Here is a 55,240-nt window from a genome sequence, read left to right as displayed (position 1 = left end):
GCGCCCAGGCCAGCGTGGGCGACGCCCTGATCGCCATCGCCCGCGACAGCGGCGCCGGCCTGCTGGTCACCGGCGCCTTCGGCCACAGCCGCTACCGCGAGATCGTGCTGGGCGGCGTCACCCGGGTGCTGCTCGACCGCGCCCCGCTGCCGGTGCTGATGGCACACTAAGCCTCCCGGCCCGGGAAGCAGCCGATGCACGGCGTTGCCTGTGATCCGAATCAATTTCTCTTGAGAGATTAATTGCCGCAGCTTGCACGATAACCCACACTCTCTCCATCACCGCCCCGCAGTATCGAGCTGCGCGGCGCGTCGCCAACGACCGGGGGAGAGAAGTGCATGAGCAAGCATCCCATTGAACTTCCCGATGCCGTCCTGAACGCTTCCTTTCTTGCACTGCTGCTGTCGCTTGCAGGCTGGACGCTGGTCGAGGCCTGGCTGCTGGCGGTGCACGCCGGGCTGCGCGCGCATCTGCTGGCGAGCGCGGCGGGCCTGGGCTTCGCCTATTTCTCGGCCAAGCGCCTGGCCCCGATCGGACAACACCCATTCGCCGGGCGCCAGCGTATTTCGCGCGCCGACTTGTGGTGCGCCCTGTGGCTCCTGACGATCGGCGGCCTGCTCGGCATAGTGGCGATGCGCGCAGCAAGCCTGCTCCTGCTGACCCTGCTCTGCGCCCTGTATGTCCTGCCCTGGTCGCGCATGGCGCTGTGCCGCCGGCTCCCGCTGCCTGCCGGCGTCTGGACCTGGGCCGGCATGGCGCTGGCCACGTTCGGACTGGACACGAGGGATCCCATGTTCCTGCCGCTCGCCGGCTGGATCTGCTGGGCCTGCGCATCCGTGACGCTGCTGAACCGGACGCTGCGTCTGCGGCGCGCCGGACATCTCTCTTGCGGGACAACGCTGGGGTTCACGAACCATGGGTAAAGCGATGGCATCCAGGCCCAAGTTACGCTCGCGGGAACGCGGGGCCTTTGCGGTCATGTTCGTTCCCCTCCTGATCGTCATTATCGGCTTTTGCGGCCTGGCGCTGGACATGGGCCGGCTGTACAACCGGAAGGTGGACCTGAGCGGCCTGTCGAAAGCCGTGGCGCTGGCCGCCGCGCGCGAACTCAACGGGACACCCGAGGGCATCCAGCAGGCGAAGCTGAAAGCCCGCGAAACGGCCGAGCGCCTGCGATACTCGTACTACGGCAGCGGCATTCCCGTCACCTGGAGCGAAGCGGCGCTCAGCTTCGGCATCTCCCCGTCGCGCTCCGGGACCTGGACCCCGGCCTCGGACTTCGGCGCCGGCTCGACCGCCGACGTGTCGCGGATCTACTTCGCCAAAGTGGACAGCGACGGCCTGGACGCCGAAATCAGCACCGTCGACACCATCTTCATGAGGATCCTCTACAGCAGCCTGGCCAATATCCACGTCCAGGACAGTGCAGTGGCGGGCCGTGCATCCATCAATGTCACGCCGATCGCCGTCTGCGCCATGTCCACGGAAAGGGCCGAAGCGCGCAACGCGACGCCCGGTGGCGGCGGCACCGCACTGTCCGAACTGGTGCAATACGGCTTTCGGCGCGGTGTCAGCTACGACCTGATGCAGCTCAACCCGAACGGCACCAGCCCGGCCAGGTATGCCGTCAACCCGACCGTGGCGCCGGGAGCGGCAGGCTCTGCGTTTACCATCTCGCGGCTCGCGCCTTTCCTGTGCAATGGAACGATGTGGGTGCCGCGCCTCTCGGGCGACGATATCCGCGTCTCGCCGCTGCCGTCGTCGCCGCTCGTGGATCTGCATGCCGCGCTCAATTCCCGCTTCAACGAGTATGGCGGGAGCAGCTGCCAGTCCAACGTGTCCCCGCCAGACGCCAACATCAAGAAGTACGCCTATGACCAGGTGGACGGCGTGAAGTGGATGGATCCTGCCCTGGGCAAGCCGGCGGCCTTGACGACGACGGCGCGCAACAAGCTGGAAACGGTCGCCGACCTGCCTGACGATCACGCGAGCCTGCCGAGCTCGAAAGGCGACTACGGCCCGCTCTGGTCCTATGCCAGGGCAGCCAGGGCGCCGACGCCGGTGACCGCCGAGCCCAGCGGCGGCTATTCCTCCTTCGATACGGCCTCGTGGGCAACCCTGTACAAGAGTGGACCGGCCACGCTCGGCACGTATCCGGGCTCGACGTCGACGCCCTACCAGGCGACCACCGCCACCAACGGCTTTTTCGCGGCACCGGCGGTGCCGGCGGGAACCGTCGCAACCCGCCACCGGCGCGTGCTGCACATCCCGCTGCTGTCGTGTTCGCCCGACAACCCGGCCGGCGCCAATGCGAGCGCACGCGTCGCTGCGATCGGGAAGTTTTTCATGACCGTGCCTGCGACCCAGGACACATTGATTGCCGAATTCAGCGGACTGGTGTCGGAACAGTCGCTGTCCGGCGAAGTGAGGCTGTATCCATGAAGATCCCCGTCACCCGGCGTTCCTCGCCCACGCGCCAGCTTGGCGTGGCGGCCGTCGAAGCGGCGCTGCTGCTGCCGATCCTGATCGTGTTCCTGAGCCTGCCGCTTTTCTACGCGCGCTGCATGTGGCACTACACCGTGGCCCAGAAGGCGGCGCAAGATGCGGCGCGCTACCTGGCCTCGGTGCCGAAGGCCGAGATGCTGTCGACGACCCTGGGCGCGGCGGCCGCGAACCGGGCGGTGGAAATCGCCACCAGGGAAATCGCCGAACTTGCACCCGGCGGCGAAATGATTTCGCCGTCGGCCTATTGCAATGGCGCGACCTGCGGCCGCATGATCCCGATCGGCTCGCTCCCGACCCGGGTGACGGTCGAGTTCGGATTCTATATGGCGGACCCGATCTTCAATATCGAACTGTTTGGTCCGATTTCGATCAACGCGTCGGTGACGGTGAATTATGTGGGCAGCTGATCCGGCACGGCGCAAGCGCCGCCAGGGCGGCACGTCCGCGATCGAGTTCGCGCTGCTGGCCGCGGTCTTCTTCACCCTGGTCTTCGGCGTGATCGAGCTTGCGCGCCTGATGTACGTCTTTAACACCTTGCAGGAAGTTACGCGCCGGGCGGCCGAAGCTGCGGCGCACGTGTATCCGGACGATGCCGACGGTCTTGCCCGCGTCAGGCAGTATGCCGTGTTCCGGGATTCGCCTGGGGGGCTGATACTAGCGCCTCCTGTCACGGACGGCCATATCCGGCTCAGCTACCTGAATTATGATCTGAATGCGATTCCGAGCGGATCGCGGCCGGCCAGCGCGCTGCTCAACCGGGAAATTTGCATGACCAATCCGTATGCGGTCAATTGCATCCGGTTTGTCCAGGCGCAGGTGTGCCGGCCGGATGTCGAGGGCGATTGCGAGGCGCCGACTTCGCAGATGCTGATTCCCTTGATTGATTTGCGGATTCCGCTGCATCGGGCGACGACCATTGTGACGGCGGAGTCCTTGGGGTATGTGCCGGGGGGGTTGCCGTGTCCGTGTCCGTGACACTTCACTGCATAAGTGGTGGAGAGGCGCGAGCTGTGCTCGCGGGGCGCCCGCGGGCGGGCGCAAAGTGGGGATTCGCCGACGTTCCGCCGGCCGCGGTTGCGCGAGTACGCGCAACCCTTCGAATCCCACACGGAAAGCCCGCAGGGGCTTTCCTCGTCTCCGCCAAGTTACAAAAGAAAAAGCCACCTTGCGGTGGCTTTCACTTTTGTAACTTGGCGGAGACGGTGGGATTCGAACCCACGATACGGGTATAAGCCGTATGCTTCCTTAGCAGGGAAGTGCCTTCGGCCACTCGGCCACGTCTCCAATCAGTGCCAACTAACTTGTCAGTCAGCGCTGAGTGCACGCATCTTAAGGGCTGGTGTTCGTTGCGTCAAGGACGCACGCCCAAAAATTTTGAAAATTGTTAAGCTTGCTCGAGGTTAAAAGCTTTGTGCAAGGCACGGACCGCGAGCTCCATGTATTTCTCGTCGATCAGGACCGAAATCTTGATCTCGGAGGTCGAAATCATCATGATGTTGATGCCCTCTTCCGACAGGGTGCGGAACATCTGCGAGGCCACGCCGACGTGGCTGCGCATGCCGACGCCGACCGCCGACACCTTCGATACTTTGGCGTCCCCGATGATTTTGGCGGCGCCCAGCGACTCGCGCTGCGCTTCCAGCACGCTCATCGCCTTCACGTAGTCGTTGCGCGAGACGGTGAAGGTGAAATCGGTCTTGCCGTCGACCGACTGGTTCTGGATGATCATGTCGACTTCGACGTTGGCTTCGGCGATCGGGCCCAGAATGTGGAAGGCGACGCCGGGTTTGTCCGGCACGCCCAGGACGGTGATCTTGGCTTCATCGCGATGAAAGGCGATACCGGAGATGACGGCTTGTTCCATGTTGCTTTCTTCCTCAAACGAAATCAGGGTGCCGGACTTCGCTTCTTCGTCCAGCGGCATCAGGGGATCGGTCAGCGACGACAGCACGCGCGTCGGGACCTGGTAGTTACCTGCGAATTCGACCGAACGCGTCTGCAGGACCTTCGAGCCCAGCGACGCGAGTTCCAGCATTTCCTCGAAGGTGATCTTGGTCAGGCGGCGCGCCTCGTGCACCACGCGCGGGTCGGTCGTGTAGACCCCATCGACGTCGGTGTAGATCAGGCATTCGTCGGCCTTCAGCGCGGCAGCGATCGCCACTGCCGAGGTATCCGAACCGCCGCGGCCCAGCGTCGAGATGTTGCCATCTTCGTCCATGCCCTGGAAGCCCGTGATGATCACGATCTTGCCCTGGTTCAGATCGTTACGCACGCGGGTGTCGTCGATCGACTGGATGCGCGCCTTGGTGAACGAGGAGTCGGTGCGGATGCCCGCCTGCCAGCCGGTGTACGAGACGGCGTCCTTGCCGATCGCCAGCAGCGCCATCGCCAGCAGGCCAACGGAGACCTGCTCGCCGGTGGAGGCAATCATGTCCAGTTCGCGCGGGTCCGGCTGCGGCATGATTTCCTTGGCCAATCCGATCAGGCGATTGGTTTCGCCCGACATTGCGGACGGCACCACCACGATCTGGTGGCCGGCATCATGCCACTTCGCCACACGGGCCGCGACATTCTTAATACGGTCCGTCGAGCCCATCGACGTCCCGCCATATTTGTGGACAATTAAAGCCATATCAGGAGGGTTCCAGCTTGTTGAAAGATCAAAAGATGACCCTTACGATACCATGCTGCAGCGCAGTATCACAAGACTGGCGGGAGAAAAAGCTATACGAAAAGAAAATAAAGTAATACCGTTTTCGTATAGAAACTATGACAAGCTCGCTTCCCAGCGCAGTGTGATGCGCTCGCCCTGCCCGTCGCGCACGTGGCGGCAATCCATGCCGATGGCGGCGGCGTACAGGAGCTCGCGGTCGGCCCACACCACGGGTGCGCGCTCGCGCTCCCAGGCCGGCACGCCCAGCGCCTGGTAATGCGCCTTGAGGCTGCGGGTCGGGCGGTTCGCGGCCGGCTTCAGGCGCTCGCCGCCCTTGCGGAAATCGATGGTAAGCGGCTGACTGCGCAGCCAGGCCGGATCGAAGCCCCGCTCCGCCCGCTCGAAATGCAGCACGCCGCCATAGGCCGGGAAGGCCAGCGATGCTTCGCCGCGCCAATGGAAGCTTTCGCCTTCCTTGATCAGCACGCCCTCATCGTCCGGATCGCGCATGCCCACCAGGTCGGGCAGCTTGGGAGTGATGTGGAGCTTGCCGCGATGGCGGCGGATGTGGCAGGCCGGGTGCGTCAGCTTGAGCTGGGCGTCTTCGCGCGCCGAATACAACTGGGACACCATCTCGCCCAGCCAGGCGGTCGAGGGCATCGCCAGGCCGCGCACGGCAAACAGGTGGCGCAGCATGTTGTCGGCGCGGTCGCGGCTGAGCCCCTGCAGGCGCGCCAGGTCGACCGTGTCACCGTCGAGGCAGGCCGCGAGGTCTTGCGCGGCGACTTCGTCGAGGATGCGCTGGGCCGCCTGCACGTGGGCGGCGCCGCGCGCGAGGCGCTGCTGGTAGCCGGGGAAGCTCGCGGCCAGCGCCGGCATCACGCCATGGCGCAAGGCGTTGCGCGCATAGCGCGGGTCGCTGTTCGATTCGTCCTCGACCCAGGTCAGGCCTGTTTCGCGCGCATAGTCTTCCAGCTGCCGGCGCGCTACCTGCAATAAGGGACGCGCCATCACCAGATCGGGGTCACCCAGCAAAGCGGGCGCGCGGTTGGCCGCGTCCATACCCGACAACCCAGCCGGACCGGAGCCGCGCAGCAGTTGCAGCAGCACGGTCTCGGCCTGGTCGTCGAGGTGGTGGGCGGTCAGCAGCAGCGGCACGCCGTGCTGCACGCACATGTCGCCCAGCGCGCGGTAGCGCAGCTTGCGTGCAGCCGCTTCCGTCCCATCCTTGCCCTTGAGGACCTCGACGCGGCGATGATCGAAAGCGATGCCGAGTTCGGCGCAGGCTTGCGCGCAGTGCGCCAGCCAGGCGTCGGCGTTCGGGCTCAGTCCGTGGTGGACGTGGAAGGCGTGCAAAAGGATGCCGTTCTCGCGCGCCCAGGCGTGCGCCAGCCGCAGCAGCGCCATCGAATCGAGACCGCCGCTGCAGGCAATCGCCAGGGAGGTGGGGGAATACGACTCGCGCAGGCCCTTCAATGCCTGCGCAAAGACTGCCGGAACGGATCCGGCCTTGCTGGAACTCACTCTTCGCGCGGCAGCGTTTCCTTGAACTTACCGTAGGCCATCAGCTTGGCGTGACGGGCTTCCAGCAGGTCCTTGGTCTTCATGCCCTGGAACTGGCGCAGGGTGTCGGCCAGTGCGCGCTTGAGCAGCTGCGCCATCTGTTTCGGATCGCGGTGCGCGCCGCCGAGCGGCTCGTTGACGATCTTGTCGATCAGGCCGATGGCCTTCAGGCGGTGCGCGGTCAGGCCCAGCGCGTCGGCGGCGTCGCTTGCCCGCTCCGAGGTCTTCCACAGGATCGAGGCGCAGCCTTCCGGCGAGATCACCGAATAGGTCGAGTACTGCAGCATCAGCACCGCGTCGCCGACGGCGATCGCCAGCGCGCCGCCCGAACCGCCTTCACCGATGATGGTGGCGATCAGCGGCACCTTGAGTTCGGCCATGACGTACAGGTTGTGGCCGATCGCTTCCGACTGGCCGCGCTCTTCGGCGTCGATGCCCGGGAAGGCGCCCGGGGTGTCCACGAAGGTGAAGATCGGCAGGCCGAATTTTTCCGCCAGCTTCATCAGGCGCATGGCCTTGCGATAGCCTTCCGGACGCGGCATGCCGAAGTTGCGCATCGCGCGCTCCTTGGTGTCGCGGCCCTTCTGGTGGCCGATGACCATGCAGGCCTGGCCGTTGAAGCGGGCCAGGCCGCCGATGATCGACTGGTCGTCGGCGAAGCTGCGGTCGCCGTGCAGTTCGTGGAAGTCGGTGAAGATCGCGTTCACGTAGTCCATCGTGTACGGACGCTGCGGGTGGCGCGCGATCTGCGAGACCTGCCACGGGGTCAGCTTGGCGTAGATGTCCTTGGTGAGCTGCTGGCTTTTCTTGGCGAGGCGGTCGATCTCTTCGGAGATGTCGACGGCGGAGTCGTCCTGCACGAAGCGCAGCTCTTCAATCTTGGAATCCAGCTCGGCGATCGGCTGCTCAAAATTGAGGAAAGTTGTTTTAGTCATTGTACCTCCGAATTGTTTCTTGGCCGCAACGCTTGTGGCGTCTTGCGCGACCGCTCAGGCCCTGTTTGGGCGCTATTCTACCGTACCCGCAGCGGATATCGGTCAGGGCAAGGGGTCGAGGCTGCGCCACAGATACCAGGTTGCTACCGTACGCCAGGGTTCCCAGTTCGCTGCCACCTCGCGCGCATCGCTGCGCGATACCGGTTCGCCGGAGAAGTAATTCTGGCTGATGCCCTGGATCAGGCCGGGGTCGTCGAGCGGCAGCACGTTCGGCCGGAGCAGATTAAATATCAAAAACATCTCCGCTGTCCAGCGGCTGATGCCGCGGATCTGGACCAGTTCGGCGATGACGGCCTCGTCGTCCATCTGCGACCACAGGTCTGCGTGGACGCGCCTGGCCTTGAAATGGTCGGCCAGGTCGAGGATGTATTCGGTCTTGCGCTTGGACAAACCACAGCCGGCCAGCGCGACGGCGCCGGCCTTGATCACCTGGCTCGGGGACAGCTTGGGGCAGATTGCCAGCAGCTTGCCCCAGGCCGCGTCGGCCGCCTTGGGCGTCACCTGCTGGCCCACGATCGAGCGCGCCAGCGTGGTGAACGGGTCGGGATGGCCGCGCAGGTGCAGGTCGCCGATCTGCGGGATGAGCTTGGCCATGATGCGGTCGCGCTGCATCAGCGCGGCCTTGGCCTCGGCCCAGTACACGGGAACTTGCAGGTTCTCCTGCGCTTCTCCCGACAGCTCTCCCTGCGGCCCGGCGTCCACGCCCGGCTTGTCCTGTTCGGCGGCCATTATGCGCGGCGCCAGGTCGTCGTTCCGTCCGGCTTGTCTTCCAGGATGATCCCGGCGGCAGTCAGTTCGGCGCGGATCGCATCCGCTTCGGCAAAGTTGCGGGCTTTCTTGGCGGCGGCGCGGCGGGCAATCGCGTCATCGATGCCGGCGTCGCCGCCTGCACCCGTGCCGCCCTGCAGGTAGGCCTGCGGCGCGCGCTCGAGCAGGCCCAGCACGCCGGCCAGGGCTTTCAGCTGGCGCGCGGTTGCCAGGGACTTGCTGCGGTTGACTTCGCCGGCCAGGTCGAACAGCTCGGCCACCGCCAGCGGCGTGTTGAAATCGTCGTCCATCGCTTCGCGGAAGCGCACGGCGTGTTCCTCGCTCCAGTCCACGGCCGGCGTCTCGCTATCGATATCGACGGTCGATAGCGCGGTGTACAGACGGTTCAGTGCGCCCTTGGCGTCGTCGATGTGCGCATCCGAATAGTTCAGCGGGCTGCGGTAATGGGCGCGCAGGATGAAGAAGCGGATGACTTCGGCGTCGTACTTCTTGAGCACGTCGCGGACGGTGAAGAAGTTGCCCAGCGACTTGGACATCTTCTCGTTGTCCACGCGTACGAAACCATTGTGGATCCAGTAGTTGACCATGTTGCCACCGAACGCGCCCTCGGACTGCGCGATCTCGTTCTCGTGGTGCGGGAACTGCAGGTCGGCGCCGCCGCCGTGGATGTCGAAGTGCTCGCCCAGGGTCGCGCAGGACATGGCCGAGCATTCGATGTGCCAGCCCGGACGGCCCTTGCCCCATTTCGAGTCCCACTTGGCCTCGCTTGGCTCGGATTCCTTGGCGGCCTTCCACAGCACGAAGTCGAGCGGGTCGCGCTTGCCGCTGTTGACGTCGACGCGCTCGCCGGCGCGCAGGTCGTCGAGCGACTTGCCAGACAGTTTGCCATAGCCTTCAAAGCCGCGCACGGCGTAATTGACATCGCCGTCCTCGCCGCGGTAGGCCAGGCCCTTGGCTTCCAGCTGCTCGATGATCGACAGCATCTGCGGCACGTATTCGGTGGCGCGCGGCTCGACGGTCGGCGGCAGGATCTTGAGCGCGGAGATGTCTTCGTCCTGGTATTTCAGGTTGCGCGCAACCAGCTGGCCGATGGTTTCGCCGTTCTCGACGGCGCGGCGGATGATCTTGTCGTCGATGTCGGTGATGTTGCGGACGTATTTGACTTCATAGCCCGAGGCCATGAGCCAGCGGTAAATCACGTCGAAAGCCATCATCATCCGCGCGTGCCCGATGTGGCAGAAGTCGTAGACGGTCATGCCGCACACGTACATGCCGACCTTGCCGGCTTCCATCGGGACAAATACCTGCTTGTCACGCGCGAGCGTGTTGTAAATCTTCAGTTGGCTCATGGGTGTGGTCTGCTGAGGGGGAGGATCGGAGCAACAATCGCGGTGGAGACACGGCCTGGATTGCGTCGAGATCGTCTGAACCCTCGGGTGTTATTCTTCTTTGATAGAATGGGACGTTCTGCGCAAAGTATAGCATTGTTAAAATCCCGGCTGGCCGCAATATGGTTCAGCTTTATTTTTCGGGAAAATACTTGACACCGTTTTGCGCGGTGTCCACAGAGGAGAGCCAAGACAATGACCACTGCCTTCCGCCGCTCGCTGCTTCAGGGCATCGCCCTGGGCGCCGGCGCCCTGCTTCTGTCCGGCTCCGCCCTGGCGCAGCAGGCCGAGCCTCAGACCGAGGCCCCTGCCGAAGCCCCGGCCGCGCCAGTCGTGAAAGGTCCGCAGGTTTCGCTGAAGACCACCAAGGGCGAGATCGTCCTGCAGCTGGACGAAGAGAAAGCACCGAAGACGGTCGCCAACTTCATGCAGTACGTGAAACAGGATTTTTACAAGGGCACGATCTTCCACCGCGTGATCGACGGCTTCATGATCCAGGCCGGCGGCATGAATGAAAAGTTCGAGGGCCGCAAGACCAACAAGCCGGTCAAGAACGAATCCAATAACGGCCTGTCGAACCAGCCGTACACCGTGGCGATGGCGCGCGAAGACCATCCGGATTCGGCCACCTCCCAGTTCTTCATCAACGTGGCCGACAATTCCGGCATCGACTATCCGAATTACAAGGGTTCCGGTTACACCGTGTTCGGCAAGGTTGTGAAGGGCCAGGACGTGGTGGACAAGATCAAGGGCGTGGTCGTGGACGACGTGCGCGGCATGCAGAATGTGCCGGTGGTGCCGATCTTCATTAAGTCCGTGACCGTGCTCAAGGGCGACAAGCTTGTAAAATAGCGGCTGCGATTGTCGCATCATCAACAATACCAACTTACACAGGACAGCACATGACCAGCGTTCGCATGACCACCAACATGGGCAACATCACCGTCGAACTGGACGCCGACAAGGCGCCGAAGACCGTTGCCAACTTCATTGACTACGTCAACAAGGGTCATTTCACCAACACCATCTTTCACCGCGTGATCAAGGACTTCATGATCCAGGGCGGCGGTTTCGAGCCGGGCATGAAGCAGAAAGCCACCGACGCGACCGTCGAGAACGAAGCCAAGAACGGCCTGAAGAACGACAAGTACACCATCGCCATGGCCCGTACCTCGGCGCCGCACTCGGCATCGGCCCAGTTCTTCATCAACACCAAGGACAACGCCTTCCTGAACTACCCGGGCCAGGACGGCTGGGGCTATGCCGTGTTCGGCAAGGTTACCGAAGGCCAGGACATCGTCGACCAGATCAACACCGTGAAGACCACCCGCAGCGGCATGCACTCGGACGTGCCGGTCGATCCGGTCGTCATCGAGAAGGTCGAAGTCATCTGATGTTCGCAGTGCGCCGGGGTCTGAAGTACCCATCAGTTCAATGACGACGCCCCAGCGCACCTTTGCGCTCTTCATCTCGGACCTGCATCTGCAGGCCGCACATCCGCGCACGGCCGAAGCCTTCTATGGTTTCCTGGCCGAGCGCGCGACCCACGCCGAGCGGCTCTACCTGCTCGGCGATATCTTCGAATACTGGGCCGGCGACGACGATCTCGCCGAGCCTTTCCACCAGCAAGTCATCCAGGCGATCCGCGCCGTCAGCGCTGCGGGCACGAGCGTGTACTGGCTCGCCGGCAACCGCGATTTCCTTGTGGGGCCGGGCTTTGCCGAAGCGGCGGGACTGAGTCTCTTGGCCGAACCGCATGTGATCACAGCGGGCGGGAAACGCATCGCCCTTGTTCATGGCGACGCCCAATGTACCGCCGACCTCAAGTACATGGCTTTCCGTGCCCAGGTGCGAGACCGCGAGTGGCAGCAGCAGTTCCTCGGCATGCCGCTGGCGCAGCGCAAGGCCATCATCGCCGGCCTGCGTGAAGGCAGCCGCGAGGCGCAGGCGGGCAAGTCCTACGAGATCATGGATGTGGCCGCATCAAGTGTGGAGGCGCTGTTCGACGCAACGGATGCGTCCGTCATCATTCATGGGCATACGCATCGGCCGGCGGTGCATGACACCGGCGGCAGGCTGCGCTATGTGCTGCCGGACTGGGAGCTGGATGTCGAGCCGAAGCGTGGCGGATGGATCGAGCTGTCCCATGATGGGACGCTGACGCGCCACGATTTGTAGGGTGGGCGGGTTCCCCGCCCACGCGGTGATTGTTATCGGATGAATCTCGCCGACAACGATATTGCCGCTGCTTGAGCGCGTGGGCAGGAAACCTGCCCACCCTACCGCACCTCATCCAGTAACTCTGGGTGCTTCCCCAGCAGCCGCAACAGCTTCACCAGCGCCACCGGCGCATGCGCCTCCCCCGACTCGAAGCGCGCAAAGTCCCCCGCCCCATCCCCGAACAATTCGTCCGCCTTCTGCCGGGTCAGGCCCAGCGCCTTGCGCATCGCCCGGATCGTCTTGAGCTCCTCGGCATCCACCTGCTTGCGAAAGGCCGCCACCAGCTCGCCGTAGTGGTCATGCTCGCCTTGCGCGAACATGACCTCCTTGCACCCGGCGCAATGCTCGACCGCGACTTCGGGAATCGTCGTGCTCTGCCCCTTGTAGGTGTAGTGCATTTCCCTGATCGCATGGGCCAGCGGCGATTCGCCGCAATTCGGGCACTTCAACATCGCTTCCTCCTGTCTTGTCGTCCTCCATCCTACCAAAGCCCGCCTCGAGGCCGCGCCCGCAAAAATTTGTTCAATATGTATGTTTACATTTACCAAGCCACTGTTATACTTCACTACAACACCACTTCAATGTGACACCAAGGGGAGACAACATGAACAATGCAGCGCCACCACAAGGGAGGACTGGACATGACAGTCGGCTGGAATGACAACGCACCCATCTACCGCCAGCTCAAGGAGCGGGTGGTGGGCATGATGCTCGACGGTATTCTGAAAGCCGGCGACGCCCTGCCCTCGGTCCGCCAGATCGCGGCCGAATACCAACTCAACCCGATCACGGTATCGAAGGCATACCAGGAACTGGTCGACGAGCACTTAGTAGAAAAACGAAGGGGGATTGGCATGTACGTCACTGAAGGAGCAAGCGAAAAACTCTTGGCCACCGAACGCGAGCGCTTCATCCGCGAGGAATGGCCCGCCATGGTCGAACGCATCCGCCGCCTCGGCCTGAACGTGGAAACCCTGCTGAACGCTTCCGGCAACCACGCACCGGGAGGTTCAGCATGAGCGCCGTGCTCTCCGCACGCGGCCTGACCAAGCGTTACGGCAAGCGTACCGCCGTCGACGGCATCGACTTCGAAGTGCCCGCCGGCCGCATCGTCGGCCTGATCGGCCCCAACGGCTCGGGCAAGACCACCACCCTGAAGGCGGCGCTCGGCCTGATCGACTTCGACGGCCAGCTGTCGGTGATGGGCTACGACCCGCGCACCCAGCGCGACGACCTGATGAAGGACGTCTGCTTCATCGCCGACGTCGCCATCCTGCCGCGCTGGCTGCGCGTGAAGGATGCGGTCGACTTCGTGGAAGGCGTGCACCCGCGCTTCAACCGCGCCCGTGCCGAGAAGTACATCGCCAACACCAAGCTCAAGCCGAACATGAAGGTCAAGGAGATGTCAAAGGGCATGATCGTCCAGCTGCATCTGGCGCTGGTGATGGCCATCGACGCCAAGCTGCTGGTGCTGGATGAACCCACCCTGGGCTTGGACATCATGTACCGCAAGCAGTTCTACCAGAACCTGCTGGAAGACTACTTCGACGAGCAGAAGACCATCGTCATCACCACCCACCAGGTGGAAGAAGTCGAGCACATCCTGACCGACCTGATGTTCATCCGCGACGGCAAGATCGTGCTGGCCGCGACGATGGAAGAAATCGGCGAGCGCTATACCGAGGTGATGGTCCCGGCCGACAAGGTCGGCGCCGCCAACGCCCTGGCGCCGATCGACCAGCGCAACGTGTTCGGCAAGGCCGTGATGCTGTTCGACGGCGTCTCGCGCGCCCAGCTCGCCCAGCTCGGCGAGACCCGCAACCCCAGCGTTGCCGACCTGTTCGTGGCAACGATGAAAGGAACCTACGCATGAAAACGATGAAATGGCTGCTCCGGCGCGAGTTCTGGGAGCACAAGGGCGCTTTCCTGTGGACGCCGGTCGCGGTTGCGGCCGCCATGATCCTGCTGGTGGGCGGCGGCTTCCTGTACGCCATGACGATCAGCGCCCCCGAGAACATCCAGTTCAACGGCCACAATGTCGTGCAGATCAACGGCGTGCCGCCGGCGCTGCGCTACAAGGTGGCGCATATCGCGGCCTCGGGCTACATGGGCCTGGCGGCGCCGGTGTTCATGGTGCTGGCCGTGGTCGCGTTCTTCTACTGCCTCTCGGCCCTGCACGATGACCGCAAGGACCGCAGCATCCTGTTCTGGAAATCGCTCCCGCTGTCGGACCGCGATACCGTCCTCTCGAAAGTGATCACGGCCGTCTGCGTGGTGCCCCTGATTACCATCGCGATCGGTACCGCCGCCGCCCTCGTCATGCTGCTGCTCGGCCTGGTCGGCACCGCCAGCAAGGGCATGAACCTGTTCGCCCCGGTGCTGATGGAGCCGAACCTGTACCTGAGCCCCCTCTACCTGCTGGCCTTCCTGCCGGTGTACATCCTGTGGGCGCTGCCGACCGTCGGCTGGCTGCTGCTGGTGTCGAGCTGGGCCCGTTCCAAGGTCTTCCTGTGGGCCGTGGGCACGCCGCTGGTCGTCGCCCTGCTGCTGAAGTGGTTCAACGTGCTGGTCGGCCACGTGTCGAACAACGTGATCAACGTCGACTGGTTCTGGAGCGAAGTGGTAGCGCGCGGCCTGGCCGGCCTGGTGCCGGGCATCTGGTTCTCGCAGGACCACATCGCCGTCATGAACCAGCAGGAAGGCATCGACCCGGCCGGCCTGCTGGGCATGTCCTACGGCACCCTGGCCACCCCAGGCGTCTGGATCGCCGCCCTGGTTGGCGTCGGGATGCTCTACGCTGCGATGCGCATGCGCCGCTGGCGCGACGAGGGCTGATCCGGATGCGCGCCCTCCCCGCCCTGGCGCTCGGCGCGCTGTTCCTCTGCGGCGCGATTGATATCACCCGCGCCGCAGAGGACAAGCCGGTGCGCGAGCTCGATCCCGTGCATGTGAATGCCATGCGCAACCCGGACGTGCGCAAGTACAAGGTGATCCTGGCTGGCATGGATGCTTTTGAGCGCCACCACGCCTTGGCCCCTGCGGCCGATCGCCTGCGCTTCCGCCTGAGCACCGGCAAGAAGGACGAGTCGCCCGAGCCACTGGCGGCGCGCCTGGTCGGGGACGACGGCTTCAAGCTGCCGATCGCGATCGACGCCAGCGGACGTTTCGAGGTGCCGCGCAGCGAGGCGGCCGCGGATGCGAAGAGCGAGCTGGAACTGAACCGCAAGCGCCGCCTGTACCGCACCGAGCCCGAGATCCGCACGCCGGGCCTGCCGGTGAACCAGCGGCGCCTGGGCGACCTGCGGCTGGAGTGCAAGGTGACGATCGCCATGGCCAAGGAAGAGATTCCCACCTTCTGGGTCATGACCGTCAACACCCTCCTGCTGCGGACCGACTGGTGCGGCTTCTTCGGCGACCAGGACGATTTCCGCTGGGAGGGGGCGAGCAGGAAGGCGAATTTCCCCTTCCGCGCCGAACGCAAGCTCGCCGGGGCAATCCTGGTCGAGGGCAATCGCTCGGCCCAGCTGGAGGTCAAGGAGGAATCGTTCCAGGTCCCGATCGGGAACGCTACCTGGAGCGACGATGCGGTGGTCGAACTGACCTATGCCGCCGCGGCGGACGCGCCTACTGGAACTGCTGGCGAAACGCCTCGAACTGCGCCTTGAGTTCCTCGAGTTCGCCGCGCAGGGCGGCGACTTCCTGCTCGAGCTGGCCGACACGGCTGGCGCCGCCGCCACCGAGGCCGGCGCCGGCCGCGGGCGGCTCGTAGGCGGCGAGTTCGCCGCCCAGCAGGTGGCCGTAACGCGCCTCCTTGGTGCCCGGAGCGCGGTCCAGGCGCGCCACCAGCGGCGGGTATTTATCGATCAGGAACTGCAGCACGCTTTCCACTTCCGGCACGCTCTTGAACTCGAACAGGCGCCCGGTGCGGGTGCGGATCTCGCCGGCGGTCTGCAGGCCGCGCAGCATCAGGATCGCCAGCACCGCCACCTTGTCCTGCTCGAGCGTCCACTTGATGCGCATGCGGTGCTCGTATTTCACCACGCGCGCCCCGGCCTGGGAGATCGCGCTGACCAGCTTCTTCTCGATCAGGCGCTGCAGGGTATCCTGCACCACCTCGTCGGTCAGCTGCATGATCGGGTCGCGGCTCGACAGCTGGTTGCAGCCGTTGACGATCGCGTTCACCGACATCGGGTAGTTATCGGGCGTCAGCGCCTCTTTTTCGGCCAGCACCGCGAGTACGCGGATTTCCATCGGATCCAGCTCGGCAGTGCCCGTCACTTCATTCGTCATGCGATTCCTCAGTCGACCAGTCGGTTCAGTTGTTCGGAATCGAGTTTATCACCCTCGGTCACCTTCGGGCAGCAGAGGCCGGCTTCACGCATGGTGTTGGTGAGGCGTTCGATCTGCTCGTCCTGGCGCGCCACGTGGTCGATCAGGCCGCGCAGGGCTTTCGACAACGGGTCGTCGCCGTTGGGCGTGACGCCATAGGCGGCGAACAGGTGGGCGCTGCGCGACTGGTCTTCCTTGCGAATGATGTGGGCCGGATTGCCGACCGCGGTGGCGCCGCTCGGGACCGGCTTGATGACGACGGCGTTGGAACCGATCTTGGCGTATTCGCCGACGGTGAAAGCGCCCAGCACCTGGGCGCCGGCGCCGACGATCACGCCACGCTCGAGCGTCGGGTGGCGCTTGGTGCCGGCCACCAGCGTGGTGCCGCCCAGGGTGACGCCCTGGTAGATGGTGCAGTCGTCGCCGACCACGGCCGTCTCGCCGATGACCACGCCGAAGCCGTGGTCGATGAAGACCCGGCGGCCGATGGTGGCGCCCGGGTGGATCTCGATGCCGGTGATGATGCGGGCGACGTAGGAGATGAAGCGGCCGATCCACTTCAGGTTGAGCTTCCAGCAGGCATGCGCCCAGCGGTGCATGATCAGCGCATGCAGGCCGGGGTAGCAGGTCAGGACTTCCCAGCCATTGCGGGCGGCGGGGTCGCGCTGGATGATGCTATGGATATCGTCGCGTAAGTTGGAAAACATAATAAGGATGATCGCAAACCAAGAAATGATGGTAGCGCATGTCGCTGCGGTTTGCTTGGGGACTGCGGGGGATGGTGAAGCTGTAGGCGGCGGGACGGAATTGGGTTCCGGCCTTCGCCGGAACGACGTGCAAACGCTAAGGGCCGTTCTCAAACGCTAGCGAACTACTACTTCTGACAGTACCGCTAACTGGAGACCGTCATCCCGGCGAAGGCCGGGATCCAATTTACGTAGAGCTGCGTTAACCCTCGCGCCCAATCCGCTGCCGGCGCGCCTCATACAGGCACACGCCCGAGGCCACGGACACGTTCAAGCTCTCGACCGAACCGAACATCGGAATGCTGACCAGGAGGTCGCAGGTCTCGCGCGTCAGGCGGCGCATGCCCTCGCCTTCCGAGCCCATCACCAGTGCGGCAGGGCCGAAGAAATCGGCTTCGTACAGGCCCTTGTCGGCGTCGTCGGAGGTGCCGATCAGCCAGATGCCGCGGTCCTTCAGGTCGCGCATGGTGCGCGCCAGGTTGGTGACCGTGATGTAGGGGACGCTCTCGGCGGCGCCGCTGGCGACCTTGGCGGCGGTGGCGTTCAGGCCGACCGCACGGTCCTTCGGCACGATGACGGCATGTGCGCCGGCGCCGTCTGCCACGCGCAGGCAGGCGCCCAGGTTGTGCGGGTCGGTGATGCCGTCGAGGATGAGCAGCAGCGGCGGGCCTTCGATCGCATCGAGCAGCTCGTCCAGGTTACGCGCCAGCGCCAGCTGGCTGGCAAAGGCGATCACGCCCTGGTGGCGGCGGGTGCCGGTGATCTTGTCGAGGCGCGCGGCTTCGACCGGCATGACGCGCACGCCGGCCTCTTTCGCGCTGGCGATCAGGGCCTTCATGCGGGCGTCGTTGCGCTCGGCGTCGACGAAGATCTCTTCCACCGATTGGGCCTCGTGGCGCAGCCGCGAGGTCACCGCGTGGAAACCGAAAAGCATTTTGTTTTTCATGTATTACTTCTTCTTCCTGCTAGTTTTAGCAGCGGGGGTCTTGGCCTCCGCCTTGGTTTTCGGTGCGCTCTTGCTGGCGGCACGCTTGGTTGGCGTCTTGGACGCCGTGGTCTTGCTTGCGGCCTGGGCGGCCGGCTTGCGCGCGCTGCGCGGCACCCGCGGCGGCGGCACGAAGACGACGTCTTCGTCCTCATCTTCCTCGTCTGCGGCACTGGTATAGCGCGACGGCTCGACGGGCGCAGCTTCGCCCTTGGCCTTGCGCTTGCGCGGTGGCTTCGGCTCGAGCGCCTCGATGGCGGCCTGGCGTGCGCGTTCCATCGGCGCCGGGATTGCTGCCTGCGCTTCAGCGAGCACCAGGTCGATCTTGCGCGACTCGAGGTCCACGCGCGCCACCTTGACGTTGACCTTGTCGGTCAGGCGGTAGGTTGCGCCGCCGCGTTCGCCGCGCAGTTCGTGGCGCGCTTCGTCGTACTGGAAGTAGTCGGTACCCAAGCCGCTGATGTGCACCAGGCCCTCGACGTACAGCTGGTCAAGCGTGACGAAGATGCCGAACGGGGTCACGCCGGACACGGTGCCGGTGAAGTCCTCGCCCAGCTTGTCCTGCATGAAGTAGCACTTCAGCCAGTTCTCGACGTCGCGCGAGGCTTCGTCGGCGCGGCGCTCGTTGGCCGAGCAGTGCACGCCCAGCGCGTCCCAGATCGTCAGGTCCTTCTCGTTCTTCTGGGTGCCCGCGGCCTTGTCCTTGGCCGCCTGCTTGCGCGCGGAATTCGACAGGGTCGTATTCAGCTTGCCCAGCTCGATGCCCTTCGGCTCGTACTTCTTCCCTTGCAGGATGGCCTTGATCGCGCGGTGGGTCAGCAGGTCCGGATAGCGGCGGATCGGGCTGGTGAAGTGGGCGTAGGCTTCATACGCCAGGCCGAAGTGGCCGACGTTGTCCGGGCTGTAGACCGCCTGCTGCATCGAGCGCAGCAGCATGGTCTGTAGCAGCGCAGCGTCCGGGCGCTCCTTGATCTTCTGCATCACCTCGGCGTAGTCGCGCGCGGTCGGCTTGGTGCCGCCGCCCAGGTTCAGGCCGACGAGCTTCAGGAAGGTGCGCAGCTGGTTCAGCTTTTCTTCGGTCGGCACCGCGTGGATGCGGAAGGTGCCAGGGTGCTTGTGGCGGATCAGCAGATCCGCCGCGCACACGTTCGCCGCCAGCATGCACTCTTCGATCAGGCGGTGCGCATCGTTGCGGGTGCGCGGGATGATCTTTTCGATCTTGCCGACGGCATTGCAGACGATGTAGGTCTCGGTGGTCTCGAAGTCGATCGCACCGCGCTCCTGGCGCGCCTTGAGCAGCGCGCGGAACACTTCGTTCAGGTTCAGCAGGTGCGGCACAATGCCAGGGCGGCGCTGGGCTTCCGGACCATTCGTGTTGCCGAGGATCTCGGCTACTTCGTTATAGGTCAGGCGCGCGGCCGAGTGCATCACGGCCGGGTAGAACTGGTAGGCCGTGACTTCGCCGTCCGTTGTCACGACCATGTCGCACACCAGGGTGCAGCGGTCCACCGCCGGGTTCAGCGAACACAGGCCGTTGGACAGCTTCTCGGGCAGCATCGGGATCACGCGGCGCGGGAAGTAGACCGAGGTGCTGCGCTCGATCGCATCCGCGTCCAGCGCATCGTTCGGCTTGACGTAGTGGCTGACGTCGGCGATCGCGACCAAGAGGCGATAGCCCTTGGTACGGCCGATCTTCACCGGCTCGCAATAGACCGCGTCGTCGAAATCGCGTGCGTCTTCGCCGTCGATCGTCACCAGGGGCACGTCGCGCAGATCGACGCGGTCGCGCAGGTCGGCATCCACCACTTCGTTCGGCAGGCGGTTGGCCTGCTTCAGCGCGGCCGGCGAAAATACGTGCGGCACGCCGAACTTGCGCACCGCGATTTCGATTTCCATGCCCGGGTCGTCCAGCTCGCCGAGCACTTCGGCGATGCGGCCGGTGGGCTGCTGGAAGCGCGAAGGCTGTTCGATCAGCTCGACGCTGACGACCTGCCCGGCCTTGGCCTTGCCCGGTCCGCCCGCCACCAGCACGTCCTGGCTGATGCGGTTGTCTTCCGGCGAGACGATCCAGACGCCGCCTTCATTCATGAGGCGACCGATGATGTGGGTGTTGGCGCGTTCGACCACCTCGACGATGGTGCCTTCCGGACGGCCACGGCGATCGGTGCCGGTGACGCGTGCGCGCACGCGGTCGCCGTTGAGCACCTTGTTCATTTCCTTATCGTTCAGGAACAGGTCGTCGCCGCCCTCGTCCGGAATGACGAAGCCGTAGCCGTCACGGTGCGCGCTGACCTTGCCGGTGATGAAGCCGGACTGGTCTGCAAGCATATAGGTGCCGCTGACGTCGGCGCGGATCTGGCCGTCGCGTTCCATCGCGTTCAGCCGGCGGCCGAGCACTTCCTGCGCGGTAGGCTTGACCTTGAGGACGCGCGCCAGGTCGCTCGCGCCGAGCGGGCCCTTGGCACTGCGGAAGACGGCGAGGATTTCCTCGCGGCTAGGAATGGTATGAGTAGGTTGCTTCAAATCGTTTTCTTATTTCTCTTAATGGATGGACACTGCCAATGCAGGGCCTGGATTCATTGACACCTTGACAGGCGTAGTGTAACGGAGAGGCGTGCGATTCGCCTAACGTATGCAGCGAAGCGTGCTCGGGGAACTTGCTTGCAAACCCCAGCGCGGGGACTTTGACTTTTGAAATCCTTCCGCTATAATCTCGGTCTCTTCAGCAACGCAGCAAGCTGCAGCAGGAGAGAATGCAGTAGCAGGAAGAGCGTTCAGCGCGATGACCGACGAAAGTTGATCTAGCGAAAAATGACAAAGCCTGATATTGTAGCAGAGTTAGCAGTTCAGTGCCCACGTGGCGGAATTGGTAGACGCGCATGGTTCAGGTCCATGTGCCGCGAGGTGTGGGGGTTCGAGTCCCTCCGTGGGCACCAGCTACCGGTAGTACTCCGCAGCAGTATGCAGTATCGTAGGGTGGGCGGATTTCCGCCCACGCGGAAGGCAGCACAGTAGTAGCAGTAGTCGAAGCAAATATGCCCACGTGGCGGAATTGGTAGACGCGCATGGTTCAGGTCCATGTGCCGCGAGGTGTGGGGGTTCGAGTCCCTCCGTGGGCACCAACTACCGGATGTAAATCCGCAAGCAGTAAAGTTTTGAAGTAGCAGGTTCAGTGCCCACGTGGCGGAATTGGTAGACGCGCATGGTTCAGGTCCATGTGCCGCGAGGTGTGGGGGTTCGAGTCCCTCCGTGGGCACCAAACTCTACCTAGGACAGACGTCCCGCAAAACGCCGTAAGCTTTGAAAAAGGCTTACGGCGTTTTGCGTTTATTTGCTCCATTTATGCCTCCGACTTGGACATGCGCCTGCATTCTGCTTAGACTGCGCCCATGTCACTCTTCGATTTCTTCCGCCGGCCACCAACGCCACGCAAGTACGCCCAGCTGTTGATGAAAAAGCTGGCCATCCACCATCCGGACGAACCGGTGCGCTTCGACGAAGCGGGTTTTCGTCTGCTGGTCGGCAGCGATGGCAGCCAGGTCATCAACCTGCACAACCTGTACCCGGAATACTGCGCCGCCGACAAACACGAACGTGTGCTGCAGCTGGAGCGCGCGATCGCGATCATGCGCCCGCCCGGCCTGCCCGCCACCTTCGCGGAAGCGCGCACGCACCTGATGCCGGTGCTGCGCGGCCGCGGCATGATGGAATACCTGCGGCTGATGGAACTCGGCAAGGAACCGTCCGCGTCCTCCGGCAGCCTGGCCTTCCCCTTCAGTAGCGATACCGCCCTGATGCTGGTGCACGATGGCGAGCACATGATGCAGTCGTTTGGTGCGGCGCAGCTGGAGCAATGGGGTGTGACGGCGGACCAGGCCCTGGCCGCCGCCATGGACACGCTGCGCGACGCCAGCGTCGACCGCTTCGTGCAGATCGAGCCTGGCCTGTTTGCCGGCGACTGGGGCGATGCCTACGACTCCTCGCGCCTGCTGCTGGCCGACCTGGCGCACCGCATCGCCGGCGCCAAGCCGGTGGCGATGGCGCCGGCGCGCGGCACGCTCTTGCTCGCATCCGGCAACAATGTCGAGGGTGTGCGCGCGATGGTGGCGCTGTCCCAGCGCATCGCCGACAGCGAGCCCCGCCCGGTGTCCGCGCTGATGTATCGCTACCAGGATGGCCGACCGGTCGACTATGTGCCGGAAGACGAAGTGGCGCGCAGCGCGCTGGAAAACCTGAAGCGCCAGTACCTCTTCGGTGACTACGCGGCGCAGAAGGAGACGCTGGACGAACTGCACGAAAAGAGCGGCACCGATATCTTCGTAGCCAGCTACAAGGTGATGCGCGACGAGACGCAGGGCATCGAATACAGCCTGTGCAGCTGGACCAACGGTGTCGACAGCCTGCTGCCGCGCACCGAGCGCGTGGCACTGGTGGTGTACGAGGGCGATGAGATGCAGGAGCTCTTGATGCTGCCCTGGGATGCGCTGCACGCGGCCTGCGCGGAACTGATGGTACCGGTGCCGGATGCCTATCCCGAACGCTACCGCGTCACCGCCTTCCCCGACCTGGCGCGGGTGCGCCCGCTGGCCCTGCCCAGAGATTAGTGCGCGGCCAGGTCGTCGAGGATCGGGCAGTTTGACCGCGCATCGCCATGGCAGGAGGCGGCCAGCGCTTCCAGGGTGCGGCGCATCGCCTCCATCTCGGCGATCTTCTTGTTCAATTCGTCGATGTGGGCGCGTGCGAGGGCGCGCACGTCGGCGCTGGCGCGGCCCTGGTCCTGCCACAGGCTCAGTAATTTCCGAATCTGCTCGAGCGAGAAGCCGAGTGCGCGGGCGCGGTGCACGAACTGCAGCACCCGCACGTCCTCCCCGGAATACACGCGGTAGCCGGCCCCGGTGCGCCTGGGCTCCCTGACCAGCCCGATCGATTCGTAATGGCGGATCATCTTGGCCGACACGCCGGAAGCCTTGGCGGCGTCGCCGATGTTGAGCTGCGTTGCGGCTTGTTCCATTGTCATCTCCTGTTGTATCCAAGGGCAGAATACACCTTCCCACGATAGGAAGGTCAAGGGAACGCTTGACTTGGCACGGCACCGCGCTAAGCTCGACAGGACATGAAACGCCTCACTCTCCTCCTCGCCCTCGGCCTCCTTGTTCAATTCGCATCGGCGGCTCCCGCGCCCTATTACCAATGGCGCAGCAAGCTCAACGGCGCCCTGGCCTGCTCGCAGACACCTCTGGGCGAAGGCTGGGAAAAATTCGCCGGCCCGTACCGGGACGCGCGTTGCGAAAAACTCATTGTTGCTAAATAATGGGATAGCAAGGCTCATCCGATTTATTCCAATACTGAGGAGACACCGATGTTCACGAGTCCGGAGCAGTTCGCCAACGCAACCAAGACCCTGTTCGACCTGCAGATGCAGACTTTCAATACCCTCGCCGACAAGACGGTGAAGGGCGTGGAGCAAGTGGTGGCCCTGAACATGAATGCAGCGAAGAACTCGATGGAAGGTTCGATCGCCGCCAGCCAACAGATGGCCGCGGGGTTTGCCGCTTCCGGCGACCCCAAGGCCGCGATCGCCGCCCTGCATGCGCGCATGCAGCCGGGCGCTGCCGGCGCCGCGGAATACCGCGAGAACCTCAAGGCCATCATCGACGAGATGCACCAGGAATTCCGCCAGGCTGCCGACACCCACGTGGCCGAAGCCAAGAGCACGCTGTCGGCGCTGATCTACGACGTGACGCAGAACGTCAAGCCGGGCTCGGAGAACGCGGTCGAGATCATCAAGACCGCGATCGACAATGCCTTCAAGGGCTATGAGCAGGTGACCCAGGCCACGCGCCAGGCAGTGCAGACGGTCGAGGAGCAGATCGCCAAGGCCAGCTCGATGGTGCAGCCGGGTATGCAAAAACCGGCCGAGTGAGTGAGCAACTCAGCAGCCGGTTTAATCACGAAAGAAAATTTCATCCTGGGCCCCAGGTGAAATTTTCTTTCACCGTTCCTCCAAACTTACGCAAAGTTATGCAGAGCAGGCTTTGCCGTTGGATTCCTGCTTCACCGGGGCCGGTTTCGCCTTGTGCTCACGCCCAAGGCCAGCGCCTTCCCCTCCACAGGCAGCGACGGTGGAACTCACCGCCATGTTCTTCAGGTTGATGGCCGCATTGATGTCGCGGTCGTGTTGCGTCTTGCAGCCCGGGCAGGTCCATTGCCTTGTTCCCAGATCGAGCGCTTCATGCTTGGAGCCACAGCAAGAGCACAAGCGGCTGCTCGCGAACCACCTGTCGGCGACGACCAAGTGCCCACCCCGCCATGCCGACTTGTACTCGAGTTGGCGACGCAGTTCGCGAAAGCCCATGTCGGCGATGGCGCGCGCCAGGCGGGAATTGGCCATCATCCCTTTCACGTTGAGATCTTCGATACCGATCGTGTGAAAGCGCCGCGCGATGCTGGTGCTGAGTTGATGCAGGCTGTCACGGCGCATGTTGGCGATCCGCTCATGCAGTCTGGCCAGCTTCAGCCTGGCCCGGGCCCGGTTACGCGAGCCCTTGACCTTGCGCGACAGCGCCCGAGACAGGCGGCGCAGGCGCCCCAGCAGGAAGCGCAGCGCCTTCGGTCCTGCCCACTTCTCCCCGGTCGACAGGGTGGCCAGCGCCGCGATGCCCAGGTCCACCCCCACCGGGCCTTGGTTCTCGGCAGGCGACAAGGATGGGTGCTCTGTATCGACAGTGATGCTGGCGTACCAGTGGCCGGCGGTGCGGGAGATGGTCGCCGCGACGATCCGGCCCGCGAAACGCAGGGCTTCGCGCATACGCACCCACCCCAGCTTGGGAATCCGGAGCTTCTTGCCCTCGAGGCGGAACTGGTCGTTGGTCAAGCTGAAACGGTCGCGCCGGCCCTTCTTGCGGAAGGCCGGGTAGCGCGCCCGCCGTTCGAAGAAATTCTTGAAAGCCTCACCCAGCTGCATGATCGCCATCTGCGGCGCGTTCTTGGTCACCTCGAGCATCCAGGGGAACTGCTCACGCTTGATGGCATTGAGCTGGCGGCGCAGGGCCGCTTCGCTCGGCTTCGGCAACGCTTGGTCGAGCTTGCCAGCTTCGTACTGCCGCTTCCACTCGACCAGCGCCCAGTTGTAGGCGAACCGGGCCACACCAGCGGCGCGCGCCAGGTAGGCCGCCTGCACGTTGTTCGGGGCGAGCCGAATGCGGTGCGCTACGAGCATGGGTTCCTGATGGTAGCCGAGGTCGTCATACTAAATGAGACCGTGTAGAGTTCAACAAGTTCTGGGCGAACTGCTAGAACCCTTCCGCTTCGATTCCCAGCAAGTCCTCCAGCCGCGCCAGCGAGGCGTCGTCCTTGATGACCGAGCGCAGCCACGCGTGCAGCGGCTGCTCGCCCCAGCGCGCCGCCTTCTCGGCCAGGTAGGCGACCGGGCTGTGCGGCTCGGTGCGGCGGAAGAACTCGGCGACGCTGCGCAGCTGGGCCAGGGCCTGCTCGCGGCTTTGCAGCGGCCCCTCCACCACTCGTAGCGCTGCGCCGGACGCCACCACCACCGGCATTGCGGCAGCCGCTCCCTGCATCGGCGCCACGGCTACCGGTTGCGCAGTCGCCGGCGCCGCCATGTCGGCAAAATCGCGCAGGGCCGCACGCGCCGCACCGAAGCTGGGACCATCGGCGCCGAGGCGCTCGTCCACCACGCGTTCCAGCTCGGCCAGCGCATCCAGGCACTCCTGCGCGCCCGCTGCCAGAGCCTGACGCGCGGAGGCCGGCGCCTTGGCGCGCGCTGCCTCCAGCTCGGCCACCGCGTCTGGCCCACGCGTCCGCGCCGCTTCCCAGGCCATCATGCTCACGCCTTCGGCCACCGGCACTTCCTTCACCAGCGGGGCAATGCGCGCCGCGATCCAGGCCAGGTTGCCGATGCGGCGCTCGTAGCCGTCTTCGTCGGGGAGCGGATGCACGTGCTCCCAATAGCGTTCGCACAGCGCCCCCAGGAGGCGCAGGCTGGCGGCCATGCCGGCAAGGCGGTCGGTTTTCGTGGCCGCTTCGGCCAGCCAGACTGCCAGCTGCAGGTCCTTGCTGCGGGTTTCCAGCAGTTCGGTGCAGCGCCTGGATACGAACTTCCAGTCGGCTTCCTTCAGCGTCGTTACCCAGGCGCCCTGCTCGATCGACGGATCGTCGGCCTGGCGCGCGCGGTTGATGGCGTCGAACTCGGGCGAGAACGCGAGGTCTTCGCCGCAGGGCTGGCTTGCTGTGAGCGGGACCAGGAGTTTATCCAGATTGAGCATGGTGGCGCCTCATTCGATCGCGTACTTGAACTTGCCGGCCTTGGTGGCGCCGACCTTCACCCGGCCGATCGTTCCGCCTTCGGCCATCCGCGCCAGCACGCTGTCGGCGATTTCGGGCAGCAGCGTGCCGTTCAGGATGTTGTCGACGTTGCGCGCGCCGGAATCGACTTCGGTGCAGCGGTTTAACACCGCCGCCACCAGCGCGTCGTCGTACTCGAAGCGGGCCCGGTGGTTGTCCATCACGCGCGCCTTGATGCGGTCCAGCTTCAGGCGAATGATGTTACTCAAAACCTCGTCGCGGATCGGGTAGAACGGCACCACCGTCAGGCGCCCCAGGAAGGCAGGCTTGAAGTGCTTCATCAATGCGGGACGGATCAGTTCCGCCAGCTGGTCCGGGGCCGGCACCTCGTTCGCCGGCTTGTTCAGGCAGGCCCCCATCATCTGGCTCGACCCGACGTTCGAGGTCAGGATGATGATGGTGTTGCGAAAATCGATCTGGCGCCCCTCGGCATCGTCCAGCACGCCCTTGTCGAAGACCTGGAAGAACAGCTCCAGCACGTCGGCATGCGCCTTCTCGACCTCGTCGAGCAGCACCACGCTGTAGGGATTGCGCCGCACCGCCTCGGTCAGCACCCCGCCCTCGCCATAGCCGACATAGCCCGGCGGCGAGCCTTTCAGGCCCGATACACTGTGCGCTTCCTGGTATTCGCTCATGTTGATGGTGACGAGCTTCTTTTCGCCGCCGTACAGGATGTCGGCCAGCGCCAGCGCGGTCTCGGTCTTGCCTACTCCCGAGGTGCCGACGAACAGGAACACGCCCTTGGGCTTGTTCGGATCGTCCAGGTTGGCGCGCGCGGTGCGCACGCGCTGGGCCACGGCCTGGCTGGCGTGCGACTGGCCAAGAATGCGTTCGTCCAGCAGCGACTGCAGGTTCACCACCGTACGCAGTTCGTCCTTGACCATGCGGCCGAGCGGAATGCCGGTCCAGCTGGCGACGATTTCCGCCACGGTGTGGCCGTCCACCTGCACCGGCACCAGCGGCGACTCGCCCTGCAGGCTGCGCAGCTTGTCGGTACGAGCGCGCAGGGCGCTGGCGTCCTGCGTCCGGCCCTCCTCGAGCGCGGTGCGCATCTCGCCGATTTCGGCGGCGATCTTCTGTTCCTCGTCCCAGCGCTGCTGCAGGCCAATGCGCTCATCATCCAGCGCGCCGCGCTGCCGGCGCAGCTCGACCAGCTTCTCTTCGTGGCTGGCGCCGGCGCTGGCTTCGCGCTGGAGCGATGCCATTTGCGCGTCGATGCGCTCGATCCGGCGGCTGCAGTCTTCCAGCGCCGCCGGCGTGGCGCTCTGGCCGAGCGCTACCTTGGCGCAGGCGGTATCGAGCACGCTGATCGCCTTGTCCGGCAGCTGGCGCCCGCTAATGTAGCGGTGCGACAGGCGCACGGCTTCCACGATGGCGTCGTCGTAGATGCGCACCTTGAAGTGGCTTTCCATCAGCGGCGCCATGGCGCGCAGCATGGCGCAGGCGGTCGGCTCGTCCGGCTCCTCGACCTTGATCACCTGGAAGCGCCGCGCCAGCGCCGCGTCCTTCTCGAAATACTTCTTGTACTCGCTCCAGGTGGTCGCGGCGATGGTGCGCAGTTCGCCCCTTGCCAGGGCAGGCTTGAGGAGATTGGCCGCGTCGTTCTGGCCGGCCGTGCCGCCGGCGCCGATCATGGTATGGGCCTCGTCGATGAACAGGATGATCGCGTGCGGGCTCTTTTTCACTTCGTCGATCACGTTCTTGAGGCGGTTCTCGAACTCGCCTTTTACAGAGGCACCGGCCTGCAGCAGGCCCATGTCGAGGGTGTGGATCTCGACGCCCTTCAACACGTCGGGCACGTCGCCCTGGGCGATGCGCAGTGCCAGGCCCTCGACCACGGCGGTCTTGCCGACGCCGGCCTCGCCGGTCAGGATCGGGTTGTTCTGGCGCCGGCGCATCAGGATGTCGATCGCCTGGCGGATCTCGGGGTCGCGCCCGATCACCGGGTCGACCTTGCCGTCGCGCGCACGCTGGGTCAGGCAGGTGGTGTACTGGTCCAGCGCGGGCGTGCTTCGCGCCGGCCCGGCCGCAATCTCCTCGGCGGCGTCGCCCGGCATGTCGAGCTGCTCGGCGGCCATCGGCTGCGTTTCCTGCGAGCCGCGCGTGATTTTCTGGAAGTCGTGCTTCAGGCGGTCGATCGGGAACTTGCGGAACAGGGGCGAGGCGCGCACGGCCAGCTGCGACAGCGAGGGTTCGGCGAGCAGCGCCAGCAGCAGGTGCCCACTGCGGATCTGGTTCGGCTGCCCCGCAGTTGGCGCCGCGAGGGATGCGATCAGCCACGCATGCTCGAACAGCACCGGCAGATGGCGCGAGAACACGGGCGTGCGCGCGCTGCCGCTGGCAAAACGTGCGATCTCGTTGCGCAAATCGGTCTCGAGGCCCGTCAGGCTGATGTCGCAGTGCTGGGCGATCACGCACAGGTCGCTGCCCGGCTGCTCGATCAGGCCCAGGAACAGGTGTTCGATCTCGACCTCGTACTGTCCCAGCCCGACGCAGATCGAGGCCGCCCGGGTGGCGGCGGCACGGGTGGTGTCGTTCAGTTTGCCGATCAGGGTCTTGAGATTGATGTCCATCGTGTCGCGTCCTTGAAGAAGAGGGTCGGCCGCCAGCGGCTAGCTGCGCTGGCGGACATTGCGCTTGACGGCGTAGTGCAGCGACGAAGGCTGCAGCACCGCGTTGAAGTGGACCGGCTCGGCGCAGTCAGGCAGGGCCAGCCGGGCGTGGATGATGAAACTGAGGCGGTTGACGCTGCCCGGCGCGAGGTCGAGCGTGGCGCTGACCTCGCGCAGGCGTGGTTCGTGGGCTTCGATCGCGTCCTGGATGCTGGCGCAGACGGCGGCGCGGTCGATGCTGCTGGTGAGGCAGTAGCCGGCGAAATCCGCCAGACCATAGTGCAGGAGCGAGCCGCGCGCTTCCGGGTAGGCGTTCAGGATGGCCGGATCGAAGGCCAGGCGCGTGTTGAGCAGCGCTTCCAGGTCGCGCGCCACGCTGTCCTTGAGCTGCTCGCTGGTGCAGGCGCTGCCGGCACTGGCCTCCGGGCGTTCGTCCATCAGACGGTCCAGCAGGCCGGGCTTGATGCCCTTCATGTTGCCTCCGCCGGTTGCAGGGAATGGAAGAAAAAACGCGCGACGCCGCGGCATGGCCGCGTGCGCCGCGCGAAGGCGCAAGCTGTCTGTCAGGCGATGTTCAGACGATCTTGTTGGCGGCCAGGTCCCAGCCGCCCGAAGTGTTGCCACCCGTGCCGCCGCCGATCTTCTGCTGGGTGTACTTCCACTTGATCTTCGAGAACTTCAGGCCCACTTCTTCCTGGATGATGCTGCCTTCCTTCACGCTCGGCTCGACGGCGCCGATCAGGACGTTTTCCAGTTCGATCTCGAAGTACTTCACCCGATCGCCCTGGCCGTCGGCGCGCATGAATTCCAGCTTGGCCTTCGGGATCGTCTTGCCGGCCGAGCAGGTCTGCAGCAGGATCGGCGAGGACAGGTCGGCCAGTTTCTTGAGCTTGATCTCTTCGTGCTCGCAACGCTCGGCGGTGTGGCCGCCGCTGGTCGAGGCGGTGGCGGAACGCGGCTGCTTCACGCCCCACTCCACGGAGACGCACTCGATCCAGTCCTTGTGCTTGTCGTCCATCGATTCGCCCTTGATCCCGTCGATCTGCAGGTAAACGTCAATTGCCATGTTCTACTCCATTCAGGTTGAGAAAGCTGATTAGCCATTGGTCGACTGCGGCAGCTCCGCGACCAGTCGGAGCGAAACGGACAGCTCGTCGAGCTGGAAATGCGGACGCAGGAAGGACACCGCGCGGTAGACGCCCGGACGGCCCGGCACTTCGGACACCTGCACGCTGGCCTCGCGCAGCGGGAACTGGGCCTTCTGGTCCTGGCTCGCGTTGTCGTCGAGGAGCACGTACTGGGTCAGCCAGCGGTTCAGGTAGTCCTCCACATTGGACGCCGCCGCGAAGCTGCCGATCTTGTCGCGCATCATGGCCTTCATGTAATGGGCGATGCGCGACACCGCGAAGATGTACTGCAGCTGCGAGGACAGCACGGCATTTGCGTTGGCGGCCTCGTTGGCGTACTTCTTGGCCTTCTGGGCCGACTGGGCGCCGAAGAAGGCCGCGTACGAGGTGTTCTTGCAGTGCACCAGGGAGATGAAGCCGAGGTCCGACAATTCCTTCTCGCGGCGGTCGGTGATGGCCAGCTCGGTCGGGCACTTGAGCGCCACCTCGCCCTCGTCGGTCTTGAAGGTGTGGGCCGGCAGGTTCTCCACCAGGCCCCCGCCCTCGACGCCGCGGATCGCCGCACACCAGCCGTAGTCCTCGAAGGCCTTGGTCAGCTTGGAACCGAAGGCATAGGCGGCGTTGCACCACAGGTACTTCTGGTGGTCGCTGCCGTCCACGTCCTCGACAAAATTGAAGCCCTCGGTGCTCATGCCGTCGGCCGGGTGGTAGGGCAGGCGGCCGAGGAAGCGCGGCAGGGTCAGGCCGACGTAGCGCGCGTCTTCGGATTCGCGGAAGGCTTTCCACTTGGCGTATTCGACGGTGTCGAAGACCTTGGCCAGGTCGCGTGGCTTGCCCAGGTCGCCGAAGCTCTCGATGCCGAACAGCTCCGGACCGGCCGAGGTAATGAAGGGAGCGTGGCTGGCTGCCGCCACGTGCGACATCTGCTCCAGAAAATAGATGTCTTCGGGCTGGCGCGAGATCTCGAAGTCGCCGATCAGGGTGCCGTAGGGGGCGCCGCCGAAGGTGCCGAATTCTTCTTCATAGACCTTCTTGAACATGCTGCTCTGGTCGAATTCCAGCGCAGACTGGAAGTCCTTCACCAGCTCGCGCTTGCTGGCGTTGAGCATGCGGATCTGCAGGTTGGCACTGGTCGCGCTGTTCTTGACCAGGTAATTCAGGCCGGTCCAGCTGCGCTCGAGCTTCTGGAATTCGGGGGCGTGCATCACGGCAGACAGCTGGTCCGAAATCATCCTGTCCAGCTCCGCCAGGCGCGCATCGATCATGGCTGAGAGGTTGTTCGACATGACCATCGTGCCCTGCATCACCTGGGTCACGAGTTCCGAGATGATGTCGCGTGCGCGTTCGTGTTCGCTGGTGGACTTGGCGACGCGGCTCTGCTCGACGATCTGGTCGAGCAGCGAAGCATCGAGTTCGACTGCCGGTGCGGCCTTGCTTGCGGTATCGAGGACTGCCGCCATCTCATGCCTCCCCTTCCGGTTTGCCCTGCTTCTTCAGGCTCGCCAGCTTTTCGGTATTGCCCAGCACTTCGCTGAGGATGTCTTCCAGCTTGTCGTTCCCGGCCAGCTTGTTGCGCAGGTCGGCCAGCTTGGTGCGCGCCTCCAGCAGGCCGCTCAGCGGCGCCACCTGGCGCACCACCGACTCGGGACGGAAGTCATCCATCTCCTTGAACTGCAGCTGCACCGCGAACTGGCCGCCTTCCGGCGACAGGTGGTTGTCGACCCGGAAGTTGACGGTCGGCGCCACCGCGCCCAGCACCTCGTCGAAGTTGGCGGCGTCGACGTTGACGAACTTCTTGTCCTTCAGGCGCTTCTTTTCCTGCGACGGGTCGTTCCCGAAGTCGCCCACCACGCCGACCACGAAGGGCAGCTCCTTGTTTTCGATGGCGTCGCCGATCTCGACGTCGTACGTCATCTGCACGCGCGGCGCGCGCACCTTTTGCAAGCGTTTCTGCACGCTTTCACTCTTGGCCATGTCGACTCCAGGTTGCGGGGGATGGGAACAGCCGGCGGCGCCGGCCGCGCGGTTTATTTCAGGCCTGCGAAAGGATCCTTGTCGCTGCTAGCGGGCTTTGAAGGAGCCGCTGGGGCAGCAGACGCGGTGGACGCGGGTCTCGGCCGTGGCTGGGCCTTCGGCGTGTCATTCGCCTTGAACAGCCTGTCCTCACCCAGGCTGGTGCGTAGCAGCTTGGCCAGATCCTGCGCCTCGCTCTTCACGTCGCCATTCAGGTTGTTCTTGCGGGTCAGGTCGGACAGCGACTTGCTGGCCACGCGCAGGCCGCTGACGGCGACGATGCTGTGCGCCACGGCGTCGTCCGGGTCACGCTCCAGGGCCTCCTGGGCATTGGTGATTGCCTCGCCGTAGACGCCGGCATTGAAGCGGATCTGCGCCATCTTCACCCAGGGCCGCTTGTCGACCGGGTGCGCCTCGCCCGCGGCCTTGAGCATGGCGTAGGCCTTCTCTTCCTGTTTCGAAGCGATCGCCTTATCGGCTTCGGTAAAGACTTGCTCCCCCGCGGCGGCGGTCGACCTGCCCGCCCCGCTTTGTGGGCCGCTGGCGCACCCGGCCAGGGCGACGACTCCCACGATCAACGGCATCAAGCGTTTGTACATGTGGCTCTCCACGACAGTTAAACCAGCCACCATTATTCGCAAGCGCCTTTTGCGGAAGTTGCGCACTGTCAATCAAAGCCGAGTTCGCTTTCTTTGCCACGTTGACGCCTTGCGCTTGCGCGGGATCACAGCAGGCGCACGCCGCTGGGTTTCAATCCGTGCTTGTGCTGGCAAACGATGAGTAAAGGAAATGGCGATGAGAACAATTTCGTGCCTGGCGGCGCTCGCTGTCGCCTGTCTGGCAGCCGGCTGCGGCAGTAACGGCATCGCCGGCAAAGCCCTGGAGGCGACCGGTTTGCGCAAGCCGTCCGAACTGCCGGACGCCCAGAAGCCGCCGCGCACGGTGGCCCTCCGCCTGCACGCCTCGCACAAGCTCAATCTCGACAAGCGCGGCCAGCCGATCGCGCTGGCGGTGCGCCTGTACAAGCTGCGCCGCGTCGAAGCCTTCGAACAGGCGCCCTACTCCGCTTTCCTGAACCCGCAGGCAGAACGCGACAGCCTGGGGGCGGACCTGGTCGAGGTACGCGAAATCATGCTGGTGCCGGGCCAGCGCTACGAAGTGGTCGAAAAGGTCAGCCGCGAAGCCAGCCACCTGGCCGTGGTCGCGCTGTTTCAGCGCCCGGCCGAACAGCGATGGCGCATGGTGGTGGCCGCCGCAGATGCGGAAAGCAAGGGCTTGACGCTGGGCCTGCACGCGTGTGCACTCACCGCGGGCGGCAGTTCCGGGACATCGATGCTTTCTTCTGTGCGCTGTCAATGAACCCGTCGTTGTTTCCGCCAAGCTAGGAATTTCTGGAGCCGGAGCCAAGTCGATGAGCATGCCAGCGAAGCTATTGTGGGGCGAGGGACTGTTCCTGCGACCCCAGCATTTCCAGCAGCAGGACCGCTACCACGAGGCGCGCCTGAACCAGACCGCTCTGGCGCTGCACCCCTATGCCTGGGGCGTGCGCAAGCTGGTGGTCGACTTCGACGCCCTGCGCCACGACGTGCTGCGCATCGAGGAACTGTCGGTGCTGTTCCCCGACGGCGACGTCTATCGCGCCCCGGACGGCGACCCGCTGCCGCTGCAGGTGCGCCTGGGCGAACTGCCGGCCGGCCTTCAAACTGTTACCTTCCACGCCGCCCTCCCCGCCCTGAAGGCCTGGGGCGAGAACCATGCGCCGGAAAGCGATACGCCGCCGGACGCGCGCTTTTCCAGTCACGAGCGCGAGACCCAGGACCTGTACACGCGCGCGGCCGAGGCCCCGATCACCTACCTGCGCAAGGCGCTGCGGCTGGTGGCCGACACCGAGCCGCTGGAAGCCTACGACAGCTTTCCGCTGGTGCGGCTGCGGCGCGTGCCCACCGGAGGCTTCGAGGCGGATCCCGCATTCGTTCCTCCCAGCCTGTCGATCGACGCCGCGCCCGGCCTGCACCTGAACCTGGCGCGGCTGATGGAAAAGCTGCTGGCCAAGGTCAACGCCCTGTACGGCCACATGCGCGAGCCGAGCAAGAACGTGATCGAGATCCGTGGCGGCGACGTCTCGGCCTTCTGGCTGCTGCACACGGCCAGCACCGGCTACGCCGCCCTGTCGCACTACCTGGGCCACCGCGACCTGCATCCGGAGCGCCTGTTCGGCGAGCTGCTGGCCCTGGCCGGCGGCCTGATGACCTATTCGCGCAGCTACCGGCTGGAAGACCTGCCGTCCTACGTGCACGCCGATCCGGGCCCGCAGTTCGCGCGCCTGGACGGCATCATCCGCGACCTGCTCGACACCGTGATCTCGTCGCGTTACTTCACGATCGTCCTGAACCGCGAGCGCCCCTCCTACTACCTGGGCGCCCTCGACTCGGGCCGCATCAATCTGCAGACCACGCTCTACCTCGCGGTGTCGGCCGACATGCCGGCGCTGCAGCTGGTGGACGTGGTGCCGCTGCAGTTCAAGGTGGGCGCGCCGGAAGACGTCGACAAGTTCGTGCTGTCGGCCCTGCCCGGCGTGAAGCTAGTGCACGCCCCGCAGGTGCCGGCGGCGGTGCCGGTGCGGCCCGATACCTATTACTTCATCCTGGAGAACCGTGGCATGCTGTATGAAACGATGCTGAAATCGCAGGCGATCTCGATCTACGTCCCGAACGGGATCCGCGACCTGCGCCTCGAACTGATTGCGGTGGCCGCATGAGCGCCTTCGTCGAACGGCGCGTCGCGCCCCAGCCCGGCCAGAAGGTCGAACGTCCGCCGCAGCGCCTGGTGGACATCATGTACGAAGGCTTCTATGCGCTGTTCCTGCTGAAGAACGGCTGCGGACCGCAGGACAAGGTGGCCTTCTCCGACAACATGACGGGCTTCCTGGCCGACGTCGACCGCAACGCCAAGGCGCTCGGCATCTCTGCCGAGGACGTGACCGCCGCCAAGTACGCATTCTGCTCGGCGGTGGACGAGATCATCCTGCGTTCGACGTTTGAAGTGCGCGAAGCCTGGGAGACACGCCCGCTGCAGCTGCGCGTGTTCGGCGACCAGCTGGCGGGCGAGCACTTCTTCCACCGCTTAGAAGACCTGCGCGCCAAGGGCCAGATGCACGTCGAGGCGCTGGAAGTCTTCCATATGTGCCTGCTGCTTGGCTTCCAGGGCCGCTACGCCCTCGACGGCCGCGACAAGCTCGATTACCTGGTAGCGCGCCTGGGCGACGAGATCGCCCGCATGCGCGGCCGCACCCGCGGCTTCGCCCCGCACGCCGATCGCCCGGACCAGGTGGTCAACCGGTTGCAGAGCGATTTGTCGCTGTGGGTGCTGGGCGCCGTGTTCATGGTGGCGGGGCTGGGGGCTTACCTGGGATTCCGGACGGCGTTATCCAAAGAGACGGAGACGCAGCTGGCCGCGTACAACGACCTGGTGAAGCTGCCGCCGAAGGCGGCGCATGTGACGATTACGCTTCCTTAGAACTTGGGTCCCGGCCTGCGCCGGGACGACGCATCTGGCATTGTTGGCCGTAAGACCGTCATCCCGGCGCAGGCCGGGATCCAATTTTGCAAGCAGACCTACTGAATCACCTTGAACTCGATCCGCCGGTTCCGCGCCTTCCCCTCCGGCGTGCGGTTGTCGGCAACCGGCCGATCCGGCCCTTCCCCCGAGACCGCGATCGTCTCGGGCGCGATCCCTTTCCCGACGATGTAGGTCTTCACCGCCTCCGCCCGCGCCTGGCTCAGCGACAGGTTGCCCGCGCGCGAACCCGCGTTGTCGGTATGCCCGATCACCTCGACCTTCACGCCCTTGATCTTCTGCATCGCCTCGCTCATCTGGTTAAGCACCGCCATGCCGGCCTCGGTCAGGGTCGCCTTGCCCGACTCGAACTCAATGATCCGGTTGGCCAGCGCCGCGTCCAGCACGCCCTGCTGCGACACCGTGACCCGCAGACCGTTGTTGACGGTATAGGTCGGATTCAGGCCGGCCGCGATGTCGCCGGCGATTTTCTGGCGCTGTTCTTCGTTGGCGACGTCGCCGCGCAGGCTGACGTTGTTGCCGTCGACCTTGAGCTGGCCGCCCTTGATGAGCTTCAGGTTCGGGTTGATGAGCCGGGCCACATAGTCGTTCCAGTTGGCCGGCGCCGCCACGGTGCCGACGGCGAGCTGGTCGACCACGCGTCCGGCGCCGTAGACGTTGCGCAGGCGGTCCAGCAGCGCGACCCGGGTGGCTTCGTCGGCGACGGTGCCGCTGACGACGACCGGCGGCTCCTGCTGGGCATGGGCGGCGCCTGCCAGCAGGACCAGGGCGATGAAGGCGGAAGGTTTCACGTCTGGGCTCCGATGAAGGTCTTCATGAACATGTCGCGCGCCAGGCCGAGCGGCAGGTCGGACTGGGCCAGGTAGCTGGCCAGCGAGCGCACATCGAGGTCGATGTAGAGCTGCTCGTCGATCCAGCCGGTGTCGGTGAGGCGCACCTGTTGCTCGGCGCCGACCAGGGGGTCGACCAGGGCGCGCAGGGTCTCGGCCAGCGCCGCGCAGAAGCCCACCACCAGTACCGGGCGGCCCTCCTGGCGCGTGATGAAGATCGCCAGGTCGAAGCTCGCACGGCGCAGGAAGGGCGCGACCAGCTGCAGCCAGAACGCGGCCACCGCGTAGCGCGCGGCGGCGTCGTTCGGCAGCGGCAGCACCAGGCTTTTATGCAGTTCGGCCGGCTGGGAGTGCATCACCGGCTGCAGCAGCAGGCCGAGCGCCAGCACCATGCGCGCGAACTGGCGCTCTCCCAGCAGCGTCCCGAGCGAACCGACGGTGCCGTTGGCCAGCAGCTGCGACAGGGTCGGCTCGGCTTCGCCCAGCGCCACGGTGGCGTCGGCGATCGCCGCCAGGTGTGGCGTTGGATCGGCCTCGCACAGCACGCGCGGGCAGCGCGACTCCAAAAAAGTCCACAGCGGCGCAAAGGCGAGCGGGCAGCGCGTCACGAACGCGACCGGGTCCGCCACCGCATGGGTGCGCGCGGCGAGAAAGGGGAAGCGCCGCCCGGACTGGTCGTGGCTGGCCAGCAGGTGGCCGGCGATCGCGTGGCGGCGCGCCGGGCCGACCAGGGCGAAGCTGACCGGCGGCATGGCGTCGTAGTTGATGCGCCAGCGCGCGTCCTCGGCCAGCTGGGTCATGACCTGGGCCAGCCAGCGGTCAAGCATCGCGATGGCGGCCGGGTCATCGGCCAGCTTGACGAAATCGGCGCGCGCCGGGACCTTGCCGAAGTAGCCGATCCGTTCCGAAGCGGGGCCGCGCATCACTGGCCTCCGTTCACGCTGGCCAGGGCGGGCTGGCCGGGCGGGCTGTCGGGGGCGCGGCCGACGATGGTGGTCGGCAGGCGCAGGCCGCGGAAGCCCTGGCTTTGCTCGCCGCTGCCGTTAGCCGACGCGCTGCTGACGATCTTCAGGTCCACCGTCACCACGACGTTGCCTGAGCTCCAGCGCAGCTCGAACACGCCGCCATCCTTTTTCTTTTTCTGGGCCGCATCGATCATGCGTTTCAGGCCGGCCTGCCCCGGTTCGTTGAGCAGTTCGACGCTGCGGCCGTCGAAGGTGACGGCGCTGATGCGCACGCCGGCCATGCCCTGCGGTCCCGGATGCACCATGTTGGTCCAGCTGGCGGCCGTGTTCTTGTAGCGCAGCTGCTGGCCGTCGATGTCGAGCGTGTACTCGAGGGTGCCAGGCGCGGCCTGCGGCAGGATCTGGAACACGGTCTGCGGGCCGCTGCCGGAAGCCACGCCTTTCGACGACAGCGGGGCGATCCAGCCCGGGAAGCCGCTCACCGCCTGGGGCGCGAGCGTGATGCCGATGTCGGCCCAGGTGCGCGCCGACAGCACGTCGCCACGGCGCACCACCAGCGGGCCCATGGCGGTATTGACGAACTTGGCGACCTCGCCGTCCGGCCCGAAGATCTGGCCGATCTCGCCAGGCGTGGCTTCGACGCTGGCGGCAGCGAACGGGTACTTGCCAGCCAGGGTGCGCTGGAAGGGTTCGACCACCTGCACCTGCCAGGTCTTGTTGATCTCGGCCTCCGAGGGCAGCACGATCATCGCGAAGGTCTGGGTCAAGGGGCGCACCAGCAACGGGCGCAGGGCCGCCTTCTGGCTGTCGCTCATCCCGGTCAGCATCTGCTCGTCCACGTAGCGCAGCGCGTCGGCCAGTTCGGAGCCATTGCCTTCCAGGGTCTGCTGCATGAACTGCTTGGCGCCGGGGCCCGGGTCGCCCTGGTTCTTCAGGGCGTTCAGGCGGGTGCGCAGTCTGGAGAGCGCATCCAGGTAGCCGGTCATCAGGGACGCGTCCTTTTCCTTGACCCCAACCAGGCGCGCCACGCCGGCGAACTCGCGCCCGATCGGGCCCGCCCCCTGGGCGCCGAGCAGGGTCGCGGGATCGACCGCATTGGCCAGCGTGCGCGCATCCGACGGCGCGCGGCGCAGGATGACTTCCTTGAACCACTCGGCGAAGGTCCGCTCGGTCTTGGACAGGCCCGCGCCGGCCGCGCCCGGGTTGTCCCACACGGTCTCGTCGTGGATCATGCGCAGCAGCTTGGCGATCGGAGAGGATTGCGGGTCGCCCAGGCGGTTCATGGCCTGCACGCTGCCGTCGAAGCCCTTCAGGTCGGCGATCGACACACCCTGCACGAACTTCAGCCACTCGCGCGCATACTCGGCCTTGTACAAGTCGATCAGCGCCTTCTGGATCTGTTCCGGGCTGCCTTCCAGGGTCAGGTCGTTCTTCGACGCGGTCTTCAGCACCCAGTCGTCGCTCTGGGTTTCGCTGCTGGAGGCGTCGCGGATGGCGCCCAGCACGTAGTCCTTCCAGGCCTGGCGGGTGAAGGCGCCGGAAACCGCATGGCTGCCCGCCACCAGGCCGCTATCGCCTTCGCCCACGATGCGCGCCACCGTCACCGCCGGGAAGCGGGTCGCGGCGCGGGTCTTGATGTCGTTGTAGACGCGTTCGCGCGCCGCGGTGCCGCGCACCACGCGGCGCAGGTGCTCACGGGTGCTGTCCAGCAGGCTGAGTTTGAGCGTCATCTGGGGCCAGGCCGGGTCCTGAACCTGCGACAGGTGGAAGGTCAAGAGGCGCTCCGCGCTGCGGATCATCTGCTCGCGCGGCATGTTGCCGCGGTTCGCTTCCAGCCAGGTGCGCCAGTAGCGGGTCAGCTGGTCGTTCAGGTGGCCGGGCTCGGCGCGGGTCTTGTCGCCTAACATGAGGTAGGTCTTGAGGGCGTTGTAGGCGTCGGCCACGCTGGTGGCAGAGACGCTCTGGTACTGGCCACTCGTCTGGGAAGGCGCCGTTGCCTGCGCCGCGGCCGAATCGGGCGCGGAGATCGGCCCACCTGCTGGCGTGAGCTGGGCCGCGTTGGCGTTGACTTCAGCCAGCATGGTTTCCAGCGCGGCAGTGACCGGTTCCACCATCACCGCACGCACGCCGGCAAAATACTCGTCGCGCAGCTTGCGCTCCAGCGCCTCGCCCTGGTACAGGCCGAAGCCCAGCGCCCACGGCGTCTCCTGGTGGTACTTGTCGAGCTGCTCGATGCGGTCCTGCAGGATGTCCAGCGCTTCCAGGCGCGACTGCAGGTCGCCGCGTCCGGCCTGCAGCCTGGCCACCTTGTCCAGGTCCGTCTGCACGTTGGCCACCAGCTGGCGGTTGCCCATGTAGGACCAGCTCCAGCCGCCCAGCGCGGCGCCTAACAGGATGGTGGCCCCGAAGAAGGCCGCCACCTTCCATCGCGCCGTGCTCGGATTGGTATAGCGCTTGACCAGTTCCTTGTCGGCGAAGATCACCTTGCGGAACAGGTCGAGCAGGAAGTAGCCGGACTGCTCGGCCACCTCGCCACCCTTCTGCTCGCGCAGCGCCAGGTCGAAACGGCTTGCCACGCGCTTGCTCGACAGGTCCTGCACGCTGCCTTCCTGCAGCGCGCTGGTGAAGTAGAAGCCGCGGAACACGGGCTTGAACTGGTAAGTGTTTTCTTCGAACAGGGTCGACAGAAAAGCACGCAGCGGCGTCTTGATGGCCGCAAACTCCAGCGGGAAGGTGAACACGCCGGGCCGCATGTGGGTGCTGCGGTTGGCGCCCATGCTCGCCAGGCTCATCTCCTTCAGGCCGTCGTACAGTTCGTCGAAATGCTCGTCGAAGAAGCCCAGCACGTCCTGCGGCGCGCTGCGGCGGTTGTAGCGCAGCGTGGCGCCCCAGATGCGGTCGCGCTCCGTACGCTCGGTGTCGGCGAAGAAGTCGGTGAAGCCGGCCACCAGGTCGGCCTTGGTGAAGACCACATAGACCGGCGCATGCACGCCGAGGCGCTCGGTCAGTTCCTGCACCCGGGTGCGCAGGCTCTTGGCCAGCTCGTGCGAGGCGCTGGTCGGCCCGGCCACCAGTTCGGCCACGCTGACCGCGATCAGGATGCCGTTGATGGGCGCCTTGCTCCGGTGTTTTTTCAGCAGGTCGAGGAAGCTGAACCACTCGGCGCGGTCGTCGTCCTGCACCGAATAGCGGCCGGCCGTATCGAGCAGGATGCCGTCGGTGGTGAAGAACCAGTCGCAGTTCCGGGTGCCGCCCACGCCCTGCAGCGCCTTGTTGCCGGGGATCGGGAAGGTCAGCCCGGAGCGGGCGATGGCGCTGCTCTTGCCCGCCGCCGGGTTCCCGATGATCATGTACCAGGGCAGTTCGTAGAGCGCCGCCGCGCCCCGCGTCAGGCCCAGCTTGGACGTCTTGATGGTGGCGACCGCCTCCAGCATGTTCTTGCGCAGGACCGCCATCTCGCCGCCGGCGGTCTGGTCTTCGCCCGGGATGATGGCCTCGCCCAGCTGCCTGGCCATGCGTCCGCGGATGTGGCGCCGCACCGCCCACCACACGCCCCAACAGGCAAGCAGGAGCAGGCCGACGATGGGGACCCAGACGGGGTCGATGCCGAGGATGTCGGCGCCAATGAAGAGGCAAGCCGCAAGCGCGGCGATGCCGATCGCGACCAGCACGCGGCTGTCGGTCAGTAACTGCCAGATTCGTGCCATGGCGGGAGCGGAGTTTAGTTTATGGGAATGTTCTAAAGGAAATGCTCGCACGGGGCCGCTGGGCAACATTTGCGACGGCGCAAGCCTTGGACCGAGCTCAGCGCCGCATGACGCCGCGCAGGCGGAGTTCAGTGTGGCCAAAATCCATCATCTTCCAGCGCCCGCCCCAGGTCAGGCCGAGCGATTCAGCCACTTCGCCGTACAGCTGGTAGCCGCGCATGGCCCAGGGGTCTTTTTCCGAGATTACCAGCTTGCCGTCGCGCCAGAACGCGCAGTCGGCGGCCAGGCCATACTGGTGCCAGCTCTGGAAGGCGCGCGCATTGGTGACGTGGCTGCCGGCCTTGGCCAGCTCGTCCTGGCGCGCCGGGCTGCGGTAGCCTTCCAGCAGCGCCATTTCGTAGCCGTGCTTTTCTTTCATGATTTTGAAGGCGAGCAGCAGGCGCTGGCTGAAGTCCGGATGCAGCAGGCCCCAGTTGCGGCTGGCGCTCACCAGCATCGGTCGCACCAGTTCGACTTCCGCCGTGGTAAAGGCCATCGGCGGCAGCGCCACCGGCGGCACCAGGCGCTCGCCCTGCAGCAGGGCCGCCACCTGGGCGTCCGGAACCGTGGTTTCGCTCTCGTACACGGGCAGCATGGCCGGGCTGCTCAGGGCCAGCGCCAGCAGCGAGGGAATCAGGATGGCCGGCACGCCGATCGCACAGGCGATGCGGTGGCGCCCGACGAAGCGCAGGATGCTGCCGCGGATGTCGCGCGGGATCTCGCCGCGCACCGCGCCCGCATAGCGCGTGCCGGCGATCTGCCAGCCGAGCGCGCGCTGGGCAAAGCGCTGGCGCAGCAGGAACAGCGCGCGCGCCAGTACGGCGCGGCCGGACGGGAACAGCGCCAGCCAGATTGCAGCAGTCGCCAGACAAAAGTACAGAAGGGCGAGAAAAATCAGCATCGCTTCCCCCAAGATTGTTTCTAATCAGAATTAAGAGAACCAATCTTAGGAGTAATGCCGTGCGGCCTACAGACGAAAATCAATCCCCGTCCATGCGTCCGAACCTGATGTCGCCGCGACGCAGCACGTCCGGCGAGGACAGCATCCTGGCGATGCTCGAACGCGAGCCGGCGCGCAAGCGTGGCGCCCGCACATCATCCGGCCCACGGCTGGTGTGGTATGGCGCCAGTGCCCTGCTGGCGCTCAGCCTGACCGGGGCGCTGGTGTGGCTGGCCGCCAACAACGACGACCGCCGGCCGGACGTGCAGGACGCGGTGCTGGCCGAGGCCGTCAAATCTTCCGACCTGCCGACGCCAAACACACCGGCCCTGCTGCAGGTCGCCATGGCCCCTCCCGAGGTGCGATCACCGCAAGCGGCCGTCATCGTCGACCAGGCGCCGGCTTCCGACGCCGTGCCGCCGCTGCGCCTGCTCAAGTCCGCACAGGACAAGGCCGCGCCGGTGCGCGTGCCCGTCCCGGCCGCGACATCGCCGCAAGCGGCGGCCCGTAGCGCGCCCGCTCCGCGCCCGGCTGTCGTCGCCCCGGTCGAAGCGAAGGCCGCGCCGGCGCCCAGACCCAAGCCTGTGCTGGCCGCCAAAAGCGCCCCCAGGCCCGCGGCGCCAAAAGCCCCGCGCAGCGCGCCCCCGGCCAAACCCGGCGAGCCGGCGGTGGATGCCGACGTCGCGCTGATCTCGGCCGTCATCGTGCATGCCAACGGGCATGCGCCGCAGAACTCGCAGATGACTGAGCTGCTGTGCCCGAATGACAACTGCCAGGCCCGTCCGCCACGCCAGTAGTGGCGAAAAGTCCGCAAGGCCCGTAAAAATCGCGATACTGCTGGGTTGCAAATGCTCGGTGGCGCTATACTGTACATAAGCACAGGTAGCGTCACGACATGATCAGGGTACTGGAAAACGAGTTTTATTATCTGGATAACTTCCAGCGCGTCCTCGACTGGATCGGCGAGCGTTACCGCGACCTGCTGGTCGACGAGGAGCTTGCTTTCATCGAAGCCTTCCCCGCGCTACCGCAGAATGCACGCGCGCTGTTCGTCCGGATGGTCATGCGCAAGGGGCACCTGTTCCGGGCCAGCAAACTCATTTATGCGGAAATCGGCTGCCCGGTCGAGGCCTCCAGCCACCTGCTAGGCACCGGCTGGGTCGAGGCCGATCCCGTGGTTTCGCTCGACGAACTGTTCGAGCTGCTGTCCAAGCCCGAGATCGCCGAGGCCTTCGGTCCACAGCTGGCCACGCTGCAGCAAAAGAACGCACGCAAGGGCGACCAGCTGGAAGCCCTGCGCCCCGCGTGCCTTGACGGCCAGCCGTTCTCGCAGTGGCACCCCAAGTGCGGCGACCTCGCCTTGCGCATCCTGGTCAAGCCGCTGTGCGACCGGCTGCGCCTGATCTTCTTCGGCAACCTGCACCAGGACTGGACCGAGTTCGTGCTGTCCGACCTCGGCATGTTCCGCTTCGAGCAGGTCGAACTCTCCCAAGCCTCGCGCGGCTTCCGCTCGCGCGCCGACGTCGAACACTACCTGCGCCTGCACGACTGCAAGGAACGCTTCTACGCCGGCGAAGCCCTCGACGAGGTGCTGCGCGACCTGCCCTCGCATGTCTTCGACAACGACTGGCTGGTCAGCCGGCGCGAAAAGCTGCTGTTCCAGATCGGCCAGGGTTTTGAAAAACTGAAGGACTGGGACAATGCGCACGCCGTGTACACCGGCTGCCGCTTCCCCGGTGCGCGCGGACGGGCGATCAGGGTACTGGAAAAGCACGAGCGCTTCGACGACGCCTACGCCCTGTACCAGCTGGCCCAGGCCGCGCCCGAGAGCGAAGCCGAGCGCCAGCACCTGTCGCGCATCGGGCCACGCCTGGCGCGCCGCCTGGGCCACGCGCGGCTGCCGGCGCGGCGCGCCGCCGCCGTCGAGCGCCTCGACCTGTGCCTGCCGATGCCGGGCGGCGACTGGTGGGTCGAAGGCGTGGTGCGCGAGCACCTGGCGCGCGAGGACGCCCCCGTGTTCTACGTCGAGAATGCGCTGGCCAATTCCCTGTTCGGCCTGCTGTGCTGGCGCGCCGTGTTCGCGGCCATCCCGGGCGCGTTCTTCCACCCCTTCCACCGCGGCCCGGCCGACCTGAACAGCCCGGACTTCCACCAGCGCCGCACGGCCGAATTCGCGGCCTGCCTGGCCGAGCTGGACGACGGCCGCTATCGTGACACCATCCGCCGCAATTACCAGGAAAAGGCCGGCATTTCCTCGCCCTTCGTGTACTGGGGCGCCCTCACCGAAGAACTGCTGGAGCTGGCGCTGGCCTGCATCCCGGCCGCCCACCTGCGCAAGTGGTGCGAGCGCATCCTGGCCGACGTGAAGGCCAACCACACGGGCTTCCCAGACCTGATCCAGTTCTGGCCGAACGAGGGCCGCTACACCATGATCGAGGTGAAGGGTCCGGGCGACCGCCTGCAGGACAACCAGCTGCGCTGGATCGATTACTGCGCCGCCCACGGCATGCCGGTGGCGGTGTGCTACCTCCAGTGGGAGCAGGCGGCTTGACCTATAGCGTCGCGGTGCGCGCGCTGTGCGAGTTCACCGCCAAGCAGGGCGACCTCGACCTGCGCTTCACGCCCTCGCCCACCGCTCAGGAAGGCATTGCCGGGCATGCCGTCGTGCAGGGGCGGCGCGGCGAGAACTACCGCGCCGAGGTGGCGCTCGAAGGCAGCTGGGGAGACTTGCACGTGCGCGGGCGCGCCGACGGCTACGATCCGGACGACAACCTGATCGAAGAGATCAAGACCTACCGCGGCAAGTTCAGCACCATTCCCGACAACCACCGCCACCTGCACTGGGCGCAGGTGCGGGTCTACGGCCACCTGCTGTGCCGCCAGCTCGGGCTGGAAAGCGTCAACCTGGCCCTGGTCTATTACGAGATCGGCAGCGGCCAGGAAACCGTGCTGCGCGAGACGCAGGATGCGGCAGCGCTGGCCGCGCTGTTCGTCGGCTTGTGCGAGCGCTTCTCGGCCTGGGCCGCCCAGGAAGCAGCGCACCGCGCGACGCGCGACGGCGCCCTCGCCAACCTGCGCTTCCCGCATGCCGAGTTCCGACCCGGCCAGCGCCAGCTGGCGGAAAACATCTACCGCGCCGCTACCCGCGGGCGCTGCCTGCTGGCCCAGGCGCCGACCGGCATCGGCAAGACCGTCGGCAGCCTGTTCCCGGTCCTGAAGGCCATGCCCTCGGCGCAGCTCGACAAGGTCTTCTTCCTGGCCGCCAAGACGCCTGGGCGGCGCCTGGCGCTGAACGCCTGCACCAGCCTGGGCGCCGGCACCACGATCCCGATGCGTGTGCTGGAACTGACCGCGCGCGACAAGGCCTGCGAACATCCCGACAAGGCCTGCCAGGGCGACGCCTGCCCGCTCGCGAAAGGTTTCTACGACCGCCTCCCCGCAGCACGCGCCGCCGCAGCGCAGGTGGCGCTGCTCGACCGCGAAGCCCTGCGCGAGGTGGGCCTGGCCCACGATGTCTGCCCCTATTACCTGGGCAGCGAGATGGCGCGCTGGGCCGACGTGGTGGTCGGCGACTACAACTATTATTTCGACGGCGGCGCCATGCTGTACGCGCTGGCGCTGGCCAACGGCTGGCGCGCCAGCGTGCTGGTCGACGAAGCCCACAACATGGTCTCGCGTGCCCGTTCGATGTACAGCGTGGAGCTGGACCGCACGCTTCTTCGCGCCGCGCGCGCCGAGGCGCCGGAAATCGTGAAGAAGGCGCTGGAGCGGGTCGGGCGCGCCTGGACCGGCGTCGACAAGGAGGCGCCCGCGCCCTACCAGGTGCTGCCGGAAGTGCCGGGCAAGCTGCTCGACGCGTTGCAGAACGCCACCAGCACCGTCAACGACTTCCTGGCCGAATTCCCGGGACCGCTCGACCCCGAACTGCAGCGCTTTCACTTCGATGCCCTGGCCTTCCTGCGCCTGGCCGAATCCTTTGGCGAGCATTCGCTGTGCGACCTGACGCGCGCCGGGGTAAGGGATTCCATCATCAGCATCCGCAACGTGGTGCCGGCGCCTTTCCTGGCGCCGCGCTTCGCGCTGGCGCGCTCGGTCACCCTGTTCTCGGCCACGCTCAGCCCCTGGCACTATTTCTGCGACCTGCTCGGCATGCCGCCGGACACCGCCTGGGCCGACGTCGCCTCGCCCTTCAGTGCCAGCCAGCTGGAAGTGCACATCGCGGGTGGCATCTCGACCCGCTACCAGCACCGCGCTGCTTCGCTGGCGCCGATCGCCGACCTGGTAGCAAGCCAGTACCGCAAGCGTCCCGGCAACTACCTGGCCTTCTTCAGCAGCTTCGACTACATGGAACAGGTGCTGGCCCAGCTGGAGGCGCGTCACCCGGACGTGCCGGCCTGGCGCCAGGAACGGCGCATGAGCGAGGCGGAGCGCAACGCCTTCCTCGATCGCTTCACGCCAGGGGGCCAGGGTGTGGGCTTCGCGGTGCTGGGCGGCTCCTTCGGCGAAGGCATCGACCTGCCGGGCGAGCGCCTGATCGGCGCTTTCGTCGCCACGCTCGGACTGCCGCAGGTGAATCCGGTCAACGAGCAGCTGCGCGAGCGCATGGGAGCCATGTTCGGGGCCGGCTACGACTACACCTACCTGTATCCCGGTATGCAGAAGGTGGTGCAGGCGGCCGGCCGCGTGATCCGCACCGAAACCGACCGTGGCGTGGTGTGGCTGATCGATGACCGTTTCAGCCGCCCGGACGTGCGGGCCCTGTTGCCGGCCTGGTGGAAGGTGGACGCAGCCACGGCCTAGCGCATCAGCTCGCGCACCTTCTGGTAACCGCTGCGGCTGATCGGCAGTTTGGTTCCGTCCTTCAGCACGGCGCAGTAGTTGTCCTTGCTGCTTGGCTCGATGCGGGCGATCGCGCCCACGTTGACGATGTAGGAACGGTGGATGCGGATGAACACCTGCGGGTCGAGCTGGCTTTCCAGTTCCGCCATGCGCTGGTGCTTCAGATGAGCCTTGCCCGCCGCCGTCACCTGCACGTAGTCGTCCTGCGCCTCGATGTAATCGATGGTCGATGCCGGCACCACGTGCACACGCGCGCCATCCTTGATCAGGACGCGTTCGAGGTAGCCACGCCGCTGCGCCGCCTCGCTCACCAGTGCTTCCACCTGCCCTTCCTGCGGCCGGCGGGCCCTGGCATGATCGAGCGCCTGGGCCAGCCGTTCGCGGCTGAAGGGCTTGAGCAGGTAGTCGATCGCATGCACCTCGAAGGCCTTGAGGGCGTACTGGTCGTAGGCGGTGGCGAAGACATAGTGCGGCTTGGCGCCCGCCAGTTCGACCACCTCGAAGCCGTCGAGCTTGGGCATCTGGATGTCGAGGAAGACCAGCTCGGGATCGAGTTCGCCGATCGCCTTGACCGCCTCGAAACCGTTGGCGCATTCGCCCACGATCTCGATGTCGGCATGGGCGGCCAGGTATTCGCGCAGCAGCGCGCGCGCCAGGTGTTCGTCGTCGACGATCAGTACTCGCATCTCAGGTCTCTTTCCGTCTCCGCGGGCAGCACCAGCTGCACCCAGAATGTGTTGTTCTCGCGTGCCCAGTGCACGCTGGCTTCCCTGCCGTAGGCCGCCGCCAGGCGCTGGCGTACGTTCACCAGGCCGATGCCCCGGCCTTCGCCCTGCGCGCCCGCCCCGTCCGGATCGGCGTCGTTCCCGACCCGGATACGCAGCAGCGAACCGGTACGCTCGGCGTCAATACGAATCATACCGCCATCGAGCAGCTGGCCAATCCCGTGCTTGACCGCGTTCTCCACGAGCGGCTGCAGGATCATCGGCGGCAGCAGGCACTCCCTGGCGTCCTCGCCCACCTCGCGGGCGAAGGCCAGGCGCGGCCCAAAGCGCACCTGTTCGATCGCCAGGAAGCATTCGACCAGGGCGAGCTCCTCGCCCAGGCTCACCTTGCGGTGCGCTTCCAGACCCAGGGTCTGGCGAAAGAAACCGGCCAGCTGCAAGGTCATGTCGCGGGCCCGGCCGGCGTCGATCGCGGTCAGGGCGCTGATCGAATTCAGGCTGTTGAACAGGAAGTGCGGATCGATCTGGGTGCGCAGCATGCGCAGTTCGGCGTCCTGGGCCAGCAGGCGCGATTCCAGTTCGCGGGTCTCGGCGCGGCGCGCCCGCTCGAATTCGAGCGCCAGGTAGTGCGCCACCGCGGTCATCCAGTACAGCAGCACCCCGATCCCGAGCATCACCGCCGCGAACGGACGGTTGAAGATGACGGCGCCCTCCTGTCCCAGCAGCAGCCGGCACAGGGCGGCCCAGGCGCTGCCCGCCGCGCACCACAGCAGCGCTGCGCTCAAGCCGCTGAACAGGAACACTGTCAGGACCGCACGCAGCCTGCGCTGCGCCAGCGGGTAGGCACGGCACAGGTAGTAGGCGGAAAAGCCGCAGGCACAGGCGTAGAACAGGGCGAGCGGCAGCGCGAACAGCAGGCTGGCAGCTGTGGACGCCGCGCTGGTGGCGACGATCAGCCCCGCCAGCAGCACGCCCAGCATCAGCCAGGCCAGCAGGTAAAGCGCGACGCTGCGCCGCGCCCAGAACCCGCCGCTCACCGTGTGCGCCCCATCAGTTGCGCACCTCGACGCCACCCATGATCGCGTAGCCGCGCACGATCAGGCGCTTGCTGTCGTCCGGCGGAATGGCGGTCTTTTCCTCGAAGCCGCCCATGATCGGCGTGCCGTTCAGGACCACCGTCCAGTCGGGCGGCACCTTCAGCGTGACGCCGCCCCAGAAGGCGAACACGGTGACCACGGCTTCGCCCTGGATCGAGGAGTTGCGCAGGTCGAGGTCGCAGCCGCCCATCACCGCGCTGACTTCGCCGCCGCGAAAATCCGGGGTGAACACGCGCCGCTCGATGCCGCCCAGGATCGCGTTGACGTTCAACACGCCGCTGCCGCCCAGGTCCTTTTCGTCCTTGACGCCGTCGATCTGGATCAGGCGCTGCCCGGTGCGCGCCTTGTACAGCGTGTAGAGGCCGAAGCCGATGAAGAACAGCGGCCACAGGGTGTGCACGTTGAAGTCGATGATGTCCAGGCGGTCCAGGATCATCAGGACGCCCACGGCGATGAAGACGCCGCCCAGGATCTGGCCGCCGCGGGTCTGGGTGTCCAGCAGCTTGACCGTGCCCACGATGATGAACACCACGGGCCAGAACGACACCGCACGGTGCAGGTCGAGGATGTGCAGGTTATCGAGCAGGAACAGGACCCCGGCCAGGATCACCAGCAGGCCGAGCACGACCTGGCTGCTGACCGGTTTTTTTGGAACCGGCGGTTTGGACGGATAAGCGTCCTTGGTCTGGAATTCCTTGCTCATTGCTTGCTCTCCGGGGTATTGGCTGCCAGGCGGCGTTCGATGAAGGGCTGGCACACCAGCTTGACGCCCCAGGCCAGGATGAACAGCGGCCAGCTGTTGCGGAAAGTCAGGCCGTACACGTGTCCGAGGCAGGCGTACAGCCACAGGCCGATGAAGATCGACCACAGGCCGTTGCCGATGTCGCGCGGCTTCGGAAAACCGGCAAGCTGGGTGAGGCCGACGATGACCAGCGCCAGCGGCCAGTAATGCCAGTAGGTCTCGGCGTCAAGGAAATCCATGCGGTCGAGCAGGAAGAACGTGCCGAAGGCGATCATCAGGATGCCCCAGACTGCCTGTTTGCGCCCGCTGTATGCGTCTTCGGTATGCATTGCGTGACTCCTCGTGTGTGGTTGGTATGGACACACGATAGCGGATGGGCAAGCTGCGGGGAAAGCGCCTTTCGGCGAATGGCGGCGGGGAAGCGGCGAATGGAGAAGAATTCGGCGGACGGCGCAAAAAAAAGCCCGCCATGGAGGCGGGCCAGCTGGGCAGACTGCGGTCGCGTATCAGGCCGATGCCGACAGGTCCATCTGCGGACGGCCCTTGACCTGGTTGCGGTATTTGGCGCGGGCCTCGGCCATCTTCACGGCTTCGCGCGCGATGTTGGTGCGGCGGATCTCGAGTCGCTCTTTCTTGCCGCGGTGTTGTGCTTCGTGTTTGTTGCCGATGCTCTTGGTCATGAACGTCTCCTGTGTGGTGGCCGCGCCGTCCTGGCGCGGAGGGATTAGGAGCGGTTGCTGCCCATCTTGAGATCGGACGGCATCAGCATGCCCCAGCCGAGCTGGCGGCGGATTTCCTCCGGCGTCGGTGGCGGCGCACTGTCGCGCGCGCGGCGCTCGAGGTATTCGCGTACCAGGTGCTTGGGGGGATGCTTGATCTCGGACATGGCGGCCTCCGCTACCGTTGGGGGCCTCTGCACGGAGCAGCGGCCCGGAATTGGTGCCGGTCCTCGAGGCGACCGGCTAACCTGTCGAGCTGTTGGCGCCGTGCGTTTATCGCACAGGTGCCTCACTCGGACGACTCCATCTTATCGATGGGGTCCAATAGCCACCGTTAGGTGCCGCACATTTTTCGATAGGCCGTCTCCTACAAGGGAACGGGCGCTCATGGAAAACAGCCTCGAGCAAACATGAAAAAGGGGAGCCGAAGCTCCCCTTACACGGATCTACACGGGAATTAGAAGCGGTACTTCAGGTTCAGGTAGAAGATGCGGCCGGTGACGTCCAGCTTCTGCTGCTCTTCTTCGCTGTAGCGATAGTAGGCGCGCTTCACGTTGGTCAAGTTGGTCGCATCAAAGGACAGCACCAGGTTCGGCATGAGGTTGTAGCTCATGTTGAACGCCAGCGTGGTCACCGGTGCGGCCATGGTCGGTGCGACCGGCATCAGGATGCCGTTGATGGTCGACAGGCCCTGGCTGTTCGCGTTCGGCGCCGGCGCGGTCGAGGTGTTGATGTACTCGCTGCGGTAGTTGGCGACCACGCGTGCCGACAGCTTGTCGTTCTCGAAGTACACGCCCAGGTTAGCAGCGTATTCCGACGCGCCCACCATCGGACGGCCATCCGCGACTTTGGTCTTCGACTTGCTGAAGTTCGAGGTGAAGCCGAACGGGCTGCTGCCGAACGGTTGTTCGTAGATCAGCTCGATGCCGCGGATGCGGGCATCCTGCGTCGAGGCCGAGTTGACCGCGAAGTTCTTGATGGTGTTGTCGCGCGGGTCGAGCAGCTGCACCACGTCCTGGCCGGCGATACCCGTCTTGGCGTAGCCTTCGATGTTCGACGCGAACAGGTTCACGCCCACCATCGAGCGGCGTGCGAAGTACCAGGCGTAGGACAGGTCCAGGTTCTTCGACACCAGCGCATCCAGGTTCGGATTCGGGCCTGTGACCTGGCAGAAACCGTCGGTGCAGGTCGGCGAGCCGTAGCCGGCGCCGAGCAGGTTGTAGTTCTGGCGCGACAGGGTCTTGCTGGCGCCGAAGCGCAGGATCTGGTCCTTGTCCAGTTCGTAGCGGATGTTCAGGCTCGGCAGCAGATTGCCGTAGGTGCTTTCCTTCGCTTCCTTGTAGTACATCACGCCGGCCAGCGGGTTGAAGGGCACGCCGTCGTAGTACTGCACGCCATCGCTGGTGGTGGTGATCGCGCCCGGCACCGCTGCGCAGGTGGTGGCTGGCTTGCCCGGTTCGGTACGCGGGCACAGGCCCACCGGGATCGGCGACGGCACCGCAGCGTTGACCTTGGTGCGCACGTAGCGCAGGCCGAGGTTACCGGACCAGCGTTCGCCTTCCAGGTTACCCATGATGTAGGCGGCGCTCTGCCGCTCGCGCATATCGAGCTCGGTCGACACGCGACGTTCCCAGTCGGCGTTCGTCGGCTTGTAGTTGGCCGCGAAGTAGGCCTTCATCGCTTCCGGCGTCAGGGTCCAGCTGGTGTTGTCCCAGCCCGCCGGGCCGTCCAGGTCCGCGCCAAAGTCCGACGGATAGGGAATGAAGCTCGACGCCGAAGTCGGCGCATTGTCGTTCAGATTAGCGGTGCGCAGTTGCGGGAAGCGGCGCGCACTGTCGCGGCGGTGATCGGCATGGCGTGCACCGAATTCGAGCGACCTGACCAAGGCGTTATCGAGGCGGTACTCGGCATCGATGTTGATGCTGTTTTCCTTGTCGGTGGTCTTCACGCCCGACGCGGCGCGCCCGGTCAGCACGAAGCCGCTGCCGTCGGCGTTACGGCCCGGGACGTTGGGGCCGGTGCCCAGATACTGGACGAAAGGCGCATCGTGCAGGCCGCCCAGGGCGTAGCGCACACCGGTACCATAGCGGGTGTAGGTCAAGCCCTGGTCGAGCGCGGTCTGGCCGACGCCCTTGGTGCTCGACAGCAGGCCCTTGACGGTCAGGTCCTGGCTCACGCGGTACTTGACGTCGAGGTCGAGGAAGGCGGAGGTAGCCTTGGCGCCGTCGCGGTAGGCGCCCTCGGTCTCGCCGATGTACTGTGGGGTGGTGCCCGTCGGATAGACGATGTCAGCCGCCTTCAGCACCTTCAGCTCGTGGCCGTACAGGGTGCGCTCGGTCACGATCACCGGATTCTTGATTTGGGCATAGACGCGCTGGCCGTTCGAATCGGTCGGCGTGGCGGCGCCCTGCACGCCGCCCTGGCCCCGAAGCATGCTGAACATGGCGCCGGCATTCAGACGGCCGAAGTTATTCGCCTTCATCTCCGAATGGAAGCCCGTCAGGGTCATGTCGAGATCCGCATTTGGCTTGAACTGGGCCGAGAACATACCGCCCTTGCGGTCACGCACGCCTTCAACGAATTCCGTGCTCATCGAACCCGGAATGCGCACGCCGTTCAGATCCGAGGCCTTGTAGCCGGTGCCGGCCAGCGACGCGTCGGTGATGCCCAGCATGGTGGAGGTGTTGATCACGTCCCAGCCGCTACCGCCCGCGTAGGCGAAGCGCGAGGCCGAGTCGCGGCGAACGTGGCGCTTTTCGGCGAAGCCCTGCAGGATGAAACCGAAGGTGTTCGATTCGTTCTTCCAGTTCATCGAGGCATTGGTGTCGTGCGCCGCCTTGCCAGGCAGTTCCGAGTACACGCCGCCGATGTTGACGACGCCGGTGAGGCGCTCTTTCTGGGCCAGCGGCTTGCGGGTGCTGACGTTGATGGTGCCGGCCATGCCGCCGTCGACGATGTTGGCCTGCGAGGTCTTGTAAACCACGGCCTGATTCAGGACGGAGGACGGCATCAGCGACAGGCTGGTCGAACGGCTGCTCGACAGCTGGTCGGCGACGTACCAGTCGCCGCCCGAAACGGTGTGGCCGTTGAACAGAATCAGGGTGTGGTCCGGGTTGGTGCCGCGCATGGCGACTTTTTCGGCTTCGTCGTAGTCGGTACGCACGGCCACGCCGGCGAGGCGCTGCAGCGAATCGGCCAGGTTCTTGTCCGGCATCTTGCCCACGTCTTCCGCGGTGATCACCTCAACGTTGGCGGACGAGTCGCGCTTGACGGCCAGCGATTTCGCCATCGAGGCGCGGATACCAGTCACTTCGACGGTCTGGACCTGGCCGGACGGTGCATCCTGCGCCATCGCAGGCATGGCCGCGAGGCTCCACACCGCCATTGAAACGGCCGCTGCGAGCGGCTTCTGCTTGAACATAGAGTCTCTCCTGGTGTTTTATAGCTTTTAATGTGCAGCTTGGGGATGGCAGGCGCCATCGCTGCCATTCTCGGAGTATTGATTAAATGCAGGCTTGCTGAATAATCACTTGTGTTCGCGCCTATATAACTTCCAGGAATGTACATATGCAGCTGTTGCAAAAGTTATACGGAATAAACATAATTTCATTGGCCTATCGCGCGCACGCGGCAGTAGCGTGAGGGCTATCTTCCACCGTCACGAGTGCCATTCCGACCATGCCTACCGCCGTGCCTAGCACCCTCCGTCTCGTCAGCCTGCTGCTGGCCGGCGCCGCCCTTGCCGGCTGCGCCACCACGTCCCCACAGCCTCCCGCCCCCGTCACGCAGCCGGCCGACATCCCGCTCGCCACCGTGCTGAACAAGCCGCTGTACCAGATGACGCCGCAGGAAGCGGGCCGCTACATCGCCCACATGCAGACGAGCGAACCAGACCTGCGCAAGCGCATCGCTGCGATCGGGCGCAAGAACCTTGGCCAGCCCTATTCCCTGCACCTGCTGGGTGAATTCCCGTATGAAGTGCACGACAACCTGCCGCTGTTCAGCCTGAAGGAAAGCGACTGCGTGGTGTTTGCGGAACACACCTATGCGATGGCGCTGTCGCAGTCCTGGGAGGAATTCTTCTGGATGCTGCAGCGCATCCGCTACCGCGACGGCGTGATCGGCGTGGCTACCCGCAACCACTACACCGAGATGGACTGGAACGTGGCCAACCGCTGGCTGGTCACCGACGTCAGCGCCGAACTGGCCGGGCCGAACGGACCGTCGTATGCCATGACGGTGGACCGCGCCCGCTTCCTGCGCACCCGCCACCATACCGTGCGCGACATCCCGGTCGAGAACAGCCGCCAGGCCTACGTGGCCAAGGACGCGGTGGCGGCGATCGCCGGCCAGCTGCAGGAAGGCGATTTCGTGAACGTGATCTCGACCCGCAACGGCGAATACTGGGCCTCGCACGTCGGCCTGGTGGTACTGGGCCCCAATGGCGAACGCCGCCTGCTGCATTCGCAGGCGCCGCAGGTGCGCGAAGAGACGTTTGCGTCCTTCATCGCGCGCGCCGCGGAGCGCGAAGCGCGCAACGCTCGCGAAGGCAAGCCGGGCCAGGTGCTGGCCGGCTTCAAGTTCCTGCGCCTGAACGAACAGATCACGGTGCCGCCGATGGCGCCGCAGCCGCGCCCGGGCCGGCCTGCAGCCTGAACCCGCCGCCGGCCAGGCCGGTATCCGCCCCTCCACACGCGCCGCATCGACGGCGCGTTTTTTATTCCCCCTCCCTTTTATTCCCCGCCCCCGGCGCGGCGCGGTTCCGGTTAGCTCATCAATTAAATAATCGATGGAAA

Annotated in this window: 52 protein-coding genes and 4 tRNA genes (1 of these 56 cut by a window edge); 25 read left to right on the top strand and 31 right to left on the bottom strand. The window is 65.5% G+C overall.

Features of this window, described 5'->3' with window-relative positions; genetic code table 11:
* The 5 genes from LK542_RS06465 to LK542_RS06445 form a co-directional block, all read left to right on the top strand.
* Positions 1 to 170: the final stretch of a universal stress protein gene (locus LK542_RS06465; protein ID WP_227811251.1), read on the top strand. Its footprint begins 655 nt before the window's first position; only the last 170 of its 825 coding nucleotides appear in the window; its start codon lies beyond the left edge, outside the window; its stop codon occupies positions 168 to 170.
* Positions 171 to 338: 168 nt separating this feature from the next.
* Complete coding sequence (locus LK542_RS06460; RefSeq protein ID WP_227811250.1) at positions 339 to 923, top strand: hypothetical protein; 585 nt, start codon at positions 339 to 341, stop codon at positions 921 to 923.
* Positions 916 to 2,442 carry a pilus assembly protein TadG-related protein gene (locus tag LK542_RS06455; RefSeq protein WP_307728935.1) on the top strand — a complete coding sequence of 509 codons (1,527 nt, stop codon included), beginning with the start codon at positions 916 to 918 and terminating at the stop codon, positions 2,440 to 2,442. Before LK542_RS06460 ends, LK542_RS06455 begins: the two co-directional genes overlap by 8 nt.
* Positions 2,439 to 2,912 carry a TadE family protein gene (locus LK542_RS06450; RefSeq protein WP_227811248.1) on the top strand — a complete coding sequence of 158 codons (474 nt, stop codon included), beginning with the start codon at positions 2,439 to 2,441 and terminating at the stop codon, positions 2,910 to 2,912. The genes LK542_RS06455 and LK542_RS06450 overlap by 4 nt, the downstream gene beginning before the upstream one ends.
* Positions 2,899 to 3,480 carry a TadE/TadG family type IV pilus assembly protein gene (locus LK542_RS06445; protein ID WP_227811247.1) on the top strand — a complete coding sequence of 194 codons (582 nt, stop codon included), beginning with the start codon at positions 2,899 to 2,901 and terminating at the stop codon, positions 3,478 to 3,480. The genes LK542_RS06450 and LK542_RS06445 overlap by 14 nt, the downstream gene beginning before the upstream one ends.
* 216 nt (positions 3,481 to 3,696) lie before the next feature.
* Here LK542_RS06445 and LK542_RS06440 read toward each other — a convergent pair.
* The 6 genes from LK542_RS06440 to cysS form a co-directional block, all read right to left on the bottom strand.
* Positions 3,697 to 3,789, bottom strand: a tRNA-Ser gene (locus LK542_RS06440).
* A 100-nt stretch (positions 3,790 to 3,889) separates the two neighbouring features.
* Positions 3,890 to 5,137, bottom strand: coding sequence for an aspartate kinase (locus LK542_RS06435; RefSeq protein ID WP_227800985.1), 1,248 nt, complete (start codon positions 5,135 to 5,137; stop codon positions 3,890 to 3,892).
* Between the two features lie 135 nt (positions 5,138 to 5,272).
* Positions 5,273 to 6,682 carry a tRNA lysidine(34) synthetase TilS gene (tilS, locus tag LK542_RS06430; protein ID WP_227811246.1) on the bottom strand — a complete coding sequence of 470 codons (1,410 nt, stop codon included), beginning with the start codon at positions 6,680 to 6,682 and terminating at the stop codon, positions 5,273 to 5,275.
* On the bottom strand, positions 6,679 to 7,656 hold the full coding sequence (locus tag LK542_RS06425) for an acetyl-CoA carboxylase carboxyltransferase subunit alpha (RefSeq protein WP_227800983.1): 978 nt from the start codon (positions 7,654 to 7,656) through the stop codon (positions 6,679 to 6,681). Before LK542_RS06425 ends, tilS begins: the two co-directional genes overlap by 4 nt.
* 102 nt (positions 7,657 to 7,758) lie before the next feature.
* Positions 7,759 to 8,445 (bottom strand): DNA-3-methyladenine glycosylase, encoded by a 687-nt coding sequence (locus tag LK542_RS06420; protein WP_227811245.1) that lies wholly within the window; start codon positions 8,443 to 8,445, stop codon positions 7,759 to 7,761.
* On the bottom strand, positions 8,445 to 9,833 hold the full coding sequence (gene cysS / locus LK542_RS06415) for a cysteine--tRNA ligase (RefSeq protein ID WP_227811244.1): 1,389 nt from the start codon (positions 9,831 to 9,833) through the stop codon (positions 8,445 to 8,447). Before cysS ends, LK542_RS06420 begins: the two co-directional genes overlap by 1 nt.
* Positions 9,834 to 10,067: 234 nt before the next feature.
* Between cysS and LK542_RS06410 the strand changes: the two genes are divergently transcribed.
* The 3 genes from LK542_RS06410 to LK542_RS06400 are packed head-to-tail and all read left to right on the top strand — an operon-like array spanning position 10,068 to position 12,050.
* Positions 10,068 to 10,724, top strand: a complete 657-nt coding sequence (locus LK542_RS06410) for a peptidylprolyl isomerase (RefSeq protein ID WP_227811243.1) — start codon at positions 10,068 to 10,070, stop codon at positions 10,722 to 10,724.
* Between the two features lie 50 nt (positions 10,725 to 10,774).
* Positions 10,775 to 11,266: a peptidylprolyl isomerase gene (locus LK542_RS06405; RefSeq protein WP_227811242.1), complete on the top strand. Its 492-nt coding sequence runs from the start codon at positions 10,775 to 10,777 to the stop codon at positions 11,264 to 11,266.
* A gap of 40 nt (positions 11,267 to 11,306) precedes the next feature.
* Positions 11,307 to 12,050, top strand: a complete 744-nt coding sequence (locus tag LK542_RS06400; RefSeq protein WP_227811241.1) for a UDP-2,3-diacylglucosamine diphosphatase — start codon at positions 11,307 to 11,309, stop codon at positions 12,048 to 12,050.
* 101 nt (positions 12,051 to 12,151) lie between these two features.
* Here LK542_RS06400 and LK542_RS06395 read toward each other — a convergent pair whose 3' ends face one another.
* Positions 12,152 to 12,544: a type II TA system antitoxin MqsA family protein gene (locus LK542_RS06395; protein ID WP_227811240.1), complete on the bottom strand. Its 393-nt coding sequence runs from the start codon at positions 12,542 to 12,544 to the stop codon at positions 12,152 to 12,154.
* A gap of 189 nt (positions 12,545 to 12,733) precedes the next feature.
* On the opposite strand from LK542_RS06395, the gene LK542_RS06390 reads away from it, so the two are divergent.
* From LK542_RS06390 to LK542_RS06375, 4 genes are read left to right on the top strand one after another with little or no spacing between them, the layout of a single operon-like run.
* Positions 12,734 to 13,111, top strand: a complete 378-nt coding sequence (locus LK542_RS06390; protein WP_227801144.1) for a GntR family transcriptional regulator — start codon at positions 12,734 to 12,736, stop codon at positions 13,109 to 13,111.
* The gene (locus LK542_RS06385) at positions 13,108 to 13,965 is read left to right on the top strand and encodes an ABC transporter ATP-binding protein (RefSeq protein ID WP_227800976.1); all 858 of its coding nucleotides are present in this window, start codon (positions 13,108 to 13,110) and stop codon (positions 13,963 to 13,965) included. Before LK542_RS06390 ends, LK542_RS06385 begins: the two co-directional genes overlap by 4 nt.
* Positions 13,962 to 14,927 carry an ABC-2 transporter permease gene (locus LK542_RS06380; protein ID WP_227811239.1) on the top strand — a complete coding sequence of 322 codons (966 nt, stop codon included), beginning with the start codon at positions 13,962 to 13,964 and terminating at the stop codon, positions 14,925 to 14,927. The genes LK542_RS06385 and LK542_RS06380 overlap by 4 nt, the downstream gene beginning before the upstream one ends.
* A gap of 5 nt (positions 14,928 to 14,932) precedes the next feature.
* Positions 14,933 to 15,757, top strand: coding sequence for a hypothetical protein (locus tag LK542_RS06375; protein WP_227811238.1), 825 nt, complete (start codon positions 14,933 to 14,935; stop codon positions 15,755 to 15,757).
* Here the strand turns inward: LK542_RS06375 and LK542_RS06370 are convergent.
* The 4 genes from LK542_RS06370 to rnr form a co-directional block, all read right to left on the bottom strand.
* Positions 15,717 to 16,382 carry a YceH family protein gene (locus tag LK542_RS06370; protein ID WP_227811237.1) on the bottom strand — a complete coding sequence of 222 codons (666 nt, stop codon included), beginning with the start codon at positions 16,380 to 16,382 and terminating at the stop codon, positions 15,717 to 15,719. The two genes, LK542_RS06375 and LK542_RS06370, sit on opposite strands and share 41 nt — an antisense overlap.
* 8 nt (positions 16,383 to 16,390) lie before the next feature.
* Positions 16,391 to 17,128, bottom strand: a complete 738-nt coding sequence (gene cysE / locus LK542_RS06365; RefSeq protein ID WP_227800972.1) for a serine O-acetyltransferase — start codon at positions 17,126 to 17,128, stop codon at positions 16,391 to 16,393.
* A 241-nt stretch (positions 17,129 to 17,369) separates the two neighbouring features.
* Positions 17,370 to 18,113 (bottom strand): 23S rRNA (guanosine(2251)-2'-O)-methyltransferase RlmB, encoded by a 744-nt coding sequence (gene rlmB / locus LK542_RS06360; RefSeq protein WP_227811236.1) that lies wholly within the window; start codon positions 18,111 to 18,113, stop codon positions 17,370 to 17,372.
* Between the two features lie 3 nt (positions 18,114 to 18,116).
* Complete coding sequence (gene rnr / locus LK542_RS06355) at positions 18,117 to 20,675, bottom strand: ribonuclease R (RefSeq protein WP_227811235.1); 2,559 nt, start codon at positions 20,673 to 20,675, stop codon at positions 18,117 to 18,119.
* 328 nt (positions 20,676 to 21,003) lie between these two features.
* Between rnr and LK542_RS06350 the strand changes: the two genes are divergently transcribed.
* From LK542_RS06350 to LK542_RS06335, 4 genes are all read left to right on the top strand, one after another.
* A tRNA-Leu gene (locus LK542_RS06350) sits at positions 21,004 to 21,088 on the top strand.
* A gap of 101 nt (positions 21,089 to 21,189) precedes the next feature.
* Positions 21,190 to 21,274: transfer RNA gene (locus LK542_RS06345), tRNA-Leu, on the top strand.
* 52 nt (positions 21,275 to 21,326) lie between these two features.
* Positions 21,327 to 21,411: transfer RNA gene (locus LK542_RS06340), tRNA-Leu, on the top strand.
* 130 nt (positions 21,412 to 21,541) lie between these two features.
* Positions 21,542 to 22,756, top strand: a complete 1,215-nt coding sequence (locus LK542_RS06335; protein ID WP_227811234.1) for a hypothetical protein — start codon at positions 21,542 to 21,544, stop codon at positions 22,754 to 22,756.
* On the opposite strand, the gene cueR is transcribed toward LK542_RS06335, so the two are convergent.
* Positions 22,753 to 23,169, bottom strand: a complete 417-nt coding sequence (cueR, locus tag LK542_RS06330) for a Cu(I)-responsive transcriptional regulator (protein WP_374040123.1) — start codon at positions 23,167 to 23,169, stop codon at positions 22,753 to 22,755. The two genes, LK542_RS06335 and cueR, sit on opposite strands and share 4 nt — an antisense overlap.
* A gap of 96 nt (positions 23,170 to 23,265) precedes the next feature.
* On the opposite strand from cueR, the gene LK542_RS06325 reads away from it, so the two are divergent.
* Complete coding sequence (locus LK542_RS06325; RefSeq protein WP_227811232.1) at positions 23,266 to 23,463, top strand: hypothetical protein; 198 nt, start codon at positions 23,266 to 23,268, stop codon at positions 23,461 to 23,463.
* A gap of 48 nt (positions 23,464 to 23,511) precedes the next feature.
* Positions 23,512 to 24,075, top strand: coding sequence for a TIGR01841 family phasin (gene phaP / locus LK542_RS06320; RefSeq protein ID WP_227811231.1), 564 nt, complete (start codon positions 23,512 to 23,514; stop codon positions 24,073 to 24,075).
* A gap of 96 nt (positions 24,076 to 24,171) precedes the next feature.
* On the opposite strand, the gene LK542_RS06315 is transcribed toward phaP, so the two are convergent.
* From LK542_RS06315 to LK542_RS06280, 8 genes are all read right to left on the bottom strand, one after another.
* On the bottom strand, positions 24,172 to 25,371 hold the full coding sequence (locus LK542_RS06315) for a transposase (RefSeq protein WP_227811230.1): 1,200 nt from the start codon (positions 25,369 to 25,371) through the stop codon (positions 24,172 to 24,174).
* A 73-nt stretch (positions 25,372 to 25,444) separates the two neighbouring features.
* Positions 25,445 to 26,434 (bottom strand): type VI secretion system protein TssA, encoded by a 990-nt coding sequence (gene tssA, locus LK542_RS06310; RefSeq protein WP_227811229.1) that lies wholly within the window; start codon positions 26,432 to 26,434, stop codon positions 25,445 to 25,447.
* A gap of 9 nt (positions 26,435 to 26,443) precedes the next feature.
* The gene (tssH, locus tag LK542_RS06305) at positions 26,444 to 29,086 is read right to left on the bottom strand and encodes a type VI secretion system ATPase TssH (RefSeq protein WP_227811228.1); all 2,643 of its coding nucleotides are present in this window, start codon (positions 29,084 to 29,086) and stop codon (positions 26,444 to 26,446) included.
* 39 nt (positions 29,087 to 29,125) lie between these two features.
* On the bottom strand, positions 29,126 to 29,599 hold the full coding sequence (gene tssE / locus LK542_RS06300; protein WP_227811227.1) for a type VI secretion system baseplate subunit TssE: 474 nt from the start codon (positions 29,597 to 29,599) through the stop codon (positions 29,126 to 29,128).
* A gap of 100 nt (positions 29,600 to 29,699) precedes the next feature.
* The gene (locus LK542_RS06295) at positions 29,700 to 30,191 is read right to left on the bottom strand and encodes a type VI secretion system tube protein Hcp (RefSeq protein WP_227800962.1); all 492 of its coding nucleotides are present in this window, start codon (positions 30,189 to 30,191) and stop codon (positions 29,700 to 29,702) included.
* A gap of 30 nt (positions 30,192 to 30,221) precedes the next feature.
* On the bottom strand, positions 30,222 to 31,712 hold the full coding sequence (gene tssC, locus LK542_RS06290) for a type VI secretion system contractile sheath large subunit (protein ID WP_227800961.1): 1,491 nt from the start codon (positions 31,710 to 31,712) through the stop codon (positions 30,222 to 30,224).
* Between the two features lies 1 nt (position 31,713).
* Positions 31,714 to 32,226: a type VI secretion system contractile sheath small subunit gene (gene tssB, locus LK542_RS06285; protein ID WP_227811226.1), complete on the bottom strand. Its 513-nt coding sequence runs from the start codon at positions 32,224 to 32,226 to the stop codon at positions 31,714 to 31,716.
* 53 nt (positions 32,227 to 32,279) lie between these two features.
* Positions 32,280 to 32,864: a M48 family metallopeptidase gene (locus tag LK542_RS06280; RefSeq protein ID WP_227811225.1), complete on the bottom strand. Its 585-nt coding sequence runs from the start codon at positions 32,862 to 32,864 to the stop codon at positions 32,280 to 32,282.
* Between the two features lie 196 nt (positions 32,865 to 33,060).
* On the opposite strand from LK542_RS06280, the gene tssJ reads away from it, so the two are divergent.
* Genes tssJ through icmH form a run of 3 tightly spaced genes read left to right on the top strand, consistent with a single transcriptional unit; the run spans position 33,061 to position 35,781 of the window.
* Positions 33,061 to 33,624, top strand: coding sequence for a type VI secretion system lipoprotein TssJ (tssJ, locus tag LK542_RS06275; protein ID WP_227811224.1), 564 nt, complete (start codon positions 33,061 to 33,063; stop codon positions 33,622 to 33,624).
* 52 nt (positions 33,625 to 33,676) lie between these two features.
* Positions 33,677 to 35,023, top strand: coding sequence for a type VI secretion system baseplate subunit TssK (tssK, locus tag LK542_RS06270; RefSeq protein ID WP_227811223.1), 1,347 nt, complete (start codon positions 33,677 to 33,679; stop codon positions 35,021 to 35,023).
* Positions 35,020 to 35,781 carry a type IVB secretion system protein IcmH/DotU gene (icmH, locus tag LK542_RS06265; protein WP_227811222.1) on the top strand — a complete coding sequence of 254 codons (762 nt, stop codon included), beginning with the start codon at positions 35,020 to 35,022 and terminating at the stop codon, positions 35,779 to 35,781. Before tssK ends, icmH begins: the two co-directional genes overlap by 4 nt.
* 98 nt (positions 35,782 to 35,879) lie before the next feature.
* Here the strand turns inward: icmH and LK542_RS06260 are convergent, their stop codons facing one another.
* The 4 genes from LK542_RS06260 to LK542_RS06245 all read right to left on the bottom strand — a co-directional run bounded on the left by LK542_RS06260 (position 35,880) and on the right by LK542_RS06245 (position 42,283).
* On the bottom strand, positions 35,880 to 36,632 hold the full coding sequence (locus tag LK542_RS06260) for an OmpA family protein (protein WP_227811221.1): 753 nt from the start codon (positions 36,630 to 36,632) through the stop codon (positions 35,880 to 35,882).
* Positions 36,629 to 37,594: a type VI secretion system-associated protein TagF gene (tagF, locus tag LK542_RS06255; RefSeq protein ID WP_227811220.1), complete on the bottom strand. Its 966-nt coding sequence runs from the start codon at positions 37,592 to 37,594 to the stop codon at positions 36,629 to 36,631. The genes LK542_RS06260 and tagF overlap by 4 nt, the downstream gene beginning before the upstream one ends.
* The gene (tssM, locus tag LK542_RS06250; RefSeq protein ID WP_227811219.1) at positions 37,594 to 41,343 is read right to left on the bottom strand and encodes a type VI secretion system membrane subunit TssM; all 3,750 of its coding nucleotides are present in this window, start codon (positions 41,341 to 41,343) and stop codon (positions 37,594 to 37,596) included. Before tssM ends, tagF begins: the two co-directional genes overlap by 1 nt.
* Positions 41,344 to 41,440: 97 nt before the next feature.
* On the bottom strand, positions 41,441 to 42,283 hold the full coding sequence (locus LK542_RS06245; RefSeq protein ID WP_227811218.1) for a M15 family metallopeptidase: 843 nt from the start codon (positions 42,281 to 42,283) through the stop codon (positions 41,441 to 41,443).
* Positions 42,284 to 42,375: 92 nt separating this feature from the next.
* Between LK542_RS06245 and LK542_RS06240 the strand changes: the two genes are divergently transcribed.
* The 3 genes from LK542_RS06240 to LK542_RS06230 all read left to right on the top strand — a co-directional run bounded on the left by LK542_RS06240 (position 42,376) and on the right by LK542_RS06230 (position 47,122).
* Positions 42,376 to 43,119: a hypothetical protein gene (locus tag LK542_RS06240; RefSeq protein ID WP_227811217.1), complete on the top strand. Its 744-nt coding sequence runs from the start codon at positions 42,376 to 42,378 to the stop codon at positions 43,117 to 43,119.
* A gap of 98 nt (positions 43,120 to 43,217) precedes the next feature.
* Positions 43,218 to 44,873, top strand: a complete 1,656-nt coding sequence (locus LK542_RS06235) for a VRR-NUC domain-containing protein (protein WP_227811216.1) — start codon at positions 43,218 to 43,220, stop codon at positions 44,871 to 44,873.
* A complete protein-coding gene (locus LK542_RS06230) occupies positions 44,870 to 47,122 on the top strand; it encodes an ATP-dependent DNA helicase (protein ID WP_227811215.1) in 2,253 nt (750 codons plus the stop codon). Before LK542_RS06235 ends, LK542_RS06230 begins: the two co-directional genes overlap by 4 nt.
* Here LK542_RS06230 and LK542_RS06225 read toward each other — a convergent pair.
* From LK542_RS06225 to LK542_RS06195, 7 genes are all read right to left on the bottom strand, one after another.
* A complete protein-coding gene (locus LK542_RS06225) occupies positions 47,119 to 47,847 on the bottom strand; it encodes a LytTR family DNA-binding domain-containing protein (protein ID WP_227800948.1) in 729 nt (242 codons plus the stop codon). The genes LK542_RS06230 and LK542_RS06225 overlap by 4 nt on opposite strands.
* Positions 47,835 to 48,923, bottom strand: coding sequence for a histidine kinase (locus LK542_RS06220; RefSeq protein WP_227811214.1), 1,089 nt, complete (start codon positions 48,921 to 48,923; stop codon positions 47,835 to 47,837). The genes LK542_RS06225 and LK542_RS06220 overlap by 13 nt, the downstream gene beginning before the upstream one ends.
* 13 nt (positions 48,924 to 48,936) lie before the next feature.
* Positions 48,937 to 49,686, bottom strand: coding sequence for a LiaI-LiaF-like domain-containing protein (locus LK542_RS06215; protein ID WP_227811213.1), 750 nt, complete (start codon positions 49,684 to 49,686; stop codon positions 48,937 to 48,939).
* Positions 49,683 to 50,054, bottom strand: coding sequence for a LiaI-LiaF-like domain-containing protein (locus LK542_RS06210; RefSeq protein WP_227800945.1), 372 nt, complete (start codon positions 50,052 to 50,054; stop codon positions 49,683 to 49,685). The genes LK542_RS06215 and LK542_RS06210 overlap by 4 nt, the downstream gene beginning before the upstream one ends.
* Before the next feature lie 177 nt (positions 50,055 to 50,231).
* Positions 50,232 to 50,405: a hypothetical protein gene (locus LK542_RS06205; RefSeq protein WP_227800944.1), complete on the bottom strand. Its 174-nt coding sequence runs from the start codon at positions 50,403 to 50,405 to the stop codon at positions 50,232 to 50,234.
* Between the two features lie 44 nt (positions 50,406 to 50,449).
* Positions 50,450 to 50,611 carry a hypothetical protein gene (locus LK542_RS06200; RefSeq protein WP_227800943.1) on the bottom strand — a complete coding sequence of 54 codons (162 nt, stop codon included), beginning with the start codon at positions 50,609 to 50,611 and terminating at the stop codon, positions 50,450 to 50,452.
* 290 nt (positions 50,612 to 50,901) lie between these two features.
* Positions 50,902 to 53,865 carry a TonB-dependent receptor gene (locus LK542_RS06195; RefSeq protein ID WP_227800942.1) on the bottom strand — a complete coding sequence of 988 codons (2,964 nt, stop codon included), beginning with the start codon at positions 53,863 to 53,865 and terminating at the stop codon, positions 50,902 to 50,904.
* A gap of 269 nt (positions 53,866 to 54,134) precedes the next feature.
* Between LK542_RS06195 and LK542_RS06190 the strand changes: the two genes are divergently transcribed.
* Positions 54,135 to 55,100 carry an N-acetylmuramoyl-L-alanine amidase-like domain-containing protein gene (locus LK542_RS06190; protein WP_227811212.1) on the top strand — a complete coding sequence of 322 codons (966 nt, stop codon included), beginning with the start codon at positions 54,135 to 54,137 and terminating at the stop codon, positions 55,098 to 55,100.
* Positions 55,101 to 55,240: the final 140 nt, after the last annotated feature.

This window comes from Massilia sp. IC2-477 (assembly GCF_020707265.1).
GTDB lineage: Bacteria > Pseudomonadota > Gammaproteobacteria > Burkholderiales > Burkholderiaceae_D > Telluria.
The sequence above is the reverse complement of the archived record's forward strand: the minus strand, read 5'-3'. Positions and strand labels throughout refer to the sequence as shown.

What these genes read in the sequence shown, in the direction of transcription:
- LK542_RS06460 (WP_227811250.1), top strand. Translation starts at nt 339, where the DNA reads ATGAGCAAGCATCCCATTGAACTTCCCGATGCCGTCCTGAACGCTTCC.
- LK542_RS06455 (WP_307728935.1), top strand. Translation starts at nt 916, where the DNA reads ATGGGTAAAGCGATGGCATCCAGGCCCAAGTTACGCTCGCGGGAACGC.
- LK542_RS06450 (WP_227811248.1), top strand. Translation starts at nt 2,439, where the DNA reads ATGAAGATCCCCGTCACCCGGCGTTCCTCGCCCACGCGCCAGCTTGGC.
- LK542_RS06445 (WP_227811247.1), top strand. Translation starts at nt 2,899, where the DNA reads ATGTGGGCAGCTGATCCGGCACGGCGCAAGCGCCGCCAGGGCGGCACG.
- LK542_RS06435 (WP_227800985.1), bottom strand. Translation starts at nt 5,137, where the DNA reads ATGGCTTTAATTGTCCACAAATATGGCGGGACGTCGATGGGCTCGACG.
- LK542_RS06425 (WP_227800983.1), bottom strand. Translation starts at nt 7,656, where the DNA reads ATGACTAAAACAACTTTCCTCAATTTTGAGCAGCCGATCGCCGAGCTG.
- LK542_RS06420 (WP_227811245.1), bottom strand. Translation starts at nt 8,445, where the DNA reads ATGGCCGCCGAACAGGACAAGCCGGGCGTGGACGCCGGGCCGCAGGGA.
- cysS (WP_227811244.1), bottom strand. Translation starts at nt 9,833, where the DNA reads ATGAGCCAACTGAAGATTTACAACACGCTCGCGCGTGACAAGCAGGTA.
- LK542_RS06410 (WP_227811243.1), top strand. Translation starts at nt 10,068, where the DNA reads ATGACCACTGCCTTCCGCCGCTCGCTGCTTCAGGGCATCGCCCTGGGC.
- LK542_RS06405 (WP_227811242.1), top strand. Translation starts at nt 10,775, where the DNA reads ATGACCAGCGTTCGCATGACCACCAACATGGGCAACATCACCGTCGAA.
- LK542_RS06400 (WP_227811241.1), top strand. Translation starts at nt 11,307, where the DNA reads ATGACGACGCCCCAGCGCACCTTTGCGCTCTTCATCTCGGACCTGCAT.
- LK542_RS06395 (WP_227811240.1), bottom strand. Translation starts at nt 12,544, where the DNA reads ATGTTGAAGTGCCCGAATTGCGGCGAATCGCCGCTGGCCCATGCGATC.
- LK542_RS06390 (WP_227801144.1), top strand. Translation starts at nt 12,734, where the DNA reads ATGACAGTCGGCTGGAATGACAACGCACCCATCTACCGCCAGCTCAAG.
- LK542_RS06385 (WP_227800976.1), top strand. Translation starts at nt 13,108, where the DNA reads ATGAGCGCCGTGCTCTCCGCACGCGGCCTGACCAAGCGTTACGGCAAG.
- LK542_RS06380 (WP_227811239.1), top strand. Translation starts at nt 13,962, where the DNA reads ATGAAAACGATGAAATGGCTGCTCCGGCGCGAGTTCTGGGAGCACAAG.
- LK542_RS06375 (WP_227811238.1), top strand. Translation starts at nt 14,933, where the DNA reads ATGCGCGCCCTCCCCGCCCTGGCGCTCGGCGCGCTGTTCCTCTGCGGC.
- LK542_RS06370 (WP_227811237.1), bottom strand. Translation starts at nt 16,382, where the DNA reads ATGACGAATGAAGTGACGGGCACTGCCGAGCTGGATCCGATGGAAATC.
- cysE (WP_227800972.1), bottom strand. Translation starts at nt 17,128, where the DNA reads ATGTTTTCCAACTTACGCGACGATATCCATAGCATCATCCAGCGCGAC.
- rlmB (WP_227811236.1), bottom strand. Translation starts at nt 18,113, where the DNA reads ATGAAAAACAAAATGCTTTTCGGTTTCCACGCGGTGACCTCGCGGCTG.
- LK542_RS06335 (WP_227811234.1), top strand. Translation starts at nt 21,542, where the DNA reads ATGTCACTCTTCGATTTCTTCCGCCGGCCACCAACGCCACGCAAGTAC.
- cueR (WP_374040123.1), bottom strand. Translation starts at nt 23,169, where the DNA reads ATGACAATGGAACAAGCCGCAACGCAGCTCAACATCGGCGACGCCGCC.
- LK542_RS06325 (WP_227811232.1), top strand. Translation starts at nt 23,266, where the DNA reads ATGAAACGCCTCACTCTCCTCCTCGCCCTCGGCCTCCTTGTTCAATTC.
- phaP (WP_227811231.1), top strand. Translation starts at nt 23,512, where the DNA reads ATGTTCACGAGTCCGGAGCAGTTCGCCAACGCAACCAAGACCCTGTTC.
- LK542_RS06315 (WP_227811230.1), bottom strand. Translation starts at nt 25,371, where the DNA reads ATGCTCGTAGCGCACCGCATTCGGCTCGCCCCGAACAACGTGCAGGCG.
- tssA (WP_227811229.1), bottom strand. Translation starts at nt 26,434, where the DNA reads ATGCTCAATCTGGATAAACTCCTGGTCCCGCTCACAGCAAGCCAGCCC.
- tssH (WP_227811228.1), bottom strand. Translation starts at nt 29,086, where the DNA reads ATGGACATCAATCTCAAGACCCTGATCGGCAAACTGAACGACACCACC.
- tssE (WP_227811227.1), bottom strand. Translation starts at nt 29,599, where the DNA reads ATGAAGGGCATCAAGCCCGGCCTGCTGGACCGTCTGATGGACGAACGC.
- LK542_RS06295 (WP_227800962.1), bottom strand. Translation starts at nt 30,191, where the DNA reads ATGGCAATTGACGTTTACCTGCAGATCGACGGGATCAAGGGCGAATCG.
- tssC (WP_227800961.1), bottom strand. Translation starts at nt 31,712, where the DNA reads ATGGCGGCAGTCCTCGATACCGCAAGCAAGGCCGCACCGGCAGTCGAA.
- tssB (WP_227811226.1), bottom strand. Translation starts at nt 32,226, where the DNA reads ATGGCCAAGAGTGAAAGCGTGCAGAAACGCTTGCAAAAGGTGCGCGCG.
- LK542_RS06280 (WP_227811225.1), bottom strand. Translation starts at nt 32,864, where the DNA reads ATGTACAAACGCTTGATGCCGTTGATCGTGGGAGTCGTCGCCCTGGCC.
- tssJ (WP_227811224.1), top strand. Translation starts at nt 33,061, where the DNA reads ATGAGAACAATTTCGTGCCTGGCGGCGCTCGCTGTCGCCTGTCTGGCA.
- tssK (WP_227811223.1), top strand. Translation starts at nt 33,677, where the DNA reads ATGAGCATGCCAGCGAAGCTATTGTGGGGCGAGGGACTGTTCCTGCGA.
- icmH (WP_227811222.1), top strand. Translation starts at nt 35,020, where the DNA reads ATGAGCGCCTTCGTCGAACGGCGCGTCGCGCCCCAGCCCGGCCAGAAG.
- tagF (WP_227811220.1), bottom strand. Translation starts at nt 37,594, where the DNA reads ATGCGCGGCCCCGCTTCGGAACGGATCGGCTACTTCGGCAAGGTCCCG.
- tssM (WP_227811219.1), bottom strand. Translation starts at nt 41,343, where the DNA reads ATGGCACGAATCTGGCAGTTACTGACCGACAGCCGCGTGCTGGTCGCG.
- LK542_RS06245 (WP_227811218.1), bottom strand. Translation starts at nt 42,283, where the DNA reads ATGCTGATTTTTCTCGCCCTTCTGTACTTTTGTCTGGCGACTGCTGCA.
- LK542_RS06240 (WP_227811217.1), top strand. Translation starts at nt 42,376, where the DNA reads ATGCGTCCGAACCTGATGTCGCCGCGACGCAGCACGTCCGGCGAGGAC.
- LK542_RS06235 (WP_227811216.1), top strand. Translation starts at nt 43,218, where the DNA reads ATGATCAGGGTACTGGAAAACGAGTTTTATTATCTGGATAACTTCCAG.
- LK542_RS06225 (WP_227800948.1), bottom strand. Translation starts at nt 47,847, where the DNA reads ATGCGAGTACTGATCGTCGACGACGAACACCTGGCGCGCGCGCTGCTG.
- LK542_RS06215 (WP_227811213.1), bottom strand. Translation starts at nt 49,686, where the DNA reads ATGAGCAAGGAATTCCAGACCAAGGACGCTTATCCGTCCAAACCGCCG.
- LK542_RS06210 (WP_227800945.1), bottom strand. Translation starts at nt 50,054, where the DNA reads ATGCATACCGAAGACGCATACAGCGGGCGCAAACAGGCAGTCTGGGGC.
- LK542_RS06205 (WP_227800944.1), bottom strand. Translation starts at nt 50,405, where the DNA reads ATGACCAAGAGCATCGGCAACAAACACGAAGCACAACACCGCGGCAAG.
- LK542_RS06200 (WP_227800943.1), bottom strand. Translation starts at nt 50,611, where the DNA reads ATGTCCGAGATCAAGCATCCCCCCAAGCACCTGGTACGCGAATACCTC.
- LK542_RS06195 (WP_227800942.1), bottom strand. Translation starts at nt 53,865, where the DNA reads ATGTTCAAGCAGAAGCCGCTCGCAGCGGCCGTTTCAATGGCGGTGTGG.